Annotated in this window: 42 protein-coding genes, 1 tRNA gene and 1 pseudogene; 24 read left to right on the top strand and 20 right to left on the bottom strand. The window is 69.2% G+C overall.

Annotation, left to right across the window (positions count from 1 at the left end; all coding sequences use genetic code 11):
- The first annotated feature begins 294 nt into the window (after positions 1-294).
- Positions 295-1,056 carry a copper homeostasis protein CutC gene (locus tag ACFXHE_RS40970; protein WP_379390640.1) on the top strand — a complete coding sequence of 254 codons (762 nt, stop codon included), beginning with the start codon at positions 295-297 and terminating at the stop codon, positions 1,054-1,056.
- Positions 1,057-1,576: 520 nt separating this feature from the next.
- On the opposite strand, the pseudogene ACFXHE_RS40965 reads toward ACFXHE_RS40970, so the two are convergent.
- The 3 genes and pseudogenes from ACFXHE_RS40965 to ACFXHE_RS40955 form a co-directional block, all read right to left on the bottom strand.
- A pseudogene (locus tag ACFXHE_RS40965) lies at positions 1,577-2,869 on the bottom strand (YibE/F family protein); the annotation flags it as partial.
- Between the two features lie 587 nt (positions 2,870-3,456).
- Positions 3,457-4,716, bottom strand: a complete 1,260-nt coding sequence (locus tag ACFXHE_RS40960) for a pyridoxal phosphate-dependent aminotransferase (RefSeq protein ID WP_379390644.1) — start codon at positions 4,714-4,716, stop codon at positions 3,457-3,459.
- 67 nt (positions 4,717-4,783) lie between these two features.
- On the bottom strand, positions 4,784-6,145 hold the full coding sequence (locus ACFXHE_RS40955; RefSeq protein WP_379390638.1) for an XRE family transcriptional regulator: 1,362 nt from the start codon (positions 6,143-6,145) through the stop codon (positions 4,784-4,786).
- 256 nt (positions 6,146-6,401) lie between these two features.
- Between ACFXHE_RS40955 and ACFXHE_RS40950 the strand changes: the two genes are divergently transcribed.
- Positions 6,402-6,851, top strand: coding sequence for a hypothetical protein (locus tag ACFXHE_RS40950; protein WP_379390636.1), 450 nt, complete (start codon positions 6,402-6,404; stop codon positions 6,849-6,851).
- A gap of 119 nt (positions 6,852-6,970) precedes the next feature.
- Here ACFXHE_RS40950 and ACFXHE_RS40945 read toward each other — a convergent pair whose 3' ends face one another.
- The 3 genes from ACFXHE_RS40945 to ctaD form a co-directional block, all read right to left on the bottom strand.
- The gene (locus tag ACFXHE_RS40945; RefSeq protein ID WP_379390634.1) at positions 6,971-8,377 is read right to left on the bottom strand and encodes an Hsp70 family protein; all 1,407 of its coding nucleotides are present in this window, start codon (positions 8,375-8,377) and stop codon (positions 6,971-6,973) included.
- 181 nt (positions 8,378-8,558) lie between these two features.
- Complete coding sequence (gene dcd / locus ACFXHE_RS40940; RefSeq protein ID WP_354841295.1) at positions 8,559-9,131, bottom strand: dCTP deaminase; 573 nt, start codon at positions 9,129-9,131, stop codon at positions 8,559-8,561.
- Between the two features lie 118 nt (positions 9,132-9,249).
- Complete coding sequence (gene ctaD, locus ACFXHE_RS40935; protein ID WP_379390631.1) at positions 9,250-11,004, bottom strand: cytochrome c oxidase subunit I; 1,755 nt, start codon at positions 11,002-11,004, stop codon at positions 9,250-9,252.
- A 298-nt stretch (positions 11,005-11,302) separates the two neighbouring features.
- Here ctaD and ACFXHE_RS40930 point away from each other — a divergent pair.
- Positions 11,303-11,376, top strand: a tRNA-Gly gene (locus ACFXHE_RS40930).
- A 71-nt stretch (positions 11,377-11,447) separates the two neighbouring features.
- Here ACFXHE_RS40930 and ACFXHE_RS40925 read toward each other — a convergent pair.
- The 4 genes from ACFXHE_RS40925 to ACFXHE_RS40910 all read right to left on the bottom strand — a co-directional run bounded on the left by ACFXHE_RS40925 (position 11,448) and on the right by ACFXHE_RS40910 (position 12,912).
- Positions 11,448-11,870 (bottom strand): hypothetical protein, encoded by a 423-nt coding sequence (locus tag ACFXHE_RS40925; protein WP_379390629.1) that lies wholly within the window; start codon positions 11,868-11,870, stop codon positions 11,448-11,450.
- Positions 11,871-12,021: 151 nt separating this feature from the next.
- The gene (locus tag ACFXHE_RS40920; protein ID WP_354841288.1) at positions 12,022-12,354 is read right to left on the bottom strand and encodes a hypothetical protein; all 333 of its coding nucleotides are present in this window, start codon (positions 12,352-12,354) and stop codon (positions 12,022-12,024) included.
- A gap of 50 nt (positions 12,355-12,404) precedes the next feature.
- Complete coding sequence (locus tag ACFXHE_RS40915; protein WP_364609652.1) at positions 12,405-12,701, bottom strand: hypothetical protein; 297 nt, start codon at positions 12,699-12,701, stop codon at positions 12,405-12,407.
- Entirely contained in the window at positions 12,688-12,912 is a 225-nt protein-coding gene (locus ACFXHE_RS40910; protein WP_040862373.1) for a hypothetical protein, read from the bottom strand. Before ACFXHE_RS40910 ends, ACFXHE_RS40915 begins: the two co-directional genes overlap by 14 nt.
- 101 nt (positions 12,913-13,013) lie before the next feature.
- Here ACFXHE_RS40910 and ACFXHE_RS40905 point away from each other — a divergent pair, with 101 nt between their 5' ends.
- The 4 genes from ACFXHE_RS40905 to ACFXHE_RS40890 all read left to right on the top strand — a co-directional run bounded on the left by ACFXHE_RS40905 (position 13,014) and on the right by ACFXHE_RS40890 (position 16,652).
- Positions 13,014-13,793 carry an alpha/beta fold hydrolase gene (locus ACFXHE_RS40905; RefSeq protein WP_379390627.1) on the top strand — a complete coding sequence of 260 codons (780 nt, stop codon included), beginning with the start codon at positions 13,014-13,016 and terminating at the stop codon, positions 13,791-13,793.
- 9 nt (positions 13,794-13,802) lie between these two features.
- Positions 13,803-14,561 carry a crotonase/enoyl-CoA hydratase family protein gene (locus ACFXHE_RS40900; protein ID WP_379390625.1) on the top strand — a complete coding sequence of 253 codons (759 nt, stop codon included), beginning with the start codon at positions 13,803-13,805 and terminating at the stop codon, positions 14,559-14,561.
- Positions 14,562-14,717: 156 nt separating this feature from the next.
- Entirely contained in the window at positions 14,718-15,824 is a 1,107-nt protein-coding gene (locus tag ACFXHE_RS40895) for a DUF4185 domain-containing protein (protein ID WP_379390623.1), read from the top strand.
- A 102-nt stretch (positions 15,825-15,926) separates the two neighbouring features.
- On the top strand, positions 15,927-16,652 hold the full coding sequence (locus ACFXHE_RS40890; protein WP_379390621.1) for a class I SAM-dependent methyltransferase: 726 nt from the start codon (positions 15,927-15,929) through the stop codon (positions 16,650-16,652).
- Positions 16,653-16,701: 49 nt separating this feature from the next.
- Here ACFXHE_RS40890 and ACFXHE_RS40885 read toward each other — a convergent pair whose 3' ends face one another.
- A complete protein-coding gene (locus ACFXHE_RS40885) occupies positions 16,702-17,592 on the bottom strand; it encodes an SDR family NAD(P)-dependent oxidoreductase (RefSeq protein WP_379390619.1) in 891 nt (296 codons plus the stop codon).
- Positions 17,593-17,670: 78 nt separating this feature from the next.
- Here ACFXHE_RS40885 and ACFXHE_RS40880 point away from each other — a divergent pair, with 78 nt between their 5' ends.
- On the top strand, positions 17,671-18,243 hold the full coding sequence (locus ACFXHE_RS40880; protein ID WP_379390617.1) for a TetR/AcrR family transcriptional regulator: 573 nt from the start codon (positions 17,671-17,673) through the stop codon (positions 18,241-18,243).
- A 4-nt stretch (positions 18,244-18,247) separates the two neighbouring features.
- On the opposite strand, the gene ACFXHE_RS40875 is transcribed toward ACFXHE_RS40880, so the two are convergent.
- Entirely contained in the window at positions 18,248-18,853 is a 606-nt protein-coding gene (locus ACFXHE_RS40875) for an alpha/beta family hydrolase (RefSeq protein ID WP_379390615.1), read from the bottom strand.
- 301 nt (positions 18,854-19,154) lie between these two features.
- On the opposite strand from ACFXHE_RS40875, the gene ACFXHE_RS40870 reads away from it, so the two are divergent.
- The 6 genes from ACFXHE_RS40870 (at position 19,155) to ACFXHE_RS40845 (ending at position 27,871) form a co-directional block, all read left to right on the top strand.
- Positions 19,155-20,981, top strand: a complete 1,827-nt coding sequence (locus ACFXHE_RS40870; protein ID WP_379390642.1) for an acyl-CoA dehydrogenase — start codon at positions 19,155-19,157, stop codon at positions 20,979-20,981.
- Positions 20,982-21,609: 628 nt separating this feature from the next.
- A complete protein-coding gene (gene gnd / locus ACFXHE_RS40865; protein ID WP_379390613.1) occupies positions 21,610-22,638 on the top strand; it encodes a phosphogluconate dehydrogenase (NAD(+)-dependent, decarboxylating) in 1,029 nt (342 codons plus the stop codon).
- Between the two features lie 70 nt (positions 22,639-22,708).
- Positions 22,709-23,881 (top strand): glycoside hydrolase family 3 N-terminal domain-containing protein, encoded by a 1,173-nt coding sequence (locus tag ACFXHE_RS40860; RefSeq protein ID WP_379390611.1) that lies wholly within the window; start codon positions 22,709-22,711, stop codon positions 23,879-23,881.
- Between the two features lie 172 nt (positions 23,882-24,053).
- Positions 24,054-24,662, top strand: a complete 609-nt coding sequence (locus ACFXHE_RS40855) for a TetR/AcrR family transcriptional regulator (protein ID WP_356995924.1) — start codon at positions 24,054-24,056, stop codon at positions 24,660-24,662.
- 114 nt (positions 24,663-24,776) lie between these two features.
- Positions 24,777-26,174, top strand: coding sequence for a DUF5685 family protein (locus ACFXHE_RS40850; protein ID WP_379390609.1), 1,398 nt, complete (start codon positions 24,777-24,779; stop codon positions 26,172-26,174).
- A gap of 92 nt (positions 26,175-26,266) precedes the next feature.
- Positions 26,267-27,871, top strand: coding sequence for an FAD-dependent monooxygenase (locus ACFXHE_RS40845; protein ID WP_379390607.1), 1,605 nt, complete (start codon positions 26,267-26,269; stop codon positions 27,869-27,871).
- Between the two features lie 203 nt (positions 27,872-28,074).
- On the opposite strand, the gene ACFXHE_RS40840 is transcribed toward ACFXHE_RS40845, so the two are convergent.
- Together ACFXHE_RS40840 and ACFXHE_RS40835 are read right to left on the bottom strand one after the other, a co-directional pair.
- Positions 28,075-28,944, bottom strand: a complete 870-nt coding sequence (locus ACFXHE_RS40840) for a MaoC family dehydratase (RefSeq protein WP_379390605.1) — start codon at positions 28,942-28,944, stop codon at positions 28,075-28,077.
- Complete coding sequence (locus ACFXHE_RS40835; RefSeq protein ID WP_379390603.1) at positions 28,941-30,299, bottom strand: 3-oxoacyl-ACP reductase; 1,359 nt, start codon at positions 30,297-30,299, stop codon at positions 28,941-28,943. The genes ACFXHE_RS40840 and ACFXHE_RS40835 overlap by 4 nt, the downstream gene beginning before the upstream one ends.
- Positions 30,300-30,504: 205 nt before the next feature.
- On the opposite strand from ACFXHE_RS40835, the gene ACFXHE_RS40830 reads away from it, so the two are divergent.
- Positions 30,505-31,827, top strand: coding sequence for an acetyl-CoA C-acetyltransferase (locus ACFXHE_RS40830; protein WP_379390601.1), 1,323 nt, complete (start codon positions 30,505-30,507; stop codon positions 31,825-31,827).
- Positions 31,828-31,980: 153 nt separating this feature from the next.
- On the opposite strand, the gene ACFXHE_RS40825 is transcribed toward ACFXHE_RS40830, so the two are convergent.
- Positions 31,981-33,315 carry an ADP-ribosylglycohydrolase family protein gene (locus ACFXHE_RS40825; RefSeq protein WP_379390599.1) on the bottom strand — a complete coding sequence of 445 codons (1,335 nt, stop codon included), beginning with the start codon at positions 33,313-33,315 and terminating at the stop codon, positions 31,981-31,983.
- The gene (locus tag ACFXHE_RS40820; protein ID WP_379390597.1) at positions 33,312-33,752 is read right to left on the bottom strand and encodes a hypothetical protein; all 441 of its coding nucleotides are present in this window, start codon (positions 33,750-33,752) and stop codon (positions 33,312-33,314) included. Before ACFXHE_RS40820 ends, ACFXHE_RS40825 begins: the two co-directional genes overlap by 4 nt.
- 234 nt (positions 33,753-33,986) lie before the next feature.
- Between ACFXHE_RS40820 and ACFXHE_RS40815 the strand changes: the two genes are divergently transcribed.
- From ACFXHE_RS40815 to ACFXHE_RS40800, 4 genes are all read left to right on the top strand, one after another.
- The gene (locus ACFXHE_RS40815) at positions 33,987-34,475 is read left to right on the top strand and encodes a universal stress protein (RefSeq protein WP_379390595.1); all 489 of its coding nucleotides are present in this window, start codon (positions 33,987-33,989) and stop codon (positions 34,473-34,475) included.
- Between the two features lie 169 nt (positions 34,476-34,644).
- A complete protein-coding gene (locus tag ACFXHE_RS40810) occupies positions 34,645-35,736 on the top strand; it encodes an isochorismate synthase MenF (protein ID WP_379390593.1) in 1,092 nt (363 codons plus the stop codon).
- Between the two features lie 228 nt (positions 35,737-35,964).
- The gene (locus tag ACFXHE_RS40805; RefSeq protein ID WP_354841234.1) at positions 35,965-36,135 is read left to right on the top strand and encodes a DUF2613 domain-containing protein; all 171 of its coding nucleotides are present in this window, start codon (positions 35,965-35,967) and stop codon (positions 36,133-36,135) included.
- Positions 36,136-36,181: 46 nt separating this feature from the next.
- Entirely contained in the window at positions 36,182-40,405 is a 4,224-nt protein-coding gene (locus tag ACFXHE_RS40800; protein ID WP_379390591.1) for an alpha-(1->3)-arabinofuranosyltransferase, read from the top strand.
- Positions 40,406-40,442: 37 nt separating this feature from the next.
- Here the strand turns inward: ACFXHE_RS40800 and ACFXHE_RS40795 are convergent, their stop codons facing one another.
- On the bottom strand, positions 40,443-41,594 hold the full coding sequence (locus tag ACFXHE_RS40795) for an acyltransferase family protein (protein ID WP_379390590.1): 1,152 nt from the start codon (positions 41,592-41,594) through the stop codon (positions 40,443-40,445).
- Positions 41,595-41,794: 200 nt separating this feature from the next.
- Here ACFXHE_RS40795 and ACFXHE_RS40790 point away from each other — a divergent pair, with 200 nt between their 5' ends.
- From ACFXHE_RS40790 to ACFXHE_RS40780, 3 genes are all read left to right on the top strand, one after another.
- Positions 41,795-42,934 carry a DUF3068 domain-containing protein gene (locus tag ACFXHE_RS40790; protein ID WP_379390588.1) on the top strand — a complete coding sequence of 380 codons (1,140 nt, stop codon included), beginning with the start codon at positions 41,795-41,797 and terminating at the stop codon, positions 42,932-42,934.
- Positions 42,935-43,106: 172 nt separating this feature from the next.
- Positions 43,107-44,483 carry a polysaccharide biosynthesis protein gene (locus tag ACFXHE_RS40785; RefSeq protein WP_379390586.1) on the top strand — a complete coding sequence of 459 codons (1,377 nt, stop codon included), beginning with the start codon at positions 43,107-43,109 and terminating at the stop codon, positions 44,481-44,483.
- A gap of 9 nt (positions 44,484-44,492) precedes the next feature.
- The gene (locus ACFXHE_RS40780; protein ID WP_379390584.1) at positions 44,493-46,532 is read left to right on the top strand and encodes a hypothetical protein; all 2,040 of its coding nucleotides are present in this window, start codon (positions 44,493-44,495) and stop codon (positions 46,530-46,532) included.
- Positions 46,533-46,620: 88 nt separating this feature from the next.
- On the opposite strand, the gene ACFXHE_RS40775 is transcribed toward ACFXHE_RS40780, so the two are convergent.
- Complete coding sequence (locus ACFXHE_RS40775) at positions 46,621-47,790, bottom strand: glycosyltransferase family 4 protein (RefSeq protein WP_379390582.1); 1,170 nt, start codon at positions 47,788-47,790, stop codon at positions 46,621-46,623.
- Positions 47,791-47,975: 185 nt separating this feature from the next.
- Here ACFXHE_RS40775 and ACFXHE_RS40770 point away from each other — a divergent pair, with 185 nt between their 5' ends.
- The gene (locus ACFXHE_RS40770) at positions 47,976-48,803 is read left to right on the top strand and encodes a class I SAM-dependent methyltransferase (RefSeq protein ID WP_379390580.1); all 828 of its coding nucleotides are present in this window, start codon (positions 47,976-47,978) and stop codon (positions 48,801-48,803) included.
- On the opposite strand, the gene ACFXHE_RS40765 is transcribed toward ACFXHE_RS40770, so the two are convergent.
- A complete protein-coding gene (locus ACFXHE_RS40765) occupies positions 48,765-49,067 on the bottom strand; it encodes a hypothetical protein (RefSeq protein ID WP_379390578.1) in 303 nt (100 codons plus the stop codon). The genes ACFXHE_RS40770 and ACFXHE_RS40765 overlap by 39 nt on opposite strands.
- A gap of 203 nt (positions 49,068-49,270) precedes the next feature.
- Positions 49,271-49,474 carry a hypothetical protein gene (locus ACFXHE_RS40760; RefSeq protein WP_379390576.1) on the bottom strand — a complete coding sequence of 68 codons (204 nt, stop codon included), beginning with the start codon at positions 49,472-49,474 and terminating at the stop codon, positions 49,271-49,273.
- Positions 49,475-49,714: 240 nt separating this feature from the next.
- Between ACFXHE_RS40760 and ACFXHE_RS40755 the strand changes: the two genes are divergently transcribed.
- Positions 49,715-51,148: an aldehyde dehydrogenase gene (locus ACFXHE_RS40755; RefSeq protein ID WP_379390574.1), complete on the top strand. Its 1,434-nt coding sequence runs from the start codon at positions 49,715-49,717 to the stop codon at positions 51,146-51,148.
- Positions 51,149-51,330 lie beyond the last annotated feature (182 nt).

Here is a 51,330-nt window from a genome sequence, read left to right as displayed (position 1 = left end):
GGGCAATGGCGCGGCCAAGCCGCCGGCCGCCAAGCCGGGTGGCCTCGGCTTCAAGTCGGGGATGAAGGCGCCGGGCCGGAAGAACTAGGCCCCGGCCCGAAACAGCGGGCGGCCGAACCTGATTGACGAGGGCGGCGCTACCGACACGGTAGCGCCGCCTTCGTCGTTCCCGCCGCGTACCAGCCCGTTCGCCGCCGATTCGGCGGGCGCTGCGGCGGCAATTCACTGGCCATTCGCAACCCGTTGGCTAATCTCAGGCAACATGACGGGCCGGAGTTCGCCATACTGCAAGGTATGACGGATGCGCGGGCGGTGCGGGTCGAGATCGGGGTGGAGTCTCTGGGCGGGGTCCGGATCGCCGAACAGGCGGGGGCCGCACGGGTGGAATTGTGTACGGGGCTGACGGTCGGGGGACTCACGCCCGGGCCGGCGCTCATCGAGGCGGCGGTCGAGGCGGCGGGGCACACCCAGGTACACGTGCTGATCCGGCCCCGGCCGGGCGACTTCCGCTACTCGGCCGACGAGGTGGCGCTGATGCGCACCGATATCGAGCGGGTGCGGGCGGCGGGCGCGCACGGGGTGGTGATCGGCGTCCTCGACGAGGACGGCCATGTCGATCCGGCCGCCAATACCGAGCTGCTGGCCGCCGCGGACGAGCTGGAGGTCACCTTCCACCGCGCGTTCGATGTGTGCGCGGATCCGTATGCGGGTTTCGACCAATTGCTGGAGCTGGGCTTCACCCGATTGCTCACCTCGGGCCGCCAGGAGTCGGTGCTGGACGGCGCAGCCCTGATCGGCCGGCTGGTGACGCTGGCCGACGGCCGCATCGACGTGATGGCCTGTGGCGGCCTGCGGGCCGACAATGCCCGCCGGGTGATCGAGCTGACCGGAACCCGCGATCTGCATGCGGCCGTGCGCATTCCGGTGCCCGGCCGCCCGCAGTCCGACTCCGAGGTCTCCTTCGCCGAATTCGGAGTGCCCAGTGGCTTCGATCATTTCGTCACGGACGCCGACGGCGTATCGGCGCTCTGTGAGGCGGCGCGGAACACACACTGACGGTCGCCGCCCAGAATCAGGGCCGGGAGTGCCGTCCGCCACGCGGCGGCTCGGGCGGCCACCCCTGATCATCGGAGAAGCCCTGATCCTGCTGCCACCCCTGATCCGGCTGCCGGGCCTGGCCCCGCGTTCCCGAATCCGACCACGGCTCGCTCGGATTGAACCACGACGAGGTCGTGTACTGCCGCTCCTCCGGCGGATTCGGATTCGGCTGCACCACACCGGTTCTCGGCACCGTCGTCTGCTCACTCCCACCGGACACACCGGGCTGGGCGCCGATTCGCGCCACGGGCTGTTCCCCGGTCCACGAATCCCGCTGTTGCGCACCGGTTCTCGGTACGGCCTGTTGCTCCCCGCTGTACGGTCCGCTCTGCTGAGTACCTCGGCGCACCACAGGTTGCGATCCCGAGGGGTACTCGCCGGTGCGCGGGCCGCCGGCACGACGCATCGCGGGCTGGGATCCGGTGCGCGGCCCACCCGCGCGGCGCGGCGTATTCCGTTGCGCCCCCGCACTTCGCGTCCGCTTGGCGCCCGCACCCGCGCGCACCTCGGCAGGCTTGGCGCCCAGCGGCCGGGCCAGCAGCACCGCGATGGCGGTGGTGAGCGGCACCGACAGGGCCAGCGCGATACCGCCGACCGCCGACCGCGCGATCTCGATGCCCACCGCGTCGCCGGTCAGCACGTCCCGTATGGGCCGCCCGGCCACGCTGAACAGCAGCAGCAGCGGCAGCGCCCCACCGGCGTAGGCGAGCACCAGGGTGTAGACGGTACTGGCGATATGGTCCCGGCCGACCCGCATGGCCGCGGAGAAGATGCTGCGGCGGTTGGCCTTCTGGTCCAGCGCCGCCAGCTCGAAGGCAGCCGAGGCCTGCGTGATGGTAACATCGTTGAGCACACCGAGCGAGCCGATGATGAATCCGGCCAGCAGCAGCCCGGTAATGCTCACGTGCTGGATATACGCCGCGACATTGGTGTTCTGTTCTTCGGACAACCCGGTGAGATGGGTGACATTCAACGACACCCAGGACAGCACCGCCGCCAGCACCATCGAGGTCAGCGTCCCCAGCAATGCCGAACTGGTGCGCAAATTCACCCCGTGCGCCAGATACAACACGGAGTAGAGGATCACCGCCCCCGCGACCAACGCCACCGGTATCGCCGGTTTCCCGTCCAGCAGCGCCGGCAGCAGGAACATCACCAGCACCCCGAACGCAATGACGAGCCCGATCAACGCCCGCAACCCCCGCCACCGCGCCACCGCGATGATGACCACCGCGAAAACGATCCCGATGATGCTCAACGGCAACCCACGCGCGAAATCATCGAACGAGTACAGCGTCGCCCCACCCGGATCCTGCGGCGTCTTCGGCGCTGCCTGCGGCACAATCCGAATCTTGTCCCCCACACTCAAATTCGGCTGATCCGGCGTAGGCGAATTGACGAAGACCGTCCAACTCCCCTTGTCTGCCCCCGAATCGATCGAGATCACACTCCGCGCACACTGCCGCTGAGCCGCCGCGAGCAACTCCGGCTCAACAGTGAAGACCTTCCCGTTCGACACATCCCCACACGGCCCGAGATCCTGCTTCACCACGGTCCCCGCCTCGGAGTGCACCGCACCCCCGCCCCCGTTCTGCATGGGCAACGGAATATCGATGTGCTGAGAACTAGGCCAAAGCCAAACCAGCCCGACAACCACCGCCACCCCGATCACCGCCAATAGCCCGACGACAACGCGTGCGGCATTGGTCCCGATAGCAATAGGCCCGGAGTGGTCGTGATGGTGATGATGAGAGTGCTGGTGATCGCTCACCCGCAGAGCCTAAACGAAAACCATTCCTGACATGCTGAGAGGTTCTCCCCGCCCGTCAGACGAAGGTTCCTTCCCGATCCCCGAGGCGACAACTGATTTCGCAACGTTCGGGGTAACTCACCGGGTACCCCCAAAATCATCTCAGCTCCCAACGCAGGCACGGATGCGAAACCGGCAACGGCTCCAAGACGTCCGCCAAAGGCCCGGGGAGGCGGGAGAGTGTGGGAGGGGCGGCGGAGAGCAGGGGGATGTCTCCGCCGCCCGGGTCAGCGGCCCAGGGGGGGTAGGCCGGCTAACCAGGGCCGGACGGCCCAGGGGGGGTAGGCGGTCCGGCCGGGCACCTGAGTGCCGAGGACCACTGTACACAAAAGACGGTTCTTTGCGCTAGCTAAGTCTCTAAAAACCCAACTTTTTCGTACCAGCGGTTTGTTTTAACCAGGGTCTCACCCGCGCCATCCACCCCGAGCAGGAGTGTCCACAGGCGGACACGACCGAATAACCACAGGTCAGACCGGGTATTCGCGAAGACGCGCCGGTACCCCAGCGTACCCCGCGCGTACCCGGTGATCGAGAATTTCCGGCTGGAATTACTGGCGATAGCTCGCGAGGAAGTTCCCGAATCGCTCGATGGCGACCGAGAGATCGCGGGCCCAGGGCAGCGTGACGATGCGCAAGTGATCGTGATGCGGCCAGTTGAACCCGGTGCCCTGCACCATCAGGATCTTCTCCTGCAGCAGCAGATCCAGCACCAGCTTCGAATCGTCGTGGATCTCATGGACTTCCGGGTCCAGCCGCGGGAACGCGTACAGCGCGCCGGTGGGCTTCACGCACGAAACGCCCGGAATGGTATTGAGCTTCTCCCAGGCCACATCCCGCTGCTCGAGCAGCCGCCCGCCCGGCAGCACCAGGTCGTCGATGCTCTGATGTCCGCCCAGCGCCACCTGAATGGCATGCTGCGCAGGCACATTCGGGCACAGCCGGGTGGAGGCCAGCAGGTCGATGCCCTCCAGGAAGCCGCCCGCGTGATCCTTGGGACCGGTGATGACCAGCCATCCGGAGCGGTAGCCCGCCACCCGGTACGCCTTGGACAGGCCGTTGAAGGTGAGGCACAGCAGGTCCGGGGCGAGCGTCGCCAGCGAGACGTGCTTGGCGCCGTCGTAGAGGATCTTGTCGTAGATCTCGTCCGCCAGCAGCAGTAGCTGATGCTTGCGGGCCAGGTCCACCACCTGCTGCAGCACCTCGGCGGAGTACACCGCGCCGGTGGGGTTGTTGGGGTTGATCACGACAATCGCCTTGGTCTTGTCGGTGATCTTGGATTCCATGTCGGCGATGTCCGGCTGCCAGCCATTGGACTCGTCGCACAGGTAATGCACCGGGGTGCCGCCCGCGAGCGAGGTCATGGCCGTCCACAGCGGATAGTCCGGTGCGGGGATGAGCACCTCGTCGCCATTGTCGAGCAGCGCCTGCATGACGATGGTGATCAGCTCGGAGACGCCGTTGCCCAGGTAGACGTCGTCCACATCGAATTCCGGGAAGCCGGGCACCAATTCGTAGCGGGTGAAGATGGCCCGCCGCGCCGGCAGGATGCCCTTGGACTCCGAGTAGCCCTGCGCGTAGGGCAGCGCCGCGATCATGTCGCGCATGATGACGTCGGGCGCGTCGAATCCGAACGGCGCGGGATTGCCGATGTTCAGCTTCAGAATCCGGTGCCCCTCGGCCTCCAGCCGTGCCGCGTGTGCGTGTACCGGACCCCGGATCTCGTAGAGCACGTTCTGGAGTTTGGTGGACTGTTCCAGGACGCGGGGGGACCGGTGCGGAAGGTGACTCGATGGGCTCACCCCGTTAATGGTGCCATTCGCCCGCAACCAGGTTTCTTCGTGTCCAGCGCAGGGCTACCGGACGGTAGCGGGGCGGCTACCTCGAGGTATCGGGCGGCAGCACGCTTCTAGCGGCGGTGGAGCCGCAGAAGTCCTCGATCCGCTCGTCCAGGTCCTGCGCTTCACCGGCGTCCCGGAACTCCGGGCCGGCCAGCCGCTGGCGCACCGCGCTGAGCCGTTCCTCCAACTGCGCGATCCGCTTGTCCTCGTCCAGCTCCAGCACCGGTTCCAGGGCGGCGGCGGCCCCGTCGAGGCTGCCGTTGATCAGGTGGGCGGCCGCATTGTCCACCCGGGCCAGCGACTCCGCGCCGTAGGAGCGCTTGTCGGTCGGGCCGTTCACATACAGGTCGATGGCTCGGCTGGTGGCGTCCAGGGCGGGCTCGGCCTGGCCCAGATGGATATAGGTGGCGCCGGCGTAGTAGTGGCTCTTGGGCTGGTTGAACCCGAACACGCCGCCGACGTCGTCGTGCAGGTTGTCGCTGGATTCGCTGTCGCGGGCGTCGTCGGCGGCACGGATGCAGCGCTCTGTGTCGGCGGTGCTGCCCAGCCGCGACCAGATGCGGGCCTCGATGTTCAGCAGCCGCACCCGCGAGGTCGCGGATTCGGCATAGCGCTGGCCGCTCTGGGCCAGCAGGACCGCGCGGCGCGGCCGCTCGGACCGGTACTCGATGAGCGCCTGCATGCCGCGGGTCCAGGCGCGCAGCGGATCGTGCTCGCACAGTTCGGCGTAAGCCCAAGCGGCCCTTGCCTGTTCACCGGCCGCGTCGAAATAGCCCAGATCCGTACTGGCATTCGCCAGCAGACCGGACAGGGTACCCGCCAAAAGGTACAGGTGCGCCGTATCGGACGGACGCTGATGGCCTTCCAGCAACCGGTAGACCCGACGCCGCACCCGCAGCATCTCCACCATCATCGGCACCGGCGGCATGTGTACGTAATCGTTGGCGATGCGCGTGACATCCGCATCGAGCTGTTCCAGCAGGGTCGCACCCACATTGGTGCCCTCGGCCCTCCCCGCGTGCTCGCTTGCTTCGTGAGCAGCCGCCATGATCAGATCCCTCTCCGAAATCGCCGCTAACGCATCGCCCCTCATCGCACCCGTATCGACGAGTGCCAGCAGTTCCGCGTCGCTGGAATAACTGGCCTGCGCCGGCATCCCGCTCCGAGACTCGGAACCGCCTTGGCGCACATCGAAACCGGGAACGGCGGGGCGGTCGATCAAGGGCTGGTCGATCAAGGCCGCGAACCGTGCCCGCACAACATCGTCGGACCTGGCAAGGGAAGTATCGAGGGCGGCCTGATTGATGGGGCGGGGATGCACCCGATCGCCCCCGGCCTCCCATTTCGAGACCAGTCGCTCGTGCACACCCAGGTGGGCGGCGAACTCCCGGATACTCATGCGTTTGGCATCGCGGAGGGCCCGGGCCTCTTTGCCTGACCAGTGCCGGACCACGGTGCCATCCCTTCCGAACGAACTCCGAACTCCAGGGTACGAGCGGAAAGTGGCCGCGACCACATCCGAAACCTTCTCGGTACCAGGCGTTATACGCACCGGTGATAGTGGCGGCGGAAAGGCAGCGGAAGGCGGGTGTGCGGGCGTTCTCACCGTGGCCCCCGGCACGCGACCCTGGTGACCAGGGGAAGGAGGCGGGGACGTGAACGCGGACAGGCTCAGAACAGTCGAAGACTGGGTTTCCCACTACCGGCACGAGTTCGGGCTGCCGGTCATCGAACGCGGCGGATTCGTCATGCTTCCCGTCACCGCGCAGATCGGGGTGGTGCACCTCCCGGTCGCGCGGGCCGAAATGGTGCGCGGCGCACTGCAACAGCAGCGCCGCGGCGGGCCCATGCTGGCCCGGCAGATTCGCTGGAGCTTTCTGGCCGAACCGGATTCGCGGCCCGGCGAACAGATCATGATGGCGCTCAACCGGCTCGATATCGGCATTCCGGCCATCGGCAGCGCGGTCATGCTCCCCACCGGCCTCGGCCGCTGGACGCGCGAGGGCTGCCACTGGGTGACGCCACCCGCACGTGATTCCAAACTCCCACCCCTGTCGGCGATCATCACGACAGCTCTGGCGGTGGGAGCGGAAAGCGAGGACTGAACGCAGCCGGTCCTCGCACCACCGAGTCCGCCCCTACTGGCAGTCGACGGGGCGGACTCGGCTCTTTTCGATGGGTTTGGCCCACAACGGCTTTCGGGCTCGACGGGGAGCGAAGGACGTCAGCGCGCTTGCTGGGGCGGGGCAGGCGGGAAGAGCGGGGGCAGCGTGGGGACGACCACGGGTGGGAGGCCCGGGATGATCGTGATGGTGTTCGGGCCGGGCGTGGTGGTGGGGGCCTCGGTGGTGGTGGTGGAGATGTGGGGCTGGGGTGCGGCCAGGGACTCGTTGGTGGCGTCGGTGGTGGTGGGCGACGCGACCGCGGGTTCGGTGGAGGGGCGGGTGGTGCTGGCCGGGACCGAGCTGGTGACGGCGTCCTGGCGCTGCGAATCATGGGTCAGGACTTGGGATCCCCAGCCGAGGGTGATGCCGATGGCGGCCACCACGACGAGCGCGCCGACGGCGACGCCGGCCAGGCTGACCTCGCGGCGGCGGCCGAATTTCTCCGCCGCACCCGGGCGAGCCGGCCAGGACTGGCTGGGCTCCGGGGGTGTGGGTACGGCGTCCTCGCGCGGGGCGGTGGGGAACGGCGCGGGTGCGGGCCGGTGCAGGACCGGGCGGGCCAGCATGGCCGCGCCGCGGGTGACCACGGTGTCGGGAGCGGCCGGGACAATGACGGGGACGCCCAGCCAGCGTCGCAAAACCTTTGCCACCAGCGGAATCTGGGCGCAGCCGCCGAGCAGGGCGACCGCCTGCACCGGCTGCTCGGAGCGCAGGATGACATCGCGCGTCATGCGAGCGGAGGATTCGACGGCCAGCATGATGAGGGCCTCGAAGTTCTCCTGCGACAGCAGCACCAGGCCCTCGGTGGAGGGCAGTGCCACCGCGCTGCTGCTGGAGAGCTGCTCCTTGGCCTCGCGGCAGAGCTTGTCGAGCGCGATGAGCCCGGTGTGGTCCGGCGGATGAGCGATCCGCCCGGAGGCGATCTGCTGTTCGCGGATCAGCGCGTCGAGGTAGTCGCCGCTGATATCGCTGGTGCGTTCACTGAAGCAGACCTGCCGGGTGCCGGTATCGACAACCGTCACCGACAACCCGGACGCGCCTAGGTCATAGAGTGCGACGGTGCCGAAACCCTGCAGCTCCCCGGAGTATTCGAGGAATTCCAGTGCCGCCACCACGTCGGGCACCAGCTCGTAATTGGTGAACTGCCGCCGCGCCAGCTCGGCCCTGATGGCCCGCGCGTGATTCTCGTCCCGGTAGGCGATGGCGGTGGCGCTGATCCGCGAATCCGCGGCGAGCACCGCCCCGACGGCGTCGGCGACCAGCTCGTCGACCCGGCGTTCGCCGACCGGCACCGCCTGCACGTCGAACGCGTCCGGCGGGCCGTCGAATCCGCTGCGTGCCCGAGCGTATCGCTGCTGCGGGGGCGCGCCGAAATTGCGTGCGGCCTGTTCGGCGGAATCGCCGGTGAACGGACGTGCAACGCGAACCGCGCCCGCCCCCACCGAAACTCCCAGAACCGAACTCATCCGCTGCCCATCTCGTCGACACACACCCGTCGTCGCCACCTTACGACGTACCGGGCCATCCGTACACCCGCTGTACCCGCCCATCGGACGGCGTATTCGCGCCACGGACGACGGTCAACTGTCCAGGCAGCGGCCGAATTACGCCGGGCGCCGGGTCGAAACCGCTACCCCGTAATGCAACTCACTTGGACACGGGAAAATTCAGATAGGCCCGCGACGGCGTCGGCCCCCGCTGACCCTGATATTTCGAGCCCGCCGCGGCACTGCCGTACGGGTGCTCGGCCGGACTGGTGAGCCGGATAAGACACAGCTGCCCGATTTTCATGCCGGGCCACAGGGTGATCGGCAGATTCGCCACATTCGAGAGTTCCAGCGTGATGTGCCCGCTGAATCCGGGGTCGATGAAGCCCGCGGTGGAATGGGTCAGCAGGCCCAGGCGACCCAGGCTGGACTTGCCCTCCAGCCGGCCGGCCAGATCGTCGGGCAGCGAGCACACCTCGAGCGTGGAGCCGAGCACGAATTCACCGGGATGCAGCACGAACGGCTCCCCCTCGGCGGGTTCCACCAGGGTGGTCAGCTCGTCCTGCCGCTGCGCCGGATCGATATGCGTGTAGCGGGTGTTGTTGAACACCCGGAAGAGACTGTCCAGCCGCACATCGATACTCGACGGCTGCACCAGCTTCTCGTCGAACGGCTCGACCCCGAGACGTCCATTGGCGATTTCCTTACGGATGTCGCGATCACTAAGCAGCACTGTGCCATTTTGCCCTCCGCTTCGCTCCGGGCGGTTCGCGGCCCCCAAGGTCTCGTTCTTCCCTCCCTCCGCTCCTCCGTCGCTCGGCTCAGTCCAGAACGAGAGGGGCTGCGAACTTTCAGTGCTCTACCGGCGGGTTTTCCGGCGTGGACACCTCGATGACCTGTTTCGGTTTGCGCAGTCCCCAGGTGGCGTGGGCCTCGGCGCGCATGCGGGGGACCATGTGCGGGTAATGCAGTTCGAATGCCGGGCGCTCCGAGCGGATACGCGGCAGTTCATAGAAGTTGTGCCGGGGCGGCGGGCAGGTGGTGGCCCATTCCAGGGAATTGCCGTAACCCCACGGGTCGTCGACGGTCACCACTTCGCCGTAGCGGTAGCTCTTGAAGACATTCCACACGAACGTGACCATCGAGAATCCGAGAATGAACGAGCCGATGGTGGAAATGGTGTTGAGCGTGGCGAATCCGTCGCTCGGCAGGTAATCCGCGTAGCGGCGCGGCATGCCCTGGTTACCCAGCCAGTGCTGCACCAGGAACGTGGTGTGGAAACCCAGGAACGTGGTCCAGAAATGCAGTTTACCGAGCCGTTCGTCCAGCAGCCGCCCGGTCATCTTGGGGAACCAGAAGTAGATGCCGGCGAAGGTGGCGAACACGATGGTGCCGAACAGCACGTAATGGAAATGCGCCACAACGAAATACGTGTCCGAGACGTGGAAGTCCAGCGGCGGCGAGGCCAGGATGACGCCCGAGAGCCCGCCGAACAGAAATGTCACCAGGAAGCCCACCGAGAACAGCATGGGCGTCTCGAAGGTCAGCTGACCGCGCCACATGGTGCCGACCCAGTTGAAGAACTTCACTCCCGTCGGCACCGCGATGAGGAAGGTCATGAACGAGAAGAACGGCAGCAGCACCGATCCCGTCGCGTACATGTGGTGCGCCCACACCGCGATGGACAGCGCGCCGATGGCCAGCGTCGCGTACACCAGCGTGGTGTAGCCGAACAGCGGTTTGCGGCTGAACACCGGGAAGATCTCGGTCACGATGCCGAAGAACGGCAGCGCCACGATATAGACCTCGGGATGCCCGAAGAACCAGAACAGATGCTGGTAGAGGATGGCCCCGCCATTGGCCGAGTCGTAGATGTGCCCGCCCAGGTGCCGGTCCACCTCCAGGCCCATGAGCGCCGCGGTGAGGATCGGAAACGCCAGCAGCACAAGCACACTCGTGACCAGGATGTTCCAGGTGAAGATGGGCATGCGCCACATGGTCATGCCGGGGCAGCGCAGGCAGATGACCGTGGTGATCATATTGACCCCGCCCAGGATGGTGCCGACGCCGGACACCGCGACGCCCATGATCCACAGGTCCGCGCCCACGCCCGGTGCGTGTTCGGCCAGGCTGAGCGGGGTGTAGGCGGTCCAGCCGAAGTCCGCCGCGCCGCCCGGCGTGATGAATCCGGCGGTCGCCATGGTGGCCCCGAACAGGTAGAGCCAGTAGCTGAGCGCGTTCAACCGCGGAAAGGCGACATCCGGCGCGCCGATCTGGAGCGGCAGCACCGCATTGGCGAATCCGAAGACGATGGGCGTCGCATAGAACAGCAGCATGATGGTGCCGTGCATGGTGAACAGCTGGTTGAACTGTTCCGGCGTCAGGAACTGCATGCCCGGCCGCGCCAGCTCCGTCCGCATCAGCAGCGCCATCAGGCCGCCTACCAGGAAGAACGCCATGGCCGTGAACAGGTACATGTTCCCGAGCATTTTGGGATCGGTGGTGGTGATGGCCTTCCACAGATACGACCCCTGGGGTCCCATCCGCCGTGGAAATGGCCGCACGGGTTCGAGCTCGGGAACTTCACGAGCGGGCACCGCGGTCATACGTCCTCCTCGACCGCCGAGCAGGAGCACCGAGCGCACGCTTCAGCTAACGTTCAGCGCATCCAAACTTCCTGTGGTGGACGGGTTTTCGACCCTGCGGGCCAGTCTACGACCGCCCGTAGGCGGAACCAGCTGCTTCGGCGAAAGAGCTCCGCGATCTTCGGCGCGTCGCCCCGACACGGGGAACCGCCGGGGCCGGACACACCCGCGCTCACTCGCCCGCGACCTGCGAGGAGATCCGAGAAGTTGCGCCGGGCGAGAAGTGGTCTGATAGAGTCGCGTGCGCAAGCAGGACCGCGCCGGTGTGGTGTAGTGGCAACACGCTACCTTCCCAAGGTCGAATTGCGGGTTCGATTCCCGTCACCGGCTCCATGTGAAAGGCCCCCGTCCATCGGACGGGGGCCTTTCACATGCCACAGCAGGACTTTCCGCATGTCATCGCACTACTTGACGCACTCCGTGGCGATTCGCTTGGTGGCCTTGCCCGCCTTGATCAGATCCTCGGTGCCGAGGCTGACCTTGGCCGGGTTGGTGCCGTTGGCGCTGTCGATGATCTTCTGGATGCCGCTGTCGGACAGGCCTTCCTGAAGGTAGACATTGGCCACACAGTCCGCGGTCTGCTGACTGAGTTTGCCCTTGTCCTGCAAGGCTTTCGAGATCTGCTCGGCGGTCAGCGCGCTGCCGCCCGGGCTGGTGGCCGCCCCCGCCGAGGTGGTGGGCGCGCCGGACACGCTGGTCGCGGCCGCCGAGGTCGCCGTCACCGCGGGCGCGGTCGTGGTGGCGGGGGTGGCCGATTGCTGGTCATTGCTGCACGCGGACAGCAGCGGCAGCGCCAGCAGCGCCACCACGACGACGGATTTCCGCATTTGTGATCCCTCCCGGACGCCGGGCCGATCCCGGTCGATTCTGAGATTGCACACCGGCACCCGGGAGTTAACAAGCGGAGATCGAAAACCGCGGGCCACCAAGGCCACTGGCGAACGCGGTGACGATCGCGCTACCGCGGTGACCGCAGCGCTACTGCGCCGACTGCATGCAGGCGGTGACGATCTTGGTGGCCGCGGCCTGCGCCTTGTCCGTGTCGTCCTTGCTCATGCCGGCCGACTCCATGTCCGTCACATTGCCGGACTTGGCGTCGTTCTTGATCATGCGACGCAGTCCGTCCTGCGAAATACCCTGGTCCACGAAGACTTTCGCGGCGCAGTCGGCGAACTTGGCTTCGAGACCACCGGCCTGCAGGGATTTGGACACATCAGCCTGGGTGACATCGGCGGGCTTGTCGCCGCTGCCGCCGCACGCGGCCAGCAGGGGAAGCGCGACGAGCGCGGCGGCCAACAAGGAAATGCGCACTGGTGCCTCTACTCTCGAGGTTCGACGGGAGAACTGCCGCAGGCACCCTCTCACAGATCCATGGCGGCGCGCAGCGCTGTGTCGATTCGCTCGGCCGTTTCGCTGTCGACTTCGGCGATGCGACGCTCCAACCAGCCACGATAGATGCGGCCCAGATTGCCGGCGTGGACCCAGCCGTGGCCGGGAATGGGCACGGCCAGGATGTCCCGGGGATCCCCGGCCTCGACCTCGGCGGCGATCAGCCAGGGGCGCGGCGACTCGTTGATGCCGTCGCTCGAGATGAGGATGATGGTGCGGGTTCGGGTGGTGCCGTGCGGGTGGTAGACCCAGAGTTCACCCCTGCGCACGCAGCTCCTTTTCGGCGGCGAGCTTTTCCGCCTCGTCGGCCGCGGCGAGTTCGACCGGGTCCGGCACCGGGCCGCACCCCAGCCGCACGGCTTCGCGGCGCGCGGCGCGGGAAATCCACGCCGACGGCGACATGCCCGCGCGGGCGGCGGCGTCCTGTGCATAGGACCAGGCCGCCTCGTCCAGCGACAGTGTCACTTTCCGGGTTGCCATACCTTTTATCGTACCGCCGGAGCAGAATTTTCCCGCCTGTTGGCGACACGTCAACGACTGTAGGGTGAGATTCGCAGGGATCAGGACAGGGGGAGTCGCGCATGACGAAGTTGAACCATTACCGGACCGGCAGCGGCGACCCCCTCGTGCTCGTGCACGGCGTCGGCAGCCGCTGGCAGGTCTGGGAGCCGATCATCGGCCCCCTGGCCGAATCCTTCGACGTGATCGCGGTGGACCTGCCCGGATTCGGCGACAGCGCACCGATCGAGCACACCACCGTCTCCACCCTCGCCGATGCCCTGGTCGATTTCCTCGCCGCCGAGGGCATCGAGAATCCGCATCTGGCAGGCAATTCCATGGGCGGCGGCATCGCGCTGGACCTGACCGCGCGGGGCCTGGCGCGCTCGGTCACCGCCTACTCCCCCATCGCGTTCTGGGACACCGCGGGCCGCGTCTGGTGCCAGCAGGCGCTGGGCCGCGCCAAACAGCTCTCCAGGGTGCTGCATCCGGCCGTGCCCGCGGTGCTCGGAAACATCGTCGGCCGTTCCACTTTCCTCGGGCTGGTGTTCGGCAAGCCCTGGGCGATCGACGCCCAGGTGGCCGTGGACACCGTCGAGGGCCTGCTCGGCGCGGCGGGCTTCGATGCCGCGCTGGCCTCCTTCACCGACTTCCGGCTCCCCGACCGCACCGCCCTCGGCGACATCCCGATCACCATCGCCTGGGGCAACCGTGACATTCTGCTCACGTACGCCACGCAGTCCCGGCGCGCCCGCGCGGAACTGCCCGGCGCGCGGCACGTCACCCTGCACGGCAGCGGCCATACGCCCTTCTTCGACGATCCGGCCGGCTGCGCGCGCCTGCTCCTGGACCAGCTCGGATAAGGAAAGACCGTGAGCCACAACGTTTCCCTCACCTTCGACGGCGACCGGGCGTACGTGGCCCTGGACCGGCCGGACAAGCACAACGGCCTGACCATCGACATGCTGAACGAGCTGGTCCGGGTCGCCGGGATCATCGGGAAGCGCTCCGACATTCGCGCCGTCATCCTGTCCGGCAACGGACCCAGCTTCAGCTCCGGCCTGGATATCGCCAAGGCCATGGGCAACCCGCTGGACGTGGTGCGCAACTTCGTCCCGCTGCCGTGGCGTGGCACCAATACCTTCCAGGAGGCCTGCTGGGCCTGGCGGCGACTCCCGCAGCCGGTGATCGCCGTGGTGCACGGGCGCTGCTACGGCGGCGGACTGCAGATCGCGCTGGCCGCCGATTTCCGCTTCGCCACACCGGATTCGGAGTTCGCGGTCATGGAGGCCAAGCACGGGCTGATCCCGGACATGACCGGCGCGGCCACCCTGTCCCGGCTCATCGGCCTCGATCAGGCGCTGCTGCTCACCATGACCGCCGACCCGGTGGACGCCGCCTACGCCGAGCGCATCGGCCTGGTCACCGAGGTCACCGCCGACCCGCGCGCGGCCGCCGAGAAACTGGCCGACCGCATCGCCGCCCGCTCCCCGCAGGCGGTGGCGAGCGCCAAGAAACTGTTCGACCGCTCCTGGCACGCGTCGGTGCGCCGAACCCTGGCCGTGGAACGCGCCACGCAGCTGCCGCTGATCCTGAAGCAGGCGCTCGACCGTGGTAGGAATGGAAAGTAAGCCAATTCACGGCAAATAACCCGGTTTGCAAGCCCCGAATTTCGGGTATGGCTGTTAGCATTTTCACACTTTGCCAACGAGTCGAACGCATTGTGCGGCCCGTCACATACGGTGTGGTCCGCGCATTATTCGGCGAGACCCGGAGGAAGCACCGCATTGACCAAGACCGCCCCGCTGCTGCTTTCCGCGATAGCAGGTGCCACGGCCTTGCTCCTTACCGTGACCATGCCGGCCGCAGCCAATCCCAATGCAATCAACCCGATTCCGGTGCTGAACGGCTCGAACGGTTTGCCGCAGCTGCCGGGCCGCACCAAGGCGGTCTTCCAGGTCACGGGAATGGCCAGCCCCAACAACACCCAGAGCTACAACGTGCTCGGGACCGACCTGGGCATCATGTGGGACGACGGGAACGGCGAGATGCTCACCGCATTCGGTGACACCGCCGGCCTGGGCCTGCCGAATCTGCTGGTCGGAAGCACCTGGGCGTGGCGTTCGAACATCCTGCTGCGCTCACACACCCAGGACCCTGCGAACGGCATCTACTTCGACTCGGTGGTGCGCGACATCTTCGGCCAGGCAAGGGATCTGATCCCCAGCCCGAAGATCCCGTTCATCGAGATCAGCCGCATCCCCACCGCGGGCATCTCGGTCGGCGGCACCCAGTTCATGAGCCTGATGTCGGTGAAGAGCTGGGACGACGTGGGCGAGTGGACCACCAACTACTCCAGCCTCGCGGTGTCCGGCGACAACGGCGAGAACTGGGTGGAGCTGCCCGCCACCCGCCGCCCCGACGACGGCGGCAACGCGAACTTCCAGATGAACGCCTTCGCCAAGCGCGACGGGTTCCTCTACGAGTTCGGCACCGCATCCGGCCGCAACCACCCGGCATACGTCGCCCGCGTTCCCGAAGGGGCGGTCACCGATATGGGCGCGTACGAGTACTGGGACGGCGGCAAGTGGCAGAAGGACGTCAATGCGGCGCAGCCGGTGATCGGCGGCGGCGTGGCGGAGATGTCGGTGCAGTGGAACGACTACCTGGGCCAGTACGTCATGCTCACCACGGATCCGTGGAACTCGGTGGTCATGTACACCTCGCCGAGTCCCGAAGGCCCTTGGAGCGCACCGTCGGTGCTCATCGACACGCGGGAACTGCCGACGGCGTACGCGCCGTACATCTTCCCGTACCAGACCGGGCGTGACCTGTACTTCCTCACCACGGTCCACAGCCAGTACAACGTGCTGCTGATGCACACCACGCTGTAGAAAACTCGATTCCCGGGGAAACCCCGATGCGACACTCGGCCGCGAACGCCTCCGCGTTCGCGGCCGAACTCGTCTCGGTGCACAGCTCATAGACTCGTCCCCATGGATGCCGCCGAATGGGACGAGCACTACGCCAATACCGAATTGGTGTGGGGCGCACCTCCGAATGCCACGGTGGTCGAACAGGTCTTTGGGCTGGAGCGGCGGGCTCCGGTCGGCGGCGGGATCGGCGAACCGCGGCCGGAGCTGCCGCGGGTGCTGGACCTGGGGTGCGGTGAGGGCCGGAACGCCCTGTGGCTGGCCACCCACGGCTGGCGGGTGGACGCCGTCGACTTCTCCCAGACCGGCATCGACAAGGGCCGGACCGTCGCCTCGCGGCTGTCGCGCTCGGTGCGCGGGCGCATCCACTGGATCCACGCCAATGTCATGCAGCTGGACGCCGCCGGCATCACCGGACCCTACGAGCTCATCCTGCTCGCCTTCCTGCACCTGCCCGCCGCGGACCGCCGCGCCCTGCTGCTGCGCGCGGCCGAGATGCTCTCCCCCGAGGGCACCCTGCTGGTGATCGGCAATGACACCCTGAACCTGGCGGAAGGCTATGGCGGCGAGCAGGATCCGGCCCGGACCTTCACCCCGGCCGACATCCTCGCCGACCTGTCCCCCGCCGAGCCCGATATCCGCATCCGCATCGCCGACCGCGTGCACCGCCCCACCGAGGACCGCGACGCCATCGACGCCCTGGTGGTGGCGACCAGGCTCGCGCCGGAACCCCGGGACGAGCCGCTCGCCCTCGAGGCCCCGCAGCCGCCGGCGCTCGACCTCTTCTGACCGGCGCCGAGATCTTCTGACCGGCACCGCCCGGGCGATGACCGCCCGGCTAGCTGCGGACGGCCAGACCGGTGAGGCGTGCGCTCTCCTCCCAAAGCCGCGCGCGGCGGTCCGCGTCGGTGGTGTGCGCGGCGGTCGGAACATCCTTGCGGAGCACGAAGAATCGCCCGGTGATGTCGTTCAGGTCCGGTGAGGTGGCCAGCCAGACCGGCGTGTCCGCCCCGGCGTCCGGACCGGGCAGCATCGGGTTGATCCACTGCGACCAGGCGAAGGCCCGCAGCAGTCCGCGTGCGGATTCCCGGCCCAGCCCGGTGTGCCGGATGATCCCGGGATGCGCGCCGTTGACGGTGACGCCGGTGCCCGCGAGGCGCTCGGCCAGGCTGTAGACGAACATCGCGTTCATGTTCTTGGTGCGTCCGTAGGCCACGAAAGGCCGGAAACTGGGCGGGAATCCGAGTCCGCGGGCGTTCTCGAAACCCAGATCGTCGAGGTCGACGGGCACCCGTCGCAGGGCCTTCGGTGAGGCTCCGACCACCACCAGCCGCGCGGATCGTCCTGCGGCGGCTAGGTTTTCACCGAGCGTACGCAGGAGCAAGTACGGCGCAAGGTGATTGGTGACCAGTGTGCGTTGCAGGCCCTCCGCCGTGTGGTCGCCGAGGTCCGCGACCACGGCCGCATTGCTGATCAGGAAGTCGATCCGGCTGTCCCGCAGGCGATCCGCGAGCTGTCGCACGTCCTCGAGCAGCGACAGATCGGCGAGTTCACCCCGCAGTCTCGCGTCTGGAACCGCCGCCTTGATCCGGTCCTGGGCGGCGCTCAACCGGCCGTGGTCTCGTCCGACGAGCACCACCTCCGCTCCCATGCCGGCCAGCTGTCGTGCGATCGCTTCTCCGATGCCGTTCGTCGAGCCCGTGACGACGGCCGTTGTTCCCCGGTCCATAACCCACTCCCTCAGAGGTTGACAACGTCAACCTAGGCGCGCAGGTTGACGCTGTCAACCGCCGACTACGATGGGCCGATGCCGCCGTCCACCCGCACCGTGCTGCTCGATTCCGCGCTCCGCCTGCTCGACGCCGGCGGAGTCGAGGCCGTCACGCTGCGCGAGGTCGGCAACGGCGCGGGCGTCTCGCACAACGCGCCGTACAAGCACTTCGCCAATAAGGAAGCTCTGCTCGCGGCGGTCGCCGCACGCGAACTGTCCGAGCGCGCAGTCGATTTCGCCCGCATCGTGCAGGAGCGCCCGGAACCGGTCGAGATGCTGCGCGGGGTGCTGCACGGCTACATCGCCTGGGCGCTCGACCATCCCGCCCGCTTCAAGCTCGTCTTCGGCCGCTGGGCCGACGAGACGCCCGAACTCGCCGAGACCGGCCGCAATGCCCAGAACGCGCTGATCGCCCTGGTCGGGCAGGCGCAGGCCGCGGGCAGCTTGCCCGGCGGGGACACCGAGCGGATGGCCTCACTGGTCCGCGCGGTGGCCCACGGCGCCGCCGACCTCGCCTCCTCGGGCCACCTCGACGCCAATGGCAAGGGCCACGCCGATCCCGCCGACCTCATCGACGACCTGCTCGGCTACCTGGGCCGGGCCCGCTGAGCGCTCAGCTCGCGGACCAGCGCTCCAGCCAGGGCGTGAGCACGGCGACGATCTCCTCGAACCCGGCCCGATACGAATGCGCCTGTCCCGCAACGACATGCACCTCGGTCGCGTCGGCCGCATCCGGAATGCCGAACGGATCGCGCGCCCCATTGACCACGACGACCTCGATATCGCCGGGTGCGAGCAGCTCCTCACGTCGCGACTTCTCGGGCTTACCCGGCGGGTGCAGCGGGAACGACAGCGCTACCACCCCGCGCGCCCCGACCTCCTGCGCGGTCCGGCACGCCACCCGCGCGCCATTGCTGCGCCCGCCCTGGACCAGCGGCACCCCGCGCATCTTCTTCCGCAGTGCCGCAATGATTTCCAGCCACGCCGCGTCCTGCACGTCGGCCTTGCCCGGCGCGCGCCGCCCCGCCACCCGATAGGGCTGGGTCACCAGCGCCACCGCGCCGCCCATTTCCACCGCCGAATCCCGCAGGGCCAGTATGTCTTTCGCCTCGACGCCGCCGCCGGCGCCATGGGTGAGCACGAGCAGGAACCGCGGCTTCGCCCGCCCGCGCCGCTCGATCTCCACCTCCGCCGGTCCGGCACTCGTCTCGATGCGCATGTAGGCACCGTAATCAGGGGCACGGACCGGGCTCGCGCGGCACACCGGCGGACCTCGCCACCGCCGCCGGACCTCGATCGACCAGGCCGCGACGAGCCCGGCAACCCCGGGTCCCGGCAACTCGCGTGCTTTCAGTCACATTCGGCCGTGATGACCTTGGCGCGCCTCTTACCGGTCGGTAACATGACGCATAAGTTACCCGCCAGTAGCGCTGCTTTACGGTGTCTACCCGGTGGAGACCTAACGGGCGGGAACGGCACACACCGAACCGCACCCATCTCAATGGAGAGTGAGTACGACCATGGGTCACTACAAGAGCAACGTTCGCGACCTCGAGTTCAACCTCTTCGAGTTCCTCGGCATCCAGAAGCTGCTCGACGCGGGCGCCTACGGCGACCTCGACGCCGACACCGTCAAGGAAATGCTGAACGAGGTCCGTCGTCTGGCCGAGGGCCCGCTGGCGGATTCGTTCGTCGACGGCGACCGCAACCCGCCGACCTTCGACCCGGAGACCCACACGGTCACCCTCCCCGACTCCTTCAAGAAGTCCTACCGCGCCCTCGAGGACGGCGGCTGGTCCAAGGTTCCGGTCCGCGAGGAGCTCGGTGGCCTCGGCGCCCCGTCCGTCATCGGCTGGGCCCTGGGCGAGATGATCCTCGGCGCCAACCCGCCGGCCCAGATGTACGCCGCCGGTGCGGGTTTCGCGCAGGTCTTCTACAACAACGGCACCGATGAGCAGAAGAAGTGGGCTCAGAAGATCGCCGACCGCAACTGGGGCGCCACCATGGTGCTGACCGAGCCCGACGCGGGCTCCGACGTCGGCGCCGGGCGCACCAAGGCGATCCAGCAGGAGGACGGCTCCTGGCACATCGAGGGCGTCAAGCGCTTCATCACCTCGGGCGACTCCGACGACCTGTTCGAGAACATCATGCACCTGGTGCTGGCCCGCCCCGAGGGCGCCGGCCCGGGCACCAAGGGCCTGTCGCTGTTCTACGTGCCGAAGTTCCACTTCGACTTCGACACCGACACCCTGGGTGAGCGCAACGGCGTGTTCGTCACCAATGTCGAGCACAAGATGGGCATCAAGGTCTCGGCCACCTGTGAGGTCACCTTCGGCGGCCACGGCATTCCGGCCAAGGGCTGGCTGGTGGGCGAGGTCCACAACGGCATCGCGCAGATGTTCGACGTCATCGAGAACGCGCGAATGATGGTGGGCACCAAGGCCATCGCCACCCTGTCGACCGGTTACCTGAACGCGCTCGAGTACGCCAAGACCCGTGTGCAGGGCGCCGACCTGACCCAGATGACCGACAAGGCCGCCCCGCGCGTCACCATCACCCACCACCCGGACGTGCGTCGTTCGCTGGCCATGCAGAAGGCGTACGCCGAGGGCCTGCGCGCCGTGTACCTGTACACCGCCGCGCACCAGAACGCCGACATCGCCGAGCTGGTCTCGGGTGCCGACAAGGACACCGCGTTCCGCGTCAACGACCTGCTGCTGCCGATCGTCAAGGGTGTCGGTTCCGAGCGGGCCTACCAGTACCTGACCGACTCGCTGCAGACCTTCGGTGGCTCCGGCTTCCTGCAGGACTACCCGATCGAGCAGTACATCCGCGACGCCAAGATCGACTCGCTGTACGAGGGCACCACCGCCATCCAGGCGCAGGACTTCTTCTTCCGCAAGATCGCCCGCGACCGCGGCGTGGCGCTGGCCCACGTGGCCGGCCAGGTGCAGAAGTTCATCGAGCGTGAGGGTGGCAACGGCCGCCTGAAGGCCGAGCGCAAGCTGCTGGCCACCGCCCTCGAGGACGTGCAGGGCATGGCCGCCACCCTGACCGGGCACCTGATGGGCGCCCAGCAGGACCCGAAGGAGCTCTACAAGGTCGGCCTGGGCTCGGTCCGCTTCCTGCTGGCCGTCGGCGACCTGATCATCGGCTGGCTGCTGCTGGCCCAGGCCGAGGTCGCCATCAACGCCCTCGACAACGGCTCCAACGAGCCGTTCTACCAGGGCAAGATCGCCACCGCGCAGTTCTTCGCCCGCAACGTGCTGCCGGAGCTGACCTCGATCCGCACCGTCCTGTCCAACCTGGACAACGACATCATGGAGCTGGACGAAGCGGCCTTCTGACGCAGGGTCCCGGGGGCTGTGCCCCCGAACCCCCAGTACCAAGCGATGCGGCCCGGAATCTTCCGGGCCGCATCGCTTTCGGCGTTTCTTCGGAGGCGGCCTACCAGTGCTCACCCGAGGCGGAGGCGGAGATGGTGCTGATGAAGCCGAGGAGGAAGTGAGCCAGCCAGTCCATGAGGTACCCGTCCGTCGTACTGAAAGATGAATGCCTAAGAACGCTATCCGCAACCGATGCCGAACGGTTGCCCCGAACTTCCCGGGCATCAACCGCACGGCTGCTCGGTCCATGACGCATCCGATCCCCGCCGCGACCTACAGCACACTGACAGCAATCTCAACGCGGTGGGCGGTTTTCAAGTTATGAAGTCGGCAAATGCCAGGGACTCCACCGCTCACGACCATTTTTTCCAGCTGTCAGGAAATTTTCTGCAACGATAACTGGGGGCAAAAATAGAGCTCCGTGCGGTTGCCGGGTCGGGGGTCTGGCAACAGCACGGAGCCATCCCTTCTATCGACACCCATTCCAGGGCGTTACACACCCGTTCCGCCCGAATGAAAAAATTTCGCGGCCCGCCGCTGGGGGGACAATCGAGACGGATCGGAACCGTACGACGCGAGGAGACCACTCATGGAGCTCGGAATGATCGGACTCGGCCGGATGGGCGCGAATATCGTGCGCCGGATCGTGCGGGACGGGCACACCGCCGTCGGCTACGAACGCCACCCGGAGCACATCGAGGAACTCTCCGCCGAACTCGGCGACAGTTTCCAGGGCAGCACCGAACTCCCCAAGTTCGTGGCCATGCTCACCGCCCCGCGCGTGGTGTGGGTCATGATCCCGGCGGGCGCCACCGGCGCGGTCATCGACACACTGGCCGGGCTGCTGGAACCCGGCGACATCATCATCGACGGCGGCAACAGCCGCTACCACGAGGACATCGCGCGGGCGAAGGCCCTGCGGCCCAAGGGCATCCACTATGTGGACATCGGCACCTCGGGCGGCGTGTTCGGGCTCGAACGCGGCTTCTGCCTGATGATCGGCGGCGAGAACGACACCGTCGCCCACCTGGACCCGCTGCTGAAATCGATCGCGCCCGGCGTGGACGCCGCACCGCGCACCCCCGGCCGCACCGGTACGCCCTCCACCGCCGAACAGGGCTACCTGCACTGCGGCCCCGCGGGTGCGGGGCACTTCGTGAAGATGGTGCACAACGGGATCGAGTACGGCGCGATGGCCGCGTACGCGGAGGGCCTCAACATCCTCCACCGGGCCGATGCCGGCGAGCACCAGGACACCGAGCACTCCGCGGAGGTCACCCCGCTCGAACACCCCGAGCACTACCGCTACGACATCGACGTCCCCGAGGTCACCGAGGTGTGGCGGCGCGGTTCGGTGGTCGCCTCCTGGCTGCTCGATCTCACCGCAGCCGAGCTCTACGCCGACCCGAACCTCGATTCCTTCGGCGGCCGCGTCTCCGATTCGGGCGAGGGTCGCTGGACCCTCGATGCCGCCATCGACGAGGGCGTGCCCGCCCCCGTCCTGTCCGCGGCCCTGTTCCAGCGCTTTTCCTCCCGCGGCGAGGGGCTCTACGCCGACAAGGTGCTTTCTGCCATGCGCCAGGCCTTCGGTGGTCACCATGAGCTACCGCAGGGGTGAATGCGCCATGCGTGATGGCACACCCGGTGTCGATGGCGGGAGATCGAAGAACTCCGGCTACGGTCGGGGCATGCGCCTTGTACCGGGAATCGTCGTCGCGGTGACCGCACTCGTGCTGTCCGGCTGTTCCAGCAGCGACAACTCGTCCACCCAATCCGCGCAAACCAGCAGCGGATCCCCGAGCAGCACCACCACCATCGCCGCACCGCCGGCCACGACTCGGGCGCAGCAGGATTGCGCGGCCGGCTACCTGTCGCAGTTCACGCTGCGGCAGAAGCTGGCGCAGCTGCTCACCGTCGGCGTCACCGGCGAGGCCGATGCCGAGAACGTGGTGAAGACCGAGCAGATCGGCGGCATCTTCATCGGCAGCTGGACCGACAAGGCCATGCTGGCCCAGCACCAGGTGGACGCGGTCCAGAAGGCCTCGCGGACACCGCTCATGGTGACCATCGACGAGGAGGGCGGGCGGGTCTCGCGCGCCAAGGACCTGATCGGGGCCGCGCCCTCGTCCCGGGTGATCGCGCAGACCATGAGCCCGGACGAGTTCTACACCTTCAGCCTGGACCGGGCGCAGAAGCTGAAGGCGCTCGGCGTGACCGTGGACTTCGCGCCCGACGCCGATGTCAGCAGCCAGCCCGACGATTCGGTGATCGGCGACCGCTCCTTCTCCGACGACCCGGACGTGGTGGTGCAGTACGCGGGCGCGTTCATCCGGGCCTTCAAGGACGCCGGGGTGGGCAGCGTCATGAAGCACTTCCCGGGCCATGGTTCGGGCTCGGGCGACTCGCACACCGGCGCGGTGCAGACCCCGCCGCTGGATCAGCTGCAGAACAAGGACCTGGTGCCGTTCCGGCAGCTGGTCGATTCGGGTGCGGCGGTCATGGTCGGCCACCTGGATGTGCCCGGGCTCACCACCCCGAATGTGCCGGCCAGTATCAGCCCGCAGGCCATGGCACTGCTGCGGCAGGGCACCGGCTATGGCGCAGCACCCTTCGACGGCGTCATCTTCACCGACGATCTGGGCGGCATGGCGGCCATCACCAATCGCATGAGCATCGAGGACGCGGTGGAGACCGCACTGATCGCGGGCGCCGACAATGCGCTGTGGATCACCACGGACGCGGTGCCGAAGGTGCTCGACCGGCTCGTCGACGCGGTCAGCAGCGGCCGCTTACCGGGAGCCCAGGTGGATGCCTCGGTGCTTCGCATGGCAAAGTTCAAGGGCTCCGCGCCGCACTGCTGAGCAAACTTCCGGTTTCGGACATCTCACGGATCGGCCCGCCGCGGCGCGAAAGCGCTGTTGAGCGCGGTATTGGCGAAGGACCGGCAATTCACGCTCATGGAACTTACCATGGAGTAAGATAAGGACTTCGACGCTCGCCGAGAGCGTCGACTGTCCGGTCTTAGGAGAGTGAATGGCAGGCGGAACGAAACGGCTTCCTCGCGCGGTGCGCGAGCAGCAGATGCTCGACGCCGCCGTGGAGGTCTTCTCGCGCAAGGGGTACCACGACACCTCCATGGACGCCATCGCCGCCGAGGCGAAGATCTCCAAGCCGATGCTGTACCTCTACTACGGATCCAAGGACGAGCTCTTCCGCGCCTGCATCCATCGCGAGAGCATGCGGTTCATCGAAGCAGTCGCGGTCGCGGGCAACCCCAAGCTCACCCCGCACGAGCAGCTGCGCGCGGGCCTGGAGGCCTTTCTGTCCTACGTGGACCAGAACCGGCTGTCCTGGCAGGTCCTCTACCGGCAGGCGCTGGGCCAGCAGCCCTTCGCCTCCGAGATCGCCAACAGCCGCGACCGGGTCATCGAACTCACCGCCAAGCTGCTCGAATCCAGCGCCAAATACGCCGAACCGGGCACCAATTTCGAGGTGGTGTCGGTGGCCGTGATCGGCGCGGGCGAGGCCATCGCCGACCGGGTCGCCAGCGGGCAGATCGATATGGCCGAGGCCGTGAACCTGCTCGACGATCTGGCCTGGCGCGGTCTGTCCGGCAGCAAGAAGAAGACCGAACCGGTCTGACCGGCGCCCGCGCCGTCCGTCGTACGGCTGACTTGCCGCCACGCCCCTCGCCTGCCACAGTTCGCTGCGATCGTGTTGCAGGACGGCCGCTTCGGCCGGGGATGGGGATCGTCGTTGTTCGGCTTGCTGAAGCCGTGTGCGCACAGTGCGGTGCGGCACGGTATCGACCCGTCGGCCTGGCAGACCCACCTGTGCGGTCTCTGCCTGGGTTTGCGTGACGGCCACGGCCAGCTCGCCCGCGCGGCGACCAATACCGATGCCATCGTCCTCGAAATACTCACCGAGGCACAGCAATCCGAGCCGTCCGCCCGCACCGGCGCGGGTCCCTGCCCGTTGCGGGGCATGCGCCGCGCCGAGGTGGTCGCCGCCGGCGCGCCCGGCGTGCGCCTCGCCGCGACCGCCTCACTGCTGCTGGGCGCGGCCAAGATTCGCGACCATGTCGACGACGGCGATACCCACCGCCTGGCGCGCCGCCCGCTCACCCGCGTCTCCACCCGGTGGCACACCCGGGCGCGCGCCACCGCCGAGCCCCTCGGCCTCGACGTCGAACCGCTGATCGCCGCGATCGAATCGCAGCTGCGGCTGGAGAATTCGCCCGAGAGCACGCTCGCCGAGCTGACCGCGCCGACCCAGCTCTGCGCGGCGGAATTGTTCGCGCACACCGCGATTCTCGCGAACCGGCCGGAGAACGCCGACGCCCTGCGTGAGGCGGGATGGCATTTCGGCCGTATCGCACATCTGGCCGACGCGCTCGAAGACCTCGACGCGGACAACGCCCAGGGCCAGTTCAACCCGCTGTCGGCCACCGGAACCACTCCGGAACAGGCGCACGCCCTTGTCGCCGAATCGAATTCACTGCTGCGCGCTGCCCTCGCCCGCGTCGCCCTGGACCGCGCCGCCACGGTCCGCTGGATCCTGCTCGACCCGCTGGGAGGCGTGGTCCGCAAGCTGGGCCGGGCCGCGGGCATCGCGCACACCTGCACCGCCCACACCTGTCGCGCCCACTCCGCGACGGCATCCGAGGCGGCACCGCGCGGCGGGCAGCCCTGGCAGCCCGGTCCCGGACCGGACTACCCCGGGCCCGGCGGACCGCAGTATCCCGGCTCGGAGCCGCAGTTTCAGCCGCCGTGGCAGCCGGGCGCGCCGTTCACGCCGCAGCCGGGGCTGGTGCCGCCCGGGCCGGGAGGACCGCCGATACAGCGGCCGAGCCTGCTCGAGGGGCTGGGGATCATCGGCACCCAGTACTGCACCGGCTACGCGTGTTTCAAGTGGCACACCCGCCCGTGCAGCGGGCATCGCAAGGCGCCGTGGATCGATCGCTGCGACTGCGACTGCTGCGATTGCTGTAGCAACTGCAACTGCGGCGGCGGCCATCACCACGCCGCGGGCGGCGGTGGCGGCTGCTGCGACGGCCACGGCTGCTGCGACTGCAACTGCGGCGGGTGTGATTGCGATTGCTGCGACGGCGACTGCTGCGACTGTGACTGCTGCGGATGCGATTGCAGCTGCTGAACATCGCGAGCCGAGACCGGCACGGCGGCCCCTCTTGCGTCGTGTGATCGCCGTGCAAGGGGCGTGCAAGCGGTCCTGCCCAGGCTGGAAGCATGACAACGGCACATGTTCCGGTCCTGGTGTCCGGCGGCGGTCTGGTCGGATTGTCCGCCGCGCTGTTCCTCGAATACCACGGCGTCCCTTACGTTCTGGTGGAGCGGCGGGCGACCGCCTCGCCGCTGCCGCGTTCGCGGGGGCTGCACACCCGCACGGGTGAGATGTACCGGCAGGCCGGGGTCGAGGCGCAGATCCTGGCGGCGGCGGCGAGCGCGTTGCGGGCGGGGAAGTTCGGCGGCGCGTGGACCGGCGAGTCGGTGCGGACCGCGGAATCGCTGGATCTGTCGGGGCTGGGCGCGGCCATGGCGGCCGCGGACCCGAGTCCGTCGCAGTTCGTGTTCCTGCCGCAGGTGGAGCTCGAACCGGTGCTCGCGCAGGCCGCCCGGGAGCGCGGCGGCGACCTCCGATTCGGCACGGAGCTGGTGGAATTCGAGCAGGACGGGACGGGTGTCAGCGCGCTGCTGCGGGACGCCTCGGGTGCGCGGTCGCTGCTGCGGGCCGATTACGTGATCGCGGCGGACGGTGCGGGGAGTCCGATCCGCCGGGCGCTGGGCATCACCGGCCGGGAGCTGTCGCCGACCCACCACTATCTGAATGTGTTCGCCCGCACCGACCTCACCGGCCTGCTCGACGGCCGCGCCTTCAGCCAGTGCGAGATCACCGGCCCGGCGGTGCGCGGACTCGTGTTGTCCAAGAACAACACCGGCGAATGGTCCTTCCACATCGAATACGACCCGGCCACCGAATCGCCCGCCGACTGGCCGGATGCGCGCTGTGTCACGGCCATTCGCGCCATGGTCGGCGCACCTGATCTCGAGGTGCGGATCCTGGCCCGCAGCGCCTGGGACACCGGCACTTTCGTGGCCGACGAGTACCGCCGCGATCGAATCTTCCTGGTCGGCGATGCGGCGCACCGCCACGCGCCCTGGGGCGGCTACGGCGGCAACACCGGCGTCGCCGACGCGCACAATCTGGTCTGGAAACTGGCGGCCACCCTGCACGGGAACGCCGGTCCGGCGCTGCTGGATTCCTATGCGGCCGAGCGCCGCCCGCGCGCCGAGGTGGCGGTCGAGCAGTCGCGTCTGGGCACCGACTTCCGGACCCGCTACGGCATCGAAACCCCTGGCAATGCCGACGATCTGGCCCGCAGACTGGATACGGCGACGGTGATGACCCGCTACCGCTATACCTCGACAGCCGCCCTCACCGCGCCGGGCGCAGCCCCGCATGTCGCGACTCTGCGGGGCCGGACGGGAACCCGCCTCCCGCACTGGTGCGTCGACGCCGGCTGGTGGACCCCCTCCACCCTGGACCTGTGCGGCCCGGGTTTCACCCTGCTGGTCGCGGGTCCGGCCGGGGCGTGGCGCACGGCCGCCGCGCAGGCGCGACGCGCCACCGGTATCGATCTGGCCGTGCACGCCCTGCCCGCGGCCGACTGCGCGGCGCATGCCGGGCTGGCCGCCGGGGAGGCCCTGCTGGTCCGGCCGGATCACCACATCGCGGCCGGCCCCGATTCCGGGCTGACGCCGGACTGGCTCGGTGACGTGCTGACGCTGCTGGTGGACGGCAGCAGTGCGCCGATGCACTCGCCCATCGCCTGACCCGCTCCGGAAATACAAGAGCCGCACACTGTTTCGGCCGGATGTAGAAACCCCTGCGTGGCGACATCCGAATTCGAAACAGTGTGCGGCTCTTCACCCCCGTCGGGCGGACCGCCGGATGGCGGCCGCGCCCGAATCTTCGGGTGTCAGGCTCGACACTTCCTCGCACTGCAGGTTTTCGACCCTACCCGCGCGGCGAGGTTTCAGCGCAGCGTAGCGGTCAGGTGCGGGTAGCCCTTCTTCGGGTTCTTCAAGGACAGGTCCCACCCACCGGACACCTGGTCCGCGTACAGGTTCACCGTGGACGGCAGGAAGATCGGCTTGCCGAACTTCACCGCGTAGGTGACCTGGTCGGGGATCCGGCCCTCGAGCGCGCCGAGCACGGTGGCGGCCGACCACATGCCGTGCGCGATCGGCTTCGGGAACCCGAAGGCCTTGGCGCCCAGCGCCGAGGTGTGGATCGGGTTGTGGTCGCCCGAGGCGCCCGCGTAGCGGTTGATCATCTTCTGATCGACGCGCAGCGCGCGCAGCGGCGGGGGCGGCACCTCGTCCGGCTTGGGCTCGGGCTTGGGCCCGCCCGACAGCGAGGTGCGCTGCTGGTGCAGGAACGTGGTGACCTGGCGCCACACCAGCTCCCGGCCCACACTGACCTCGGTGACGGCGTCCACCAGCAGGCCCTTGGGGTGCTCGCGCAGGTTCTCGATGTGGGTCTCGAAGTCCAGCGGCTCCGACACCGAGATCTCGCGGGTGCGCTCGATGACGTTCTCCGCGTGCACCGCGCCCACGGCCACGAACGGGAAGTCGCGGGCGACGACCAGCTGCATGGCCAGCGGGAAGCTGAGCACGAACGGGTAGGTCAGCGGCAATGCGTCGCCGAAGCGCAGGCCGGTGGCCCGGCAGTAGGCGGCGAGGTGGTCCGGGTCGACCTTGAAGCTCTCGAGCCGGACACTGCGGTCCGGCAGGGTGGGCTTGCGGGCCGACAGACCCGGCACCGGCAGCGCGCCCAGGGCGGCCTTGACGAACAGGCCGCTGTTCTTGGGCACCTCGGTGAGGTTGATGGTCTGCGTCATCATGCTCCGATCAGGGCCTGGCCGCAGACGCGAACGATATTGCCGGACACCGCGTTCGACGCCGGGGAGGCGAAGTAGGCGATGGTCTCGGCGACGTCCACGGTCTGACCGCCCTGCAGCAGCGAGGACAGCAGGCGCCCGCCCTCGCGGGTGGCCAGCGGGATGGCGGCGGTCATGGCGGTCTCGATGAAACCGGGGGCCACCGCGTTGATGGTGATGCCCTGCTCGGCCAGCTTCGGGGCCTCGGCGTTCACCATGCCGATGACACCGGCCTTGGAGGCGCCGTAGTTGGTCTGGCCGCGGTTGCCGGCGATGCCCGCGATGGAGGACACGTCGATGACCCGGCCACCCGTGCGGAGCGCGCCCGCGGCCACCAGGCCCTCGGTAATGCGGTGCGGCGCGGCCAGGTTCACGTTGATGACCGAGTTCCAGCGGCCCTCGTCCATATTGGCGAGCAGCTTGTCGCGGGTGATGCCGGCGTTGTGGACGACGATGTCGATGCCGCCGAAGCGCTCGGTGGCGAAGGCGGCCAGCTTCTCGGCGGCGTCGGTGGCGGTGACGTCGAGGGCGAGCGCGGTGGCGCCGACCTTGTTGGCGGTCTCCGACAGCGCCTCGCCGGCGGCCGGGATGTCGGCCACGATCACGGTCGCGCCGTCCCGGGCGAAGACCTCGGCGATGGTGGCGCCGATGCCGCGGGCGGCACCGGTGACCACGGCGACCTTGCCCTCCAGCGGCTTGTCCCACGAGGCCGGGGCGGTCGAGTCGTCCTTGCCGACCCGGAAGACCTGGCCGTCGACGAACGCCGACTTGCCGGACAGCACGAAGCGCAGGGTGGACTCCAGACCCGTTGCGGCCGTGGCGGCCTCGGGGTGCAGGTAGACCAGGTTGCTGGTGGCGCCGCGCAGCAGCTCCTTGCCGACCGAGCGGGTGAAGCCCTCCAGCGCGCGCTGCGCGATCTGGGCGTCGACCGAATCGGTGAGCTCAGGGGTGGTGCCGATGACCAGCACGCGGCCGGAGGCGGCGATGCTGCGCATGGCGGGCTGGAAGAACTCGAACAGCTGCTGCAGCTCCTCGATGGTGCGGATACCGGTGGCGTCGAAGACCAGCGCGCCGAACTTCACGCCCGGGGTGACCGCGTCCACGAAGGTGTAGTCGCTCAGCAGGTTCCGCACGGCGTCGGCGACGCGGCCCTTGCCGCCCAGCAGCACCGGGCCCGGGAGCGCGGCCTCGCCGGCCTTGTAGCGGCGCAGCGTCTCCGGCTGCGGCAGGCCCAGTTTCGAGGCCAGGAACGCGCCCGGCGCGGAGTGAACGAACGATCCGTACAGGTTGGGAGCGCCCTTGCTCTTGCTGGCAGCCACGTTTCCTACCTTCTCTTGTGTGAGTGAGTGGTCCTCGCCCGCTCGGGCCTTGCGCACCGGCCTCGGGAGCGGTTTTGCGCACATGTGCGGGGTACGGTGTCGACAATGAACTTACTCCAGAGTAAGTTTAATGTAAACCGAGTGGCGCGCATCCACCGGGATCGCGCGTGCCGGAAATCCCACCGACGAGACACTGGAGACTCGAGTGACCACCAAAGCCCGTTCGGCGAAGGCCGCGGCCAAGACCACCAAGCAGGCCCGCCCGGTTGCCATCCTCGGCGGTAACCGCATCCCGTTCGCTCGTTCCGACGGCAAGTACGCCCACGCGTCCAACCAGGACATGTTCACCGCGGCCCTGAACGGCCTGGTCGCCCGCTTCGGCCTGCAGGGCGAGCGCCTGGGCCTGGTCGTCGGCGGCGCGGTCCTCAAGCGCGTCGGCGAGCACGGCATGATCCGCGAGAGCGTGCTCGGCTCCACCCTGTCGCCCTACACCGCGGCCCACGACCTGCAGCTGGCCTGCGGCACCGGCCTGCAGTCCATCGTCACCGTGGCCGACGGCATCGCCCTGGGCCGGATCGAGAACGGCGTCGGCGGCGGCACCGACACCACCTCCGACGCGCCGATCGGCGTGAGCGAGGGCATGCGCGAGTGGATGCTCGACGCCAACCGCGCCAAGAAGAACTCCGACTACGTGAAGCTCGTCGGCCGGCTGCGTCCCTCGATGGTCGGCATCGAGATCCCGCGCAATGCCGAGCCGCGCACCGGCCTGTCCATGGGTGAGCACGCCGCCATCACCGCCAAGGAATTCGGCATCTCCCGCGAGGCGCAGGACGAGCTGGCCTACCTGTCGCACAAGAACATGGCCGCCGCCTACGACCGCGGCTTCATGGACGACCTCGTCACCCCGTTCCTGGGCCTGACCCGCGACGACAACCTGCGCCCGGGCTCCACCATCGAGAAGCTGGCCACCCTGAAGCCGGTCTTCGGCACCAAGCTGGGCGACGCCACCATGACCGCCGGCAACTCCACCCCGCTCACCGACGGCGCGTCCGCGGTGCTGCTGGGCTCCGAGGAGTGGGCGGCCTCGCGCAACCTGTCGCCGCTGGCCTACCTGGTGGACTCCGAGGTCGCCGCGGTGGACTACATCCACGGCCCCGACGGCCTGCTGATGGCCCCCACCTACGCGGTGCCGCGCATGCTGGCCCGCAACGGCCTGACCCTGCAGGACTTCGACTACTACGAGATCCACGAGGCCTTCGCCTCCGTGGTGCTCGCCACCCTGCAGGCGTGGGAGTCGGACCAGTACTGCAAGGAGCGCCTGGGCCTGGACGGCGCGCTCGGCAAGATCGACCGCTCCAAGCTGAACGTGAACGGCTCCTCGCTCGCCGCGGGTCACCCGTTCGCCGCCACCGGCGGCCGCATCATCGCCCAGACCGCCAAGCAGCTGGCCGAGAAGGGTGGCGGCCGCGCGCTGGTCTCCATCTGCGCCGCCGGCGGCCAGGGCGTCGTCGCCATCGTCGAGCGGTAGTTGGCCAGGGGCTACGCCCCTGAAAACCCTTGGAGGATGGGGGCATTGCCCCCAATCCCCTGTTTCTGTGTTCGAGGGCGGTGCCCGGCCGGGACGACGGCCGGGCACCGCCCTCGCCGCTGTCGGGGATCACCGCCACGACCCAATTCGGTGTCAGCGCACCAGATTCAGCGTGCGGCGGGCCAGGTCGGAGATGCGGGTTCTGTCGTAGCCGGCGACGGAGCTGTGGACGGTGTCGTGGAACGGCGCGGTCCAGTGGGCGGGGATGGCGGCGGCCCCGGTGAGGATGCCCGCCACCGAGCCGGCGGTCGCACCGTTGGAGTCGGTATCCCAGCCGCCCTGGACGGTGAGGGTGATGGTGCGGGTGAAATCGCCTTCGCCCCAGAGCAATCCGGCGGCGATGAGGCAGGCGTTGCCGATGGCGTGGACCCAGTTGTAGTGGGAGTGGCGGGTGTGGATGGCGGTCACGGCCCGGTCCCAGGACATGCCGCCGCGGTGGTCGTCGGTGACCTCGGCCAGGGCCAGTGCCAGGCGGGACCGGGCGGGGATGACGGAGTGCGCGACGGCCAGCGCTGCGGCGGGGCCGGGGGCGGTGAAGGCGGCGGCGATCAGCGCACCCGACCACATGGCGGCCCATAAACCATTGCCCACGTGGGAGATCGAGGCGTCGCGGGCCGCCGCGGCGGCCGCGCGGCGGGGTTGTCCGGGGTGGGTGTAGCCGTGGATGTCGGCGCGGATGAGCGCGCCGATCCACTCGCGGTAGGGGTTGCGGTAGGTGGCGGTGTCGGGCGGGGCGAAACCGTCGATGAGGTTGCGGTAGGCGACGCGTTCGGCGGTGTAGGTCTGCAGGAACGGCAGGCGCTCGAGCCAGAGGGCCGCGACGTCATCGGGGGTGAACGACCTCCCGTGCCGCTCCAGCAGATGCAGACCGAGAATCGGGTAGTCGACGTCGTCGTCGCGGGGACAGCCGTCGATACGGCCGAGAGTGGCTGTGTGCCAGGATCTTCGGCCATCGGCCTCGGGGGGCAGCGGGTCGGCGACGGGCACGTAGTCGCGCAGCGGATAGGCCCCGCTCGCCTCCAGATACCCGCGGATACGTGCGGGTGTCCAGACGAAGCCGTTCTCCAGGGGTTTACCCAGCGTGCAGCCGGTGCAGCGGCCGAGCCAGCCGCCATGGATACGGTCCAGCAGCTCCGGCTCGCCCAATACTGGAATCGAATCTTCTTCGATGTCAGCCGGATTCGCATGCCACGGCGCGTCCACCCATTCGGTGTAGGGCCAGTCCGGCAGTCGCGGAGCCCGCTCGACCCGATCCAGCAGCCGCCAGCAGGCCCCCGGAATCGCCTGCGCGGTGTGCGTGAGATCGCATACTTCCTCCGCGAAATCGTCTACCGCGTAACCGGATTCGGTGCGCTGACACCACTCGTAGTACAGCAGAGCGCGCGGATCGGCCTCATGGTGGCCGAAGAAGGCCGACTCTATGGTCACAACACCGCCTGGGTGGCCGCGACCACCTCGGAGAGCAGGGGCAGGGATTCCTCACGCTGTGGCGCGCGCGCCCACCAGCGGCCCTCATGGGTGTGACGGCCGAATCCGGTGGGCAGGATGACATTACTGCGATGCGGGCCGATGTCGACGCTGTTGCGCTCGAGCAGCTCGAGGCATTCGTCGGACGGGTAGCCGTCGAAGACCGCCAGGAAGGTGCGGCGCGACGGCTTGTCGCGCACCAGCACCGGGCCGGCCAGACCCCGACTGACCAGTTCGTCAAGGATCAAGGCCCCCAACGGTTCCGGGGTGTTCAGCGCCGCGATGGTGTCGACCAGCGGTAGGACCACGAAGCCCGGTGTGGTCACATGCACGTGGGGGAGACCGAACAGGGAGCGGTACACACGCGCCCACTCCTGCGGGGTCGTCAGCTCGTCCAACCGCACAATCCACCCCTCGTTCGGGCCCTGCTCCAACGACGGCGATGTCGATCGTCGGCGAAAGCCGACGTTTTCAGTGAAAACCCGTCCCCCGCATCGCACCACCGGTTTGGGTGAATCGTGAGCGAACTGTGGAGAACTTGCGGCGCGACGAAGATTGCCAAGTCCACTGAACGGTCTGTTTCCGGGGTAGCCTCGGGGGTACAGCCAGGCGTTCCTACCAGGAGGTTCGTCATGCCCTGCGATTTGATGCTGATTGCCTACGACGGCTCCGAGAATGCCCGGCGGGCCGTCGAATACGCGGGACGGTTCCTGGCCGCCGACAGAGCCGTGGTGCTGACGGCGTGGGAGCCGATGGTGCGCCAGGCCGCGCGGTTGTCGGGACTGTCCGGGGTGATGCAGCCGGAGTGGATGACCGATGACGAAATAGAGGACATCGCGCTGGTGGACGCCCGGAATATCAATGCCGAAGGCGTGCGGCTGGCCAAGCTGGCGGGCCTGAACGCCGAGGCGCGCACCGCCGAGTGCACCACCACCATCTGGAACGCCATCGTCGAGACCGCCGACGAGCTGAACGTGGACATCATCGTGGCGGGCACCCGCGGGGCCACCGGCATCCGTGCCCTCATGCATTCGAGCGTCGCCGACGCCGTGCTCAAGCACTGCCATCGCCCGGTGCTCATGGTGCCGCCGGGCCGTGAACCCGCCGAAAAGCAGGCCTGACGCCGGGAAACCCCGGACGGCCGGGGTCCACGCGCCGCCGTCCGCAGCGGGGCATTGCGGGAAAGATGCTGGGCCACACCGGAATACCCGTACCTGCCCGCCGGCCCGGTGAGAGATGCGTCGCTCCCCGGTCCGGGCCGTCCGGCCCCGGGGCTATGGTCGAACCATCATGGACGGATTTCTGCTCGCGACGCCGGACGGTGTCGTACGCACCTCTGGCACCCGCGCCGCCTTCGATTCGGCGGCCGCCGCGAGCGCGGCGCTGCGGTCCGGGGCAGCCGAGCTGATCGTGGGCGCGCTGCCGTTCGATCCACGCCGTCCCGCCGCCCTGGTGACACCCGAGCGGGCCGCGCACACCGCCGGACCGTGGCGCCCGGCCGCCCTGCCGGACCTGCCCGAGGTCCGGATCGTCTCCGAAATGCCCAGTGCCGCAGAGCATGTCGCGCGCGTCACGAGACTCGTGGAGCAGCTGGGCGATCCGGAGCAGCCACTGCGCAAGGTGGTGGCGGCCCGGTCGCTGCTGGCCGAGGCACAGGCCCCGCTGGAGCCCGAGGTGATCGCCGCGCACCTGGTGACCCGGCATCCGCGGGCCGCCGTCTACGCCGTCGATCTGTCGGCGGCGGGACGCCCCGGCGACACGCTGCTGGGCGCGACGCCCGAGGTGCTGATCTCCCGGCACGGCCGCGCGGTCACCCTGCACCCACTGGCCGGCACCCTGCCCCGGCTCGCCGATCCGGAGGCGGACGCGGCCCAAGCCCGGGATTTGCTGGCCAGTACCAAGAATCGCGACGAGCACGCCTTCGTCATCGACTGGATCCGCGAACTGCTGACACCCGTCTGCGCCGAGCTGACCATCCCCGACGGGCCCGAACTGCTGTCCACTCCCGAGGTCTGGCACCTGGCCACCCCCATTCGCGGCGTGCTGCGCGATCCGGCCACCACCGCCCTGGACCTCGCGGTCCTGCTGCACCCCACCCCCGCGGTCTGCGGCACCCCGACCGCCCTGGCCCTGGACGCCATCGCCGACCTCGAGGGCGACCGCGGCTTCTACGGCGGCGCGGTCGGCTGGTGCGACGCGGCCGGCGACGGCGACTGGTTCGTCGCCATCCGCTGCGCGGAACTCGCCGCCGACGCCCGCTCCCTGCGCGCCTTCGGCGGCGGCGGCATCGTGGCCGCCTCCGACCCGCACACCGAACTCCACGAAACGACCGCCAAGCTCCGTACCTTCCTCGGCGGCCTGCACTGCACCATCCCCGAATAGCGCTACGCACCGAGCGATGTATCCGTACGCCAGGTCGACAACTGATTTCGCGACGGTCGGGTAACTCCCCGGGGACGTCCAAAATCGGTTCGGCTCCCGACCGGCGGCACGCGTGCCCATCGCCAACGACTCTCAGCCGCGCGCCAAAGTCTCGGGGTGGCGGGGGAGCGCGCCCGAAACCTGCTAGGTTGGCTCCCGTTACGTGCGTCCGATGTTGGGAGTACCGCGATGAAGTTTGCCGTTCCTGGTGCAGCGAGTGCTGTCGGCGGAGCCCTGGTCGGGCTGGCGGCGGTCCTGGTCATCACAATGGCGGCTTCGCAGGACAAGCGGCCCGAGATCGACCGCAGCGGCGAGGCGGGCTCGTCGCTATTGAACAACGTTGAGTACGGCTCACGCTGACCGGACGACCTCCGAACCAGGCCAACCCGAAGACTCACAGTCCGATGTGACCGGTCCGGGCGAGGACCGGTCTCCGACGACACTTCAGGACTCTGCCGGCACGGCCCCGCTGGGCCGCCGCTGGCTGCTCGGCAGTGTCATCGCCGCCTTCCTGCTGACCTTCCTGCAGGTGCCCGGGCAGACCGTCGCCGATACGAAATACGATCTGGCGCAGAATCCGCTGGGCTTTCTCGCCCGCGCCTCCCATCTGTGGAGCAGCCAGGCCCCGATGGGGCAGGTGCAGAACCAGGCCTACGGCTACTTCTTCCCGCACGGCGCGTTCTTCTCGCTCGGGCATCTGCTCGGCCTGCCCGGCTGGGTGACCCAGCGCATCTGGTGGGCGCTGCTGCTGCTCGCGGGATTCTGGGGCATCATCCGGCTCTGCGAGACCCTCGGCATCGGCAGCCGGGGCTCGCGGGTGATCGCGGCGGTCGCGTTCGCGTTCTCGCCGCGCGTGCTCACGACACTCGGCTCGATCTCCTCGGAGACGCTGCCGATGATGCTCGCGCCCTGGGTGCTGCTGGCTCCCGCCGCCCTGAGCGTGGCGATGAAGCGCCCCGCGCGGCGTGGCATGGCGACTCCCGCGGGCAGCGCCCTCGCGCTCGCGCTGATGGGTTCGGTGAACGCGGTGGCCACGGCCGCGGCGTTCCTGCCCGCGGCGCTGTGGTGGTTGTCCTACCGGCCGAATCGAGTGTGGTGGCGCTTCACCCGCGCCTGGATTCCGCTGCTGGTGCTGGGCACCTTCTGGTGGGTGGTGCCACTGCTGTTGCTGGGCAAGGTGAGTCCGCCGTTCCTGGACTACATCGAATCCTCCGGCGTGACGACGCAGTGGGCCTCGCTGGGCGAGGTCCTGCGCGGCACCGACAGCTGGACCCCGTTCGTCTCGCCGGAGCGCATCGCGGGCGCGGTGCTGGTGACCCAGCCCGCGGCGGTGCTGGCCACCGGCCTGCTGGCCGCGGCGGGCATGGCCGGTCTGGCCATGCGGTCCATGCCGAACCGCGGCCGGCTCGCCCTGATCCTGATCGTCGGACTGGTCGGCATCTGCGCGGGTTACGCGGGTGAGCTGGGCGGGCCGTTCGCGGAACAGGTACGCGTCTTCCTGGACTCCGGCGGCGCGCCGCTGCGCAATGTGCACAAGCTGGAACCGCTCATCCGGCTGCCGCTGGTGCTGGGACTCGCCCATCTGCTGAGCCGGGTGCCGCTGCCCGCATCGGTACCGATGCCGGTGTGGCGCAGGGCCTTCGCGCATCCCGAGCGCGACCGCATGGTGGCGGTCGCCGCGCTCATCCTGACGGCGCTGACGCTGTCGACCTCGCTGGCCTGGACCGGCAAGCTCGCCCCGCGCGGCAGCTACGACCGGGTCCCGGCGTACTGGCAGCAGACCGCGGATTGGCTGGCGCACAACGCCTCCGACACCCGGGCGCTGGTGGTGCCGGGCGCGCCGTTCGGCAGCCAGGTGTGGGGTCTGACCCGCGACGAGCCCCTGCAGGCGCTGGCGAGCACCCCGTGGGCGGTGCGGGATTCGGTGCCGCTCAACCCGCCCGGCGCGATCCGCGCCATGGATTCGGTGCAGCGGCTCATTGCCGACGGACGGCCGTCGGCGGGGCTGGCGGCGACGCTGGCCGGGCAGGGCATCGGAATCCTGGTGCTGCGCAACGACCTCGACCCGGAGACCTCGCGCTCCACCCGGCCGATGCTGGCCCACCGCGCGCTCGACGGCTCGCCCGGATTGACGAAGGTCGCCCAGTTCGGGAATCCGATCGGGACCGGCAGGGTGGAGGGCCTGGTCGCGGACGGCGATCTGCGCCCGGAATACCCGGCGATCGAGATCTATCGCGTCGGGTCGACCGTGCCCGGCACCCCCGCCCAGGTGCGCAGCGGCGCCGGCGCGCCGACGTCGTTCCCGGGGGCGTTCACCGTCCCGCTGGACAGCGTCCCGGTGATCCAGGGCGGTCCCGAGGTGGTGGAACGGCTGCGCCGTAATCCCGCGGCGCCCGCCGGGCCGACCGTGCTGGCCGCCGACGCCGCCACCGCCGGACTGCCGGTGGACGGGGTCACCATCACCGACACACCGATGGACCGGGAGACGGACTTCGGGCGCGTCGACAACCACGACTCGGCACTGCGGGCCCCGGGCGACGCCCGCCGCACCCACAATCTGGTGCCGGACTATGCGGTGCCCGGCGCCCAGCTGGTGGCGGGCGAATGGTCCGGCGCGACCATCACCGCCTCCAGTTCCGCCGGTGATGCCACCCAGCTGGGCGGCGCCGCGCCCGGCAGCTCGACCGCGGCCGTGGTGGACGGCGATCCGGCCACCGCGTGGATCAGCAATGGCGCCGAACACGCTGTCGGGCAATGGCTCCGGCTGGATCTGGACAAGCCGATCAGTTCCGCGGTGCTGCGGCTGACCACCAGCGCGGCCGCCATCGGCAGCCCGGTGAAGTGGGTGGAGGCGGAGACCGCCAAGGGCACGGTGGCGGCCCGCATCACCGAACCCGGTACGCCGGTGGCGATCTCGCTGCCGCCGGGCCGCACCGACTGGATCAAGATCACCGCCGTGCATACCGAGGACGGCAGCGCCGGCGGCCAATTCGGGATCAGCGAACTGAGCCTGGACGACTACGCCGACCGCGAGAACCCGGTGACCGTGGACATCCGGCACCGCACGGTACTGCCGCCCGCCCCCGCCGGCGCGCAGGTGCGCGGCTGGGACCTGGGACAGGAATTCCCCGGCCGCACCGCCTGTTTCGACTCCCCCGACCGCGTCCGGTGCAGCAAGGGCCTGGCCCTGGCCGCCGAGGAGCCGGGCCTGTTCGAACGCACCCTGCAGGTGCCGCAGCCGGTCACCGTGTCCCCGGACCTGATCGTGCACACCCGTCCCGGTCCGGCGCTGGAGGCGCTGCTCACCGATCAGGACCGGCCCATCGCCCGCGGTCGCGCCGATGTCGGCGACCCGCGCGGCTCCGCCCTCGCGGCCACCGACGGGGACCCGCGCACCAGCTGGACCGCGCCCGAGACCACCGTCCGCAATCCGGCGGGGCCCAAACCCACACTCACCATCGAACTTCCGGCCCCGACCCTGGTGACCGGCCTGGAGGTGACGCCGGCGCGCGGCGATCTGCCCGCGCACCCCACCTCCGTCTCGGTGAATCTCGGCGACGGCCCGCAGGTACGCACCGTGAATCCGGACTCCGGCGCGACCAGCAGGGTGGACCTGCACCCCTACGTCACCGATCGCATCGAGGTCAGCATCCAGACCTGGGACGGCGTACTCGACCGCACCGCACTGGGTTTCGCGCAGGAGCAGCCGCCCGGCCTGGCCGAGGTGAACGTGCTGGGCCCCGACTACCCCGCCCCCGCCGATCCCGACCGGCTCCTCACCATCGACTGCGCGCACGGGCCCACCATCGCCGCCGCGGGCCGCACCCTGCACACCACGGTGACCGGCACCGCCGCCGAATTGCGTTCCGGCGCACCGCTGCCCGCCACCGTGTGCGCGGCCGACGCGAACAGCGCCAACGATGTGACGAGCGACAGCGGATTCGACTTCCCGTCCGGCCGTGTGGATGTCGCGGTCGCGCCAACCGAACTGTTCACCGTCGACGAACTGCGCCTGGACCGCACCCCGGCGCTCGCCCCGGTGGCCGATCCGAACGGCAGTGCCGGCACGCAGGTGCTGGTGCTGCCGCTGAGCACGAATGTCGGATGGCAGGCCAAGTCCGCGGACGGCGCGACGCTGCACCCCGTGGTGATCAACGGCTGGCAGCAGGCGTGGCTGGTGCCGGCCGGAACCAAGGGCCCGATCACCGTCGCATTCCCCACCGATCGCTGGTACCGCCTGGCCATCTTCGGCGGCCTGCTGTTGCTGATTCCGCTGATCGTGCTGGCGTTCCGGGGTGCGCGCGTCCGCGACGATGGGCCGCCGCCGCGCACCTGGCGCAGTCGCACCGTCGCCGGGCTGGGACTGGCCGCCGGGGCCGGTCTCATCGCCGGACCGGTCGCCCTCGTGCTCACCCTGTTCGGCCTGATGGCCGACCGGCTCCGGCCGCACGTGCTGCCGCGGGCGCTGGTGGCGATCGCGGCCGGCGGTACCGCCATCTCCGCGGCCGCGCTGTCGACCGGGCCCTGGCGTTCGCTGGAGGGCTATGCGGGCGGTTCGCTGTGGGTGCAGTTCCCGGCGCTGGTCGCGGTGATCGCGGTGGGGATCGCGGCGCTGCCGCCACGCCGCTGAATCAGAGTGCCGTCGCGCCGCTGAATCGTGCTGCCGCTCAACCGAAGCGGCGGCGCGTCCACTGCCGGACGGGTTCCTCGACGAGGGCGTAGCTGGCGGCCGCCAACGGCAGCGTGAAGGCCACGGTCAGCAGGTAGACCGCCACGAAATGCCCGCGGAACGGCACGATGCCGAACACCGGGAAGATGATCGACAGCACGGCCAGATGCCAGATGAAGATGCCGTACGACCAGCGTCCGAGCGTCGCGGCGACCCGGCCCTCCAGCACTCGGTGCCGCCGATCGGGCCGCAGCACCAGCGGGGCCAGCAGGCCGAACCCGATGACCGCGCCGAGCGCCATCTTCATGACGTACTGCCACGGCTGCCCGTGCACGAGACCCGCCGGACCCGCCAGATCGGTGGCCGCCAGCAGCATGGCCACGAACGCGAGCGGCCACATCAGCCACTGGTTCCCGGCCACCCGCCGCCAGCGCGGGGCGGGCAGGTCGGCGAGTTCGGCCAGCAGCATTCCCGCCGCGAACCACGGCAGATAGCCCGGCAGCCAGTTGTCGGCATGAATGCCCTCGGGCGTGGGCACCGGCAGGAAGTTCCAGCCCAGGCACAGCAATCCCAGCCCCAGCACCACCGGCACCCGCAGCCGCGCCCGTTGCCCGCGCAACCAGACGAGGCCGAACGTCAGCAGCGGAAGCACAAGGTAGAAGGCGACTTCCACCGAGAGGCTCCACATCTGGGTGAGACCGTCGGTCAGGGTGAAGGGCACGAACACCTGCAGCAGACCGAGATTCGACAGCCACACCCGCAACCCCGCGGTGTGCGCCGCGCTGGGCAGCAGGATCAGCACCACGCCCACGACCACCCAGTAGGCGGGCAGGATGCGGGCCGCGCGATGCAGTAGATACCGTCCGGCGCTCGGCGCGCGGCCCTGTCCCCGGGCCGCGGCGGCGTGCGGGCGCCACAGCAGGAATCCCGACAGCGCGAAGAACACCGCGACCGCCATGTCGAATCGCTCCCACACCCGGCCCAGCACCGGCTGCCCGGTGGCGCCGGTCTGGAAGGCCACGTGCGTGAGCACCACCCCCAGCGCCGCCAGCGCGCGCATGCCCTCGAGTGCCGGAACGAAGCGACCCAGACGGGCCGCGGGCGGCTCGGCCGGGATCGGGTTCGTCTCGGGATTCAGGGTGGTCGTCATCGCGCCCCAGTCTGCCCTGTCGCCGTTCGTCCGAGCGCCCGGCCGCCTCCGCACGACTTCACCGGGCGGCTATTTCGGGGAGTTTTCCTGCCTCGGCCGCACTCTGGGACCGCTCGGACTGTTAGTGTCTGGGCTCACGAGTGCTGCGCGGCGACCGCAGTACTGGAGGAAACACGTGTTCGACGACGAGGAGAACCTGCATGGCACTCAGTGCCGGTACCAGAAGGACGGTGGCCTGCGTACTCGTGGGGCTCGGTGCGATGCTGCTCGTCGCCGCGATCATGGTCCCCACCTATACGGTCAGTCGGCTGGCGAAGACCCCGCTGGACCTGGAGATCACGACCGTCGCGACCAATCCGCAGAACGGCGCTCCCAGTGAGGTGCTGGACTCCAAGTCGCTGACCTCGGGAACGGGCTCGGCGAAGGTGGACCAGAACGTCCCGCTCGTCTCGCAGCGTTTCCTCACCGTCGAAGACCCGTCGGACGCTTCGGAAATGACCATTCAGGCCGGTCAGACCCTGCGCCGCACCGACAAGCAGGGCGACACCGGCCTGCTGACCGCGACCATCGACCGCGTCACCGTGGACCGCAAGACCGGTCAGCCGGTGGAGTCGGTGGACGGCGGCCCCAACGGTGCGATCGGCGTGACGGTCGACAAGAAGGGCGAGAGCGTGATGGACCCGGTGCAGCACACCGGCCTCCAGTACCGCTTCCCGATCGGCACGGACAAGAAGACCTACCCGTACTTCGATCTGAACGTGCGCAAGACCTACGACATCAACTATGTCGAAGAGACCGAGATCAACAATCTGAAGGTCTACCACTTCCAGATGGCCGTGCCGGTCACCGATCTCTCCACCGTCGCCAACTCGCCGACCAACAAGCTGACCCTGCCCGCCGAGAAGTGGGGCGTGGAGGGCGACGGCGACGTCACCATGGCGCGCTTCTACACCAACACCCGCGACCTGTGGGTCGAGCCGCGGACCGGCACCGTCATCAAGGGCCAGGAGCAGATCCACCTGTTCTACGCCCGCAGCGGTGACAAGCCCGAGGTGACCGCCCTGAAGTCGACCCTGGTGTTCGACGAGAACACCATCGAGTCGCAGATCTCGGTGGCCAAGGACAACATCGACAAGCTGTCGCTGTACGGCCGCATCCTGCCGATCATCCTCGGCGTCCTCGCCCTGGTGTTCCTGATCGTCGGCCTGCTGCTCGGCTTCCTCGGCAAGAACGGCGGCAACGGGCGCACCCCGGTCCGCCGCGTCGCCCCGGCCCCGTCCGGCGGTCCCGGCAACTTCGACGCCCCGACCCAGCAGATCGACATGAACAAGAAGCCCTAGCGGCTCCCGGTTCACCGCGGCCCAGCACCTGCGAAGGTGCTGGGCCGCTTCCATTTCCGCCGGATGCGCTGCTGAGCGTCCCGCGGCTCGTCGGTGCCGGCGGCAATGGGGCGGGAGCGAGGCGCAGGGGTGCGCGGCCGGGGTGGTCGAGACGGATGGGAGCATTGCGGGCGTGCCCGTTGTACGTCGTCTGCCCGTGGTCAAGGACCTGACCTTGGTGACGACGGGGGCGATGACCGCGAATGTGGCGGGATACCTGCTGCAGCTGCTCGCCAGCCGATGGCTGGGGGTGTCGGGATACAGCTCGTTCGCGAGCCTGCTGGCGGTGCAGATGCTGTGCGCGGTGCCCGCGCTCGCACTACAGAACGTGGTCGCGCGGGAGGTGGTGCGGGGTACACCGGTGCGCGCCGCGCGAGAGTTGACCGCGCGCTGCGCCGGCCTGGTCGCGGTGGTGGCACTGGTGCTGGTTCCGGTGGTCGGCGCGGTGCTGAAGGTCGGCGTGGCGGCATCGGCGGGTGCGCTGTGTTCCGCGCCGGCCTTGGTGCTGCTCGCGGGCGAGCAGGGAATCCTGCAGGGACGCAGCCGGTTCCGGGAGCTGGCCACCGTACTGGGCGGAGCGGCGATCGTCCGGGTGACGCCCGCCCTGACCGTGCTGGCCTGCGGTTTCGGTTCGGCGCCCGCGCTGTGGGCCGGCGCGGGCGGCGCCACCCTGGCGGCGATCGCGGCCCGCCGGATCGCCGATCGCGCGCTGACCGGCCACGGCCGCGAGGCCGACGCGATGCTGCCGAACGACAGCGACGGCAACACCTCCGGCTCGCCGGCTTGGTCGAGTCCCGCTGTCACCGAGGAAGTTCCGGCCGTGGCCCCGCTCCCGGGAGCAGACTCCGGATCCGCGGCACCGCGCCGGACGGCGGCCTTGGGGCTCGGCGTGGCGGCGGTGTTCCGGGCCGTGCAAGTGCAAGCGGCCTTGACCGCTTTGTCGGCGGCGGATCTGCTGGTGTCGCGAATCATCCTGGACGAGAACGACGCCGGGCGCTACGCCCTGGGGGCCATTGCCGCGAAGATCGCGTTCTGGCTGCCGCAGGCGGTCGGCGTGGTGCTGTATCCGAAGATGGCGCAGCCGCAGCACTCCGTGCGCGCCGTGCGGTCGGCGCTGGCGGTGCTGGTGGGGATCGGGGCCGTCACGGTCCTCGGGGCGGCGGTGGCCGCACCCCTGGCCCCGTTGTTCGCGGGGCGCGATTACGCACCGATCGAGGGACTGCTGTGGCTGTTCGCGCTCGAGGGCGCGCTGCTGGCGGTCCTGCAGGCCGCCCTGCTGTCGGCGATCGCCGCCGACCGGACGGCACCGGCCGCTATCACCTGGGTCGGGCTCGGCGTGGGGATCGCGGTCATGCTGACCTGCGCGCACTCGGTGCTGTCGCTGATAATCATCGCCACGGCGACGGCTGCCCTCACGACGCTGGTGATCACCGGCCTGGCCCTGCGGGGCGCGCGCGACGAGACCGAGAACCCAACGCGGGTCCCCGAACTCGGGCCGAACGGAACGTAGGGTGCCGGTGTGAGTTCGCGGGGTCGGGAGCGGGGTTGGGTCAGGTTGGTACCCGCTGGGTACAGCCTGGCGCTCGCGCTGATCGTGCTGGGGCCACTGCTCGGGTCCGGATACCTGCTGCTGCGGGACGCGGTCAGTACACCGCGGTCGTATCTCACCGATTCCGCGCTGGGGCTCGGCGATGCCGCGCCGCGCGCCGTGCCGCAGGACGCGCTGCTCGCCGTCGGATCGACGGTGGTGGACGGCGGCCTCCTCGTCAAAGCGATGCTGCTGACCGCGCTGTGGCTGGCCGGCTGGGGTGCGGCCTGTCTGGCCCGCGACCTGCTCCGGGTATCGCTGGGCCCACAGCTGGTGGCGGCGACCGTCGCCATCTGGAACCCCTATGTGGCCGAGCGCCTTCTACAGGGCCATTGGAGCCTCCTCACCGGCTATGCGGCGCTGCCCTGGATCGCGCTGCTCGCCACTCGCTCGCGCGCGCGGTCCGCAACCGCCGGACGGGCGCGCGGGCTCGGTACGTGGGCCGGGCTGGCAGGGTGTCTCGCCGCGGCGGGGCTCACGCCGACCGGATCGCTGCTCGCGGGGCTGGTGGCACTACTGCTGGTCGGCAAGCGGAATCTGCCTGTCACGGCGGCACTGTGGATCCTGTCGGCGGCCCCGTGGCTGACAGCGACGGCACTGTCGGGTGCGGGCGCGGAACCCTCGGATCCGGCGGGCATCGCCGCCTTCGCAGCCCGCGCGGAACCGTGGCTCGGCACCTTCGGCAGCCTCGCCGGTCTGGGCGGCATCTGGAACAGCACCGCCGTACCCGGGTCGCGCACAACCTTCTTCGCCCTGGTCGCAACCGTGCTGCTGCTCGCTCTCGTGGCAACCGGCGTACGCGCGGTCCTCGGCGCCGGCACGGACTCCGAATCTCGTTCAGGCGCAGCGGCCCACAACCTGGATCGCACCGACGTGCGGGCGGACGACACGGCCGAACCGGCCAACGTGCCAGATGCGGACATCGAATCTCGTTCGGGCACAGCGGCCCACGACCCGGATCGCACCGACGGACGGCCGGACGACACGGCCGAACCGGGCAGCATGCCAGATGGTGAATCTTCCCGGGATCCGATGCACGACGAGGCACGGGTTGCGCGGCGGCGGATGGTCTGGCTGGCGGTGGCGGCGATCGTCCTGCCCGCGCTGGGGGCGACCGGGTGGGGGTTGTCGGCGGGTGAGTTTCTGGTGACGAGGGTGCCGGGGGCCGGGCTGCTGCGGGATACCCAGAAATTCGTGGCGCTGGCCGTTCCTGCGTATGCCCTGTGCGCGGCCGCCGGTTGCCGGGTGGTGGGGCGCTGGATTTCCACCATGGCCGTGGACGGTGTGAGCGTCGCGTCGCCGCGGGCGCGAACCGGCGGGGCCGCAGTGCTTTTCCTCGCGATCCTGTTCCTCACGCTGCCGGATCTGGCGTGGGGAGTCGGGGGCGCGCTGCGGCCGGTGCATTATCCGGCCGGATGGCAGCGGGTGGCCGACGCGGTCGACGCGCCGGGTGATGTCGCGGTGCTGCCGGGCGGGATGTTCCGGAAGTTCCGGTATTCGGGCAGTGCGCCGGTCCTGGATCCGGCTCCGCGCATGCTGAAGCGAGATGTGCTGCAAACCGGTGAACTTCCCGTGCGCGGCGGCGTGGTGTCCGGCGAGGGCGAGCGGGCCCGGAAGGTGGAGAACCTGTTGTTGCAGGGCGGATCGGCGAACCGGCTGGCCGAGCTGGGGGTCGGCTGGGTGCTGGTCGAGGGCGGTACGCCCGGACCGATGGGTGAATCGAAAACCACACTGGCGCAGTTGAATCCGGTCTACGCCGACCGGGATGTGCAGCTGTACCGGGTACCCGGCGATATCGCCGCCCACGACGCCTCGGCCGCGAACCGCCGCCTGTCGGGCGCCGCGCATCTGCTGTGGGCCGCGCTGCTGGCCAGCGGATTCCTCACCGCCGCAATCCATTCCGCCACGCGGCGGTCAGTCCCGGGGGAAGCCGAGCGCGAATCCCACCCCGATCACGACAATGCTGACTAACGCAATGACGAGAATGATCCACATGCCTCGATGCTATGAACCGTAGGAGAAACGCGCCGCGGCTTTGCCGAATTGCGATGCCCGCGAATCACACTCGCGCGGGCGCGATCAAACCGCTCACCCGCTCGCCGCGCGTCACCGCGGACAGCACCTCGTAGACGCCGTTTCCGGTCTGCTCCCAGGAGAATTCCCGCGCCCGCGCCCGCGCCTTCTCCCCCAGCACCATCCGGGACTCCGGATCGCCGAGCAGTTCGCCCACGGCCTCGACGAGCTGGGCCGGATCGTCGACCAGCAGCCCGGTCACGCCGTCCACAATGGAGTCGGTGAGCCCGCGCGAACTGCGGTACCCCACCGTGGGTACCCCGTGCTGGGCCGCCTCGATGACCGCCAGCCCCCAGCCCTCCTTGCGCGAGGGCAGCACATGCACCCAGGCGCGGCCCAGCAGCCGGTGCTTCTCGTCCTCGTCGACGTGGCCGTGGAAGGTGACCGCGTCGGCGATCCCGAGCTCGTGCGCGTGGGCGCGCAGATTGGGGGCCCACCAGCCGTCGCCGATCACGTCGAGGTGCAGGCCCGGGATCCGCCCGCGCAGCCCGGCCACCACGGCCATGGCGTCCTCGATCTGCTTGTGCGGCACCAGCCGCGAGAGCACCACGATGCTGGGGTGCGCGGTGCGGGTGGCGTCGTCGCCGGGCGGCACCTGCGCGGGAATCGGTTCGGCGCCATTGCGCACCACCGCGATCCGCGTCCCGGCCACCCCGAGCGCGGTCAGCTCCTCGGCCGACGGCAGCGAAACCGTCAGGTACTGATTGCCGCGGTGCACACGCGGCGACAGCCGCGATTCGATCCACCAGCCGATCCGCCCGACCAGCCGCCCGGCCACCGGCCACTGCTCGCGGTGACCGTGATGCACGAGCACCACGGTCGGCGCGGCCGTCGCGGCCCGGGCGAAGAAGGGGATACCGTTCTGGGTATCGATGACCGCGTCGGGCCGCAATCCCTTGAGCGGGCCGATCCCGAACCGGCCCAGCGCGATGGCCGCCAGCGCCCGCGGATACACCGTGAACCGCCCACCGCCCCGGCTGATCTCGATGCCGTCGATCGACTCCCGCCTCGCCGCACCCGGATAGCCCGCGGTCCGCAGCGTGACCTTGACACCGCGCGCGGCCAGCTGTGCCCCGACCTGCTCCAGATACCGCTCACTCCCGCCACCCTGTGGATGCCCGGTGTCGCGCCAGCACAGCAGCAGCACTTCACGCACGGGCGGATCTCCAGGGGGTCAGGGTCGGTCGGGGACAGGCAGACAATGGGCTCCACCATATAGCCCACCCGCCCGTTCCGGGCCAGCAGTGGTCATCCGACCTGCGCGTGCCGCGAATCGATGCCGGGGTGCGAGGTTGCGAGCGGGTGTCCGGGCCGGTGCGCGGCTGTGCGAAACTTGCCGCCGTGCTTCGAGCCGATCAGACCAGACCGCGCCGCCCGCGATTCGCCCGCCGGGCGACGCTGCGCCGGTCGCTACGGCTGCTGAGCAGTTTCCGGTTCGAGCAGACCGATCCGGCCGTGTTCTACGGCGGGGTGGCGGCCGACACCGCCGATCTGGTGTCGGACTTCTACCGGGATCTGACCGGGAAGTCGCTGCGCGGGACGGTCGTGCTGGATGTGGGCGGCGGTCCGGGCTATTTCGCGGAAGAGTTCGGCCGGGCGGGGGCCCGCTATCTGCCGGTGGAGCCGGATCCGTCGGAGATGCACGCGGCCGGTTTGCGGGTCGCGGGCTCGGTGCGCGGGTCGGGGATGGCGCTGCCGTTCCGCGATGACGCGGTGGAGGTCTGCATCTCCTCGAATGTGGCCGAGCACGTGCCGCAGCCGTGGGTGATGGCCGCGGAGATGCTGCGGGTCACCAAACCCGGTGGCCTCATGGTCTTTTCGTACACGGTGTGGCACGGGCCGTTCGGCGGCCACGAGACCGGGCCGTGGCATTACCTGGGCGGGGAGTACGCGGCGCGGCGGTATCGGCGCAAGCACGGGCGGGAGCCCAAGAACCGTTTCGGGCGGTCGCTGTTCGCGGTGCGGGCGGCCGAGGGGGTGCGGTGGGCGCGCGAAACTCCGGACGACATCGGGATTCTCGCGGTGTTCCCGCGCTATCACCCGCGCTGGGCCTGGTGGATGGTGCACGTCCCGGTACTGAGGGAGCTGCTGGTCAGCAACCTGGTGGTGGTGGCGACCAAGCTGCCGCGGTCAGCGTATGGAGAATCCGCGCCGCCAGATCCGGCGTAGGCCGGTGCAGGGTTCGGGTTCGCCCCACGGTGACTCCTGGGTAGCCAACCCGACCGTCTCCATGGCGGTCAGGCCGACCTGACCGGCGAGGGCGTTCACGGTGGCAACCGCTTCGGCCGCCTGTAATGCGGCGGCGGCTTGCTCGGTGGTCAGGGTCCGGCCCGGCAGGAAGGACACCACCCAACCGCCTGCGCCGACGCTTTTCGCCTGATGCGGCGTGAGATCACTGGTCATCAGCGATCTGCCGACCACTTGCACCGCCATGACTCGGACTCCCCTGTGCGGTAACGGTTCATGAATCGAGCGAGCTATCCACGGTAGCTATAAAGCATGCTCGCTGCGGCTTCCGAATGCAATAGTGCGTTCGGTGAAAAGCGAACCAACAGGTCGGAATTCGATATTGCGGACTGCTACCAGTTTGCCACAAGGATGCGGAATGGCTTGCACCCCTGCACAACCAGAGTGGATCAGTCCTTGGGCAACCGAAGTCGCAGAACGGGTTGCCCCTTCCGGACCGTCGGATAGGTCGCCTCCACCACCTCGACGCGCCACCCCGGCGGCAGCACCCGCTGCAACTGACCCGCAGCCCGCTGCATGGGAGTGCTGGCACCCGGTGAGTCGACATCGGACAGCTCACCGAGCAGGAAGTCGTCGAGGCGCACATCGGACATGCGGGGGATCTACCTTTCGAAGAGCTAATAGATAGCAACCGACCGGATTGGTGGAGAAAGGCGTACTGGGCCGAGCATAGGCCACGTCCGGGCAACCCCGAATCCGAATCAGGTTTCGCCGCGCCAGTAACCGGGCGACTTAGAAACCGAGGAGTCCCATTTCAAAGAAGATCCCGGTCAGCGGGACATTTGCCCCACATGCGGGGGACAGCGCCGAGCGCAAAACTGTAACGTGTTCTCATGGAGTACCAGAGTCTGTTCATCGGTGGCCGCTGGACCGCGCCGGCCGGCGCCGACACCCTGCCCGTCGTCTCGCCCGCAACCCTGGAAACCGTCGGCAGCGTGCCCGTCGTCACCCGCGCCGACGTCGACGCCGCGGTCGCCGCGGCCCGCCGGGCCTTCGACAGCGGACCCTGGCCGGCCACCCCGCCGGAGGAGCGCGCCGCCCTGCTGACCCGCGTCGTCGCCCTGCTCGATCAGAAGGCCGGCGACCTGACCGCCGCCCTCTCCGCCGAGATGGGCGCGCCCGCCCTGGCCGCGAGCACCCTCAACTACGTCCCCGCCCGCGCCACCCTCGACTTCTACGCCGGACTCGGAAAGTCCTTCCCCTGGACCGAATCTCGCACCGGCCTGTTCGGCACCACCCGGGTCTCCCGCGAACCGGTCGGCGTGGTCGCCGCCGTGATCGCCTGGAATGTCCCGCTCTTCCTGGCCGTCAACAAGCTCGCGCCCGCCCTGCTGGCCGGCTGCAGCGTCGTCCTCAAGCCCGCGCCGCTCACCCCGCTGGCCGCCAACCTGCTCGCCGACATCTTCGCCGAGGCCGGGCTGCCCGAGGGCGTGCTGTCGGTGCTGCCCGCCGAGGCCGACGCCGCCGAATACCTGGTCTCCCACCCGGGCGTGGACAAGGTCACCTTCACCGGCAGTACCGCGGTCGGCCGCAAGATCGCCGCCATCGCGGGCAGCCAGCTCAAGCGTTGCTCGCTGGAACTGGGCGGCAAGTCCGCCGCGATCCTGTTGCCCGACATGGACATTGCCGACATGCCCAAGCTCGCCTTCGCGGGCCTGATGAACAGCGGTCAGGCCTGCGTGGCCCAGACCCGCATCCTCGCCCCGCGCGGCCGCTACGACGAAATCCTCGACGCCCTCACCGCTTCCGTGGGCCTGTTCCCGGTCGGCCTGCCCGACGACCCCAATGCCCAACTGGGCCCGCTCATCTCGGAGAAGCAGCGCGAGCGCGTCGAGGGCTACATCGCCAAGGGCCAGGACGAGGGCGCGCGCCTGATCCTGGGCGGCGACCGCCCCGCCGACCTCCCCGGCTGGTACGTCCGCCCCACCGTCTTCGCCGACGTCACCAACGCCATGACCATCGCCCGCGAGGAGATCTTCGGCCCGGTCCTCTCGGTCCTCCCCTACGACACCGAGGAGGAGGCCGTCGCCATCGCCAACGACAGCGACTACGGCCTCGCCGGCTCGGTCTGGACCACCGACATCGAACACGGCGCCGCCATCGCGGCCAAGGTCCGCACCGGCACCTACGCCATCAACTGGTACGCCTTCGACCCCTGCGCCCCCTTCGGCGGCTACAAGACCTCCGGCATCGGCCGCGAGAACGGCCCCGAGGGCCTCGACGCCTACTGCGAGCAGAAGTCGCTACTGATGCCCATGGGCTCCTGACCCACCCGCAGAGACGAAAACGGCTCGCCCGCACTGTGAGTGCGGGCGAGCCGTTTCTCGTTATCAGGGATGCGGCGGCAGCGCCTGAATCCCTTCAGGGGTCGTGGGGGGGTGCCCCCCACCCCCCGCCGGGAGGCGCAAACCCTCGTTTAGGCCCCCAAAAACACGCCGAAACGCCTGGG

This window comes from Nocardia sp. NPDC059229, from assembly GCF_042754165.1.
In the GTDB taxonomy this organism is placed as follows: Bacteria; Actinomycetota; Actinomycetes; order Mycobacteriales; family Mycobacteriaceae; genus Nocardia.
This window is presented reverse-complemented; position numbering and strand designations above follow the sequence as displayed.

Coding starts and splice junctions, on each gene's coding strand:
- ACFXHE_RS40970 (WP_379390640.1), top strand. CDS start 295: ATGACGGATGCGCGGGCGGTGCGGGTCGAGATCGGGGTGGAGTCTCTG.
- ACFXHE_RS40955 (WP_379390638.1), bottom strand. CDS start 6,145: ATGAGTATCCGGGAGTTCGCCGCCCACCTGGGTGTGCACGAGCGACTG.
- ACFXHE_RS40945 (WP_379390634.1), bottom strand. CDS start 8,377: ATGAGTTCGGTTCTGGGAGTTTCGGTGGGGGCGGGCGCGGTTCGCGTT.
- ctaD (WP_379390631.1), bottom strand. CDS start 11,004: ATGACCGCGGTGCCCGCTCGTGAAGTTCCCGAGCTCGAACCCGTGCGG.
- ACFXHE_RS40925 (WP_379390629.1), bottom strand. CDS start 11,870: ATGCGGAAATCCGTCGTCGTGGTGGCGCTGCTGGCGCTGCCGCTGCTG.
- ACFXHE_RS40910 (WP_040862373.1), bottom strand. CDS start 12,912: ATGGCAACCCGGAAAGTGACACTGTCGCTGGACGAGGCGGCCTGGTCC.
- ACFXHE_RS40905 (WP_379390627.1), top strand. CDS start 13,014: ATGACGAAGTTGAACCATTACCGGACCGGCAGCGGCGACCCCCTCGTG.
- ACFXHE_RS40890 (WP_379390621.1), top strand. CDS start 15,927: ATGGATGCCGCCGAATGGGACGAGCACTACGCCAATACCGAATTGGTG.
- ACFXHE_RS40885 (WP_379390619.1), bottom strand. CDS start 17,592: ATGGACCGGGGAACAACGGCCGTCGTCACGGGCTCGACGAACGGCATC.
- ACFXHE_RS40880 (WP_379390617.1), top strand. CDS start 17,671: ATGCCGCCGTCCACCCGCACCGTGCTGCTCGATTCCGCGCTCCGCCTG.
- ACFXHE_RS40875 (WP_379390615.1), bottom strand. CDS start 18,853: ATGCGCATCGAGACGAGTGCCGGACCGGCGGAGGTGGAGATCGAGCGG.
- ACFXHE_RS40870 (WP_379390642.1), top strand. CDS start 19,155: ATGGGTCACTACAAGAGCAACGTTCGCGACCTCGAGTTCAACCTCTTC.
- gnd (WP_379390613.1), top strand. CDS start 21,610: ATGGAGCTCGGAATGATCGGACTCGGCCGGATGGGCGCGAATATCGTG.
- ACFXHE_RS40860 (WP_379390611.1), top strand. CDS start 22,709: ATGCGCCTTGTACCGGGAATCGTCGTCGCGGTGACCGCACTCGTGCTG.
- ACFXHE_RS40855 (WP_356995924.1), top strand. CDS start 24,054: ATGGCAGGCGGAACGAAACGGCTTCCTCGCGCGGTGCGCGAGCAGCAG.
- ACFXHE_RS40845 (WP_379390607.1), top strand. CDS start 26,267: ATGACAACGGCACATGTTCCGGTCCTGGTGTCCGGCGGCGGTCTGGTC.
- ACFXHE_RS40840 (WP_379390605.1), bottom strand. CDS start 28,944: ATGATGACGCAGACCATCAACCTCACCGAGGTGCCCAAGAACAGCGGC.
- ACFXHE_RS40815 (WP_379390595.1), top strand. CDS start 33,987: ATGCCCTGCGATTTGATGCTGATTGCCTACGACGGCTCCGAGAATGCC.
- ACFXHE_RS40810 (WP_379390593.1), top strand. CDS start 34,645: ATGGACGGATTTCTGCTCGCGACGCCGGACGGTGTCGTACGCACCTCT.
- ACFXHE_RS40805 (WP_354841234.1), top strand. CDS start 35,965: ATGAAGTTTGCCGTTCCTGGTGCAGCGAGTGCTGTCGGCGGAGCCCTG.
- ACFXHE_RS40795 (WP_379390590.1), bottom strand. CDS start 41,594: ATGACGACCACCCTGAATCCCGAGACGAACCCGATCCCGGCCGAGCCG.
- ACFXHE_RS40790 (WP_379390588.1), top strand. CDS start 41,795: ATGGCACTCAGTGCCGGTACCAGAAGGACGGTGGCCTGCGTACTCGTG.
- ACFXHE_RS40765 (WP_379390578.1), bottom strand. CDS start 49,067: ATGGCGGTGCAAGTGGTCGGCAGATCGCTGATGACCAGTGATCTCACG.
- ACFXHE_RS40760 (WP_379390576.1), bottom strand. CDS start 49,474: ATGTCCGATGTGCGCCTCGACGACTTCCTGCTCGGTGAGCTGTCCGAT.
- ACFXHE_RS40755 (WP_379390574.1), top strand. CDS start 49,715: ATGGAGTACCAGAGTCTGTTCATCGGTGGCCGCTGGACCGCGCCGGCC.